General features: G+C 38.4%; 62 protein-coding genes (2 of these 62 only partly in view). 1 reads left to right on the top strand and 61 read right to left on the bottom strand.

All coding sequences use genetic code 11. The features are described from left to right. The 38 genes from pheT to nth all read right to left on the bottom strand — a co-directional run. On the bottom strand, positions 1–1,749 hold the 5' portion of the coding sequence (pheT, locus tag E7L28_RS01620; RefSeq protein ID WP_316711411.1) for a phenylalanine--tRNA ligase subunit beta. It extends 696 nt beyond the left edge of the window; 1,749 of the gene's 2,445 nt are visible here — the first part of the coding sequence; its start codon is at positions 1,747–1,749; the stop codon falls past the left edge of the window. A 9-nt stretch (positions 1,750–1,758) separates the two neighbouring features. Then, entirely contained in the window at positions 1,759–2,763 is a 1,005-nt protein-coding gene (pheS, locus tag E7L28_RS01615; RefSeq protein WP_316692045.1) for a phenylalanine--tRNA ligase subunit alpha, read from the bottom strand. 129 nt (positions 2,764–2,892) lie between these two features. Beyond that, on the bottom strand, positions 2,893–3,357 hold the full coding sequence (locus E7L28_RS01610) for a PaaI family thioesterase (protein WP_316692043.1): 465 nt from the start codon (positions 3,355–3,357) through the stop codon (positions 2,893–2,895). Positions 3,358–3,582: 225 nt separating this feature from the next. Next, positions 3,583–4,794 (bottom strand): ABC transporter permease, encoded by a 1,212-nt coding sequence (locus E7L28_RS01605; protein ID WP_316692041.1) that lies wholly within the window; start codon positions 4,792–4,794, stop codon positions 3,583–3,585. Further along, positions 4,787–5,509: an ABC transporter ATP-binding protein gene (locus E7L28_RS01600; protein ID WP_060918892.1), complete on the bottom strand. Its 723-nt coding sequence runs from the start codon at positions 5,507–5,509 to the stop codon at positions 4,787–4,789. The genes E7L28_RS01605 and E7L28_RS01600 overlap by 8 nt, the downstream gene beginning before the upstream one ends. Before the next feature lie 12 nt (positions 5,510–5,521). Then, entirely contained in the window at positions 5,522–6,604 is a 1,083-nt protein-coding gene (locus E7L28_RS01595; RefSeq protein WP_004697057.1) for an efflux RND transporter periplasmic adaptor subunit, read from the bottom strand. 160 nt (positions 6,605–6,764) lie between these two features. Beyond that, complete coding sequence (locus tag E7L28_RS01590; RefSeq protein WP_237301837.1) at positions 6,765–7,679, bottom strand: ATP-dependent 6-phosphofructokinase; 915 nt, start codon at positions 7,677–7,679, stop codon at positions 6,765–6,767. Then, complete coding sequence (locus E7L28_RS01585) at positions 7,651–8,493, bottom strand: shikimate kinase (protein ID WP_316692039.1); 843 nt, start codon at positions 8,491–8,493, stop codon at positions 7,651–7,653. The genes E7L28_RS01590 and E7L28_RS01585 overlap by 29 nt, the downstream gene beginning before the upstream one ends. Before the next feature lie 119 nt (positions 8,494–8,612). Beyond that, the gene (locus E7L28_RS01580) at positions 8,613–9,002 is read right to left on the bottom strand and encodes a hypothetical protein (protein WP_316692037.1); all 390 of its coding nucleotides are present in this window, start codon (positions 9,000–9,002) and stop codon (positions 8,613–8,615) included. A 7-nt stretch (positions 9,003–9,009) separates the two neighbouring features. After that, the gene (locus tag E7L28_RS01575; protein WP_316692035.1) at positions 9,010–9,606 is read right to left on the bottom strand and encodes a fimbrial assembly protein; all 597 of its coding nucleotides are present in this window, start codon (positions 9,604–9,606) and stop codon (positions 9,010–9,012) included. Next, a complete protein-coding gene (locus E7L28_RS01570; protein WP_316603626.1) occupies positions 9,590–10,444 on the bottom strand; it encodes a hypothetical protein in 855 nt (284 codons plus the stop codon). Before E7L28_RS01570 ends, E7L28_RS01575 begins: the two co-directional genes overlap by 17 nt. Before the next feature lie 9 nt (positions 10,445–10,453). After that, positions 10,454–10,861 (bottom strand): hypothetical protein, encoded by a 408-nt coding sequence (locus E7L28_RS01565; RefSeq protein WP_004697137.1) that lies wholly within the window; start codon positions 10,859–10,861, stop codon positions 10,454–10,456. After that, positions 10,842–11,513, bottom strand: coding sequence for a hypothetical protein (locus E7L28_RS01560; RefSeq protein WP_012864485.1), 672 nt, complete (start codon positions 11,511–11,513; stop codon positions 10,842–10,844). The genes E7L28_RS01565 and E7L28_RS01560 overlap by 20 nt, the downstream gene beginning before the upstream one ends. Then, the gene (locus tag E7L28_RS01555) at positions 11,510–11,866 is read right to left on the bottom strand and encodes a hypothetical protein (RefSeq protein WP_316603627.1); all 357 of its coding nucleotides are present in this window, start codon (positions 11,864–11,866) and stop codon (positions 11,510–11,512) included. The genes E7L28_RS01560 and E7L28_RS01555 overlap by 4 nt, the downstream gene beginning before the upstream one ends. A 7-nt stretch (positions 11,867–11,873) precedes the next feature. After that, positions 11,874–12,335: a hypothetical protein gene (locus E7L28_RS01550; RefSeq protein WP_004696141.1), complete on the bottom strand. Its 462-nt coding sequence runs from the start codon at positions 12,333–12,335 to the stop codon at positions 11,874–11,876. Next, complete coding sequence (locus tag E7L28_RS01545) at positions 12,314–12,856, bottom strand: prepilin peptidase (protein WP_004696142.1); 543 nt, start codon at positions 12,854–12,856, stop codon at positions 12,314–12,316. The genes E7L28_RS01550 and E7L28_RS01545 overlap by 22 nt, the downstream gene beginning before the upstream one ends. A gap of 53 nt (positions 12,857–12,909) precedes the next feature. Beyond that, positions 12,910–13,356 carry a competence type IV pilus major pilin ComGC gene (locus E7L28_RS01540; RefSeq protein ID WP_316692033.1) on the bottom strand — a complete coding sequence of 149 codons (447 nt, stop codon included), beginning with the start codon at positions 13,354–13,356 and terminating at the stop codon, positions 12,910–12,912. A gap of 37 nt (positions 13,357–13,393) precedes the next feature. After that, on the bottom strand, positions 13,394–14,569 hold the full coding sequence (locus E7L28_RS01535) for a type II secretion system F family protein (protein WP_298711804.1): 1,176 nt from the start codon (positions 14,567–14,569) through the stop codon (positions 13,394–13,396). A gap of 8 nt (positions 14,570–14,577) precedes the next feature. Further along, on the bottom strand, positions 14,578–15,597 hold the full coding sequence (locus E7L28_RS01530; protein ID WP_316603673.1) for a type IV pilus twitching motility protein PilT: 1,020 nt from the start codon (positions 15,595–15,597) through the stop codon (positions 14,578–14,580). Then, positions 15,581–16,591: a GspE/PulE family protein gene (locus tag E7L28_RS01525; RefSeq protein ID WP_316603674.1), complete on the bottom strand. Its 1,011-nt coding sequence runs from the start codon at positions 16,589–16,591 to the stop codon at positions 15,581–15,583. The genes E7L28_RS01530 and E7L28_RS01525 overlap by 17 nt, the downstream gene beginning before the upstream one ends. Before the next feature lie 188 nt (positions 16,592–16,779). Continuing rightward, complete coding sequence (gene eno / locus E7L28_RS01520; RefSeq protein WP_316603675.1) at positions 16,780–18,063, bottom strand: phosphopyruvate hydratase; 1,284 nt, start codon at positions 18,061–18,063, stop codon at positions 16,780–16,782. Between the two features lie 117 nt (positions 18,064–18,180). Continuing rightward, positions 18,181–19,707, bottom strand: a complete 1,527-nt coding sequence (gene gpmI / locus E7L28_RS01515; protein WP_316603676.1) for a 2,3-bisphosphoglycerate-independent phosphoglycerate mutase — start codon at positions 19,705–19,707, stop codon at positions 18,181–18,183. A gap of 13 nt (positions 19,708–19,720) precedes the next feature. After that, the gene (tpiA, locus tag E7L28_RS01510; protein ID WP_174892265.1) at positions 19,721–20,491 is read right to left on the bottom strand and encodes a triose-phosphate isomerase; all 771 of its coding nucleotides are present in this window, start codon (positions 20,489–20,491) and stop codon (positions 19,721–19,723) included. A 1-nt stretch (position 20,492) separates the two neighbouring features. Continuing rightward, on the bottom strand, positions 20,493–21,671 hold the full coding sequence (locus tag E7L28_RS01505; protein ID WP_316058052.1) for a phosphoglycerate kinase: 1,179 nt from the start codon (positions 21,669–21,671) through the stop codon (positions 20,493–20,495). A gap of 13 nt (positions 21,672–21,684) precedes the next feature. After that, positions 21,685–22,695 carry a type I glyceraldehyde-3-phosphate dehydrogenase gene (gap, locus tag E7L28_RS01500; protein ID WP_316055248.1) on the bottom strand — a complete coding sequence of 337 codons (1,011 nt, stop codon included), beginning with the start codon at positions 22,693–22,695 and terminating at the stop codon, positions 21,685–21,687. A gap of 68 nt (positions 22,696–22,763) precedes the next feature. Then, on the bottom strand, positions 22,764–23,789 hold the full coding sequence (locus E7L28_RS01495; RefSeq protein WP_012864497.1) for a sugar-binding transcriptional regulator: 1,026 nt from the start codon (positions 23,787–23,789) through the stop codon (positions 22,764–22,766). Between the two features lie 244 nt (positions 23,790–24,033). After that, a complete protein-coding gene (gene upp, locus E7L28_RS01490; RefSeq protein WP_004696164.1) occupies positions 24,034–24,660 on the bottom strand; it encodes a uracil phosphoribosyltransferase in 627 nt (208 codons plus the stop codon). A 185-nt stretch (positions 24,661–24,845) separates the two neighbouring features. After that, complete coding sequence (locus tag E7L28_RS01485) at positions 24,846–26,078, bottom strand: serine hydroxymethyltransferase (protein ID WP_004696166.1); 1,233 nt, start codon at positions 26,076–26,078, stop codon at positions 24,846–24,848. 45 nt (positions 26,079–26,123) lie between these two features. Next, positions 26,124–26,561: a ribose 5-phosphate isomerase B gene (gene rpiB / locus E7L28_RS01480; RefSeq protein WP_316692331.1), complete on the bottom strand. Its 438-nt coding sequence runs from the start codon at positions 26,559–26,561 to the stop codon at positions 26,124–26,126. A gap of 11 nt (positions 26,562–26,572) precedes the next feature. Next, a complete protein-coding gene (locus E7L28_RS01475) occupies positions 26,573–27,019 on the bottom strand; it encodes a low molecular weight protein arginine phosphatase (protein ID WP_004696171.1) in 447 nt (148 codons plus the stop codon). Between the two features lie 112 nt (positions 27,020–27,131). Beyond that, complete coding sequence (locus tag E7L28_RS01470) at positions 27,132–28,163, bottom strand: L-threonylcarbamoyladenylate synthase (protein ID WP_316711410.1); 1,032 nt, start codon at positions 28,161–28,163, stop codon at positions 27,132–27,134. Position 28,164: 1 nt separating this feature from the next. Continuing rightward, positions 28,165–29,034, bottom strand: coding sequence for a peptide chain release factor N(5)-glutamine methyltransferase (gene prmC, locus E7L28_RS01465; RefSeq protein ID WP_316101592.1), 870 nt, complete (start codon positions 29,032–29,034; stop codon positions 28,165–28,167). Next, a complete protein-coding gene (prfA, locus tag E7L28_RS01460; protein ID WP_004697261.1) occupies positions 29,027–30,109 on the bottom strand; it encodes a peptide chain release factor 1 in 1,083 nt (360 codons plus the stop codon). The genes prmC and prfA overlap by 8 nt, the downstream gene beginning before the upstream one ends. Before the next feature lie 2 nt (positions 30,110–30,111). Then, entirely contained in the window at positions 30,112–31,017 is a 906-nt protein-coding gene (locus E7L28_RS01455; RefSeq protein WP_060919733.1) for a DUF1385 domain-containing protein, read from the bottom strand. A gap of 57 nt (positions 31,018–31,074) precedes the next feature. Continuing rightward, the gene (gene rpmE, locus E7L28_RS01450) at positions 31,075–31,272 is read right to left on the bottom strand and encodes a 50S ribosomal protein L31 (protein WP_004696185.1); all 198 of its coding nucleotides are present in this window, start codon (positions 31,270–31,272) and stop codon (positions 31,075–31,077) included. A gap of 79 nt (positions 31,273–31,351) precedes the next feature. Continuing rightward, positions 31,352–31,621, bottom strand: a complete 270-nt coding sequence (locus E7L28_RS01445) for a YdbC family protein (protein WP_004696187.1) — start codon at positions 31,619–31,621, stop codon at positions 31,352–31,354. A gap of 105 nt (positions 31,622–31,726) precedes the next feature. Then, entirely contained in the window at positions 31,727–33,172 is a 1,446-nt protein-coding gene (locus E7L28_RS01440; RefSeq protein ID WP_004696189.1) for a hypothetical protein, read from the bottom strand. 1 nt (position 33,173) lies between these two features. After that, positions 33,174–33,809 (bottom strand): endonuclease III, encoded by a 636-nt coding sequence (nth, locus tag E7L28_RS01435; protein WP_004696192.1) that lies wholly within the window; start codon positions 33,807–33,809, stop codon positions 33,174–33,176. Between the two features lie 123 nt (positions 33,810–33,932). On the opposite strand from nth, the gene E7L28_RS01430 reads away from it, so the two are divergent. Continuing rightward, positions 33,933–34,202, top strand: a complete 270-nt coding sequence (locus E7L28_RS01430; protein WP_004696194.1) for a DUF896 domain-containing protein — start codon at positions 33,933–33,935, stop codon at positions 34,200–34,202. Between the two features lie 129 nt (positions 34,203–34,331). On the opposite strand, the gene E7L28_RS01425 is transcribed toward E7L28_RS01430, so the two are convergent. The 23 genes from E7L28_RS01425 to E7L28_RS01315 form a co-directional block, all read right to left on the bottom strand. Beyond that, positions 34,332–35,579 (bottom strand): aminotransferase class I/II-fold pyridoxal phosphate-dependent enzyme, encoded by a 1,248-nt coding sequence (locus E7L28_RS01425; RefSeq protein ID WP_156697592.1) that lies wholly within the window; start codon positions 35,577–35,579, stop codon positions 34,332–34,334. Between the two features lie 248 nt (positions 35,580–35,827). Beyond that, entirely contained in the window at positions 35,828–36,397 is a 570-nt protein-coding gene (locus E7L28_RS01420) for an outer membrane beta-barrel protein (RefSeq protein WP_004696198.1), read from the bottom strand. 80 nt (positions 36,398–36,477) lie between these two features. Further along, a complete protein-coding gene (ftsZ, locus tag E7L28_RS01415; RefSeq protein ID WP_004697140.1) occupies positions 36,478–37,518 on the bottom strand; it encodes a cell division protein FtsZ in 1,041 nt (346 codons plus the stop codon). A 138-nt stretch (positions 37,519–37,656) separates the two neighbouring features. Beyond that, entirely contained in the window at positions 37,657–38,001 is a 345-nt protein-coding gene (locus E7L28_RS01410) for a small basic family protein (RefSeq protein WP_004696202.1), read from the bottom strand. After that, entirely contained in the window at positions 37,998–38,693 is a 696-nt protein-coding gene (locus tag E7L28_RS01405; protein ID WP_004697175.1) for a DUF881 domain-containing protein, read from the bottom strand. Before E7L28_RS01405 ends, E7L28_RS01410 begins: the two co-directional genes overlap by 4 nt. Further along, a complete protein-coding gene (locus tag E7L28_RS01400; RefSeq protein ID WP_155086155.1) occupies positions 38,694–39,575 on the bottom strand; it encodes a cell division protein FtsQ/DivIB in 882 nt (293 codons plus the stop codon). A gap of 28 nt (positions 39,576–39,603) precedes the next feature. After that, on the bottom strand, positions 39,604–40,536 hold the full coding sequence (locus E7L28_RS01395; protein ID WP_215675562.1) for a D-alanine--D-alanine ligase family protein: 933 nt from the start codon (positions 40,534–40,536) through the stop codon (positions 39,604–39,606). Further along, a complete protein-coding gene (murC, locus tag E7L28_RS01390) occupies positions 40,533–41,915 on the bottom strand; it encodes a UDP-N-acetylmuramate--L-alanine ligase (RefSeq protein WP_215675560.1) in 1,383 nt (460 codons plus the stop codon). The genes E7L28_RS01395 and murC overlap by 4 nt, the downstream gene beginning before the upstream one ends. Before the next feature lie 14 nt (positions 41,916–41,929). Beyond that, positions 41,930–43,039 (bottom strand): undecaprenyldiphospho-muramoylpentapeptide beta-N-acetylglucosaminyltransferase, encoded by a 1,110-nt coding sequence (gene murG, locus E7L28_RS01385; RefSeq protein ID WP_215675558.1) that lies wholly within the window; start codon positions 43,037–43,039, stop codon positions 41,930–41,932. Further along, complete coding sequence (gene murD, locus E7L28_RS01380; RefSeq protein WP_004697412.1) at positions 43,039–44,409, bottom strand: UDP-N-acetylmuramoyl-L-alanine--D-glutamate ligase; 1,371 nt, start codon at positions 44,407–44,409, stop codon at positions 43,039–43,041. The genes murG and murD overlap by 1 nt, the downstream gene beginning before the upstream one ends. An 83-nt stretch (positions 44,410–44,492) precedes the next feature. Next, the gene (gene mraY / locus E7L28_RS01375) at positions 44,493–45,479 is read right to left on the bottom strand and encodes a phospho-N-acetylmuramoyl-pentapeptide-transferase (protein ID WP_004697364.1); all 987 of its coding nucleotides are present in this window, start codon (positions 45,477–45,479) and stop codon (positions 44,493–44,495) included. A gap of 56 nt (positions 45,480–45,535) precedes the next feature. Further along, positions 45,536–46,894 (bottom strand): UDP-N-acetylmuramoyl-tripeptide--D-alanyl-D-alanine ligase, encoded by a 1,359-nt coding sequence (locus E7L28_RS01370; RefSeq protein ID WP_004696219.1) that lies wholly within the window; start codon positions 46,892–46,894, stop codon positions 45,536–45,538. Position 46,895: 1 nt separating this feature from the next. Continuing rightward, positions 46,896–48,380: a UDP-N-acetylmuramoyl-L-alanyl-D-glutamate--2,6-diaminopimelate ligase gene (locus tag E7L28_RS01365; RefSeq protein ID WP_316711409.1), complete on the bottom strand. Its 1,485-nt coding sequence runs from the start codon at positions 48,378–48,380 to the stop codon at positions 46,896–46,898. Positions 48,381–48,435: 55 nt separating this feature from the next. Further along, positions 48,436–48,840 (bottom strand): cell division protein FtsL, encoded by a 405-nt coding sequence (gene ftsL / locus E7L28_RS01360; protein ID WP_004697156.1) that lies wholly within the window; start codon positions 48,838–48,840, stop codon positions 48,436–48,438. Between the two features lie 21 nt (positions 48,841–48,861). Further along, positions 48,862–49,794: a 16S rRNA (cytosine(1402)-N(4))-methyltransferase RsmH gene (gene rsmH / locus E7L28_RS01355; protein WP_316691862.1), complete on the bottom strand. Its 933-nt coding sequence runs from the start codon at positions 49,792–49,794 to the stop codon at positions 48,862–48,864. A gap of 9 nt (positions 49,795–49,803) precedes the next feature. Next, complete coding sequence (gene mraZ / locus E7L28_RS01350; protein ID WP_004696227.1) at positions 49,804–50,235, bottom strand: division/cell wall cluster transcriptional repressor MraZ; 432 nt, start codon at positions 50,233–50,235, stop codon at positions 49,804–49,806. Positions 50,236–50,641: 406 nt separating this feature from the next. Then, positions 50,642–50,962 (bottom strand): thioredoxin, encoded by a 321-nt coding sequence (gene trxA, locus E7L28_RS01345; protein WP_004696229.1) that lies wholly within the window; start codon positions 50,960–50,962, stop codon positions 50,642–50,644. A 9-nt stretch (positions 50,963–50,971) separates the two neighbouring features. Then, entirely contained in the window at positions 50,972–51,346 is a 375-nt protein-coding gene (locus tag E7L28_RS01340) for a CoA-binding protein (RefSeq protein ID WP_120055317.1), read from the bottom strand. A gap of 132 nt (positions 51,347–51,478) precedes the next feature. Continuing rightward, positions 51,479–52,453, bottom strand: a complete 975-nt coding sequence (gene gluQRS, locus E7L28_RS01335) for a tRNA glutamyl-Q(34) synthetase GluQRS (protein ID WP_120055319.1) — start codon at positions 52,451–52,453, stop codon at positions 51,479–51,481. Positions 52,454–52,533: 80 nt separating this feature from the next. Next, a complete protein-coding gene (locus E7L28_RS01330) occupies positions 52,534–55,443 on the bottom strand; it encodes an insulinase family protein (protein WP_120055321.1) in 2,910 nt (969 codons plus the stop codon). Positions 55,444–55,583: 140 nt separating this feature from the next. Continuing rightward, positions 55,584–55,901 (bottom strand): hypothetical protein, encoded by a 318-nt coding sequence (locus tag E7L28_RS01325; protein ID WP_004696238.1) that lies wholly within the window; start codon positions 55,899–55,901, stop codon positions 55,584–55,586. Between the two features lie 7 nt (positions 55,902–55,908). Next, positions 55,909–57,138 carry an aspartate kinase gene (locus E7L28_RS01320; RefSeq protein WP_004696945.1) on the bottom strand — a complete coding sequence of 410 codons (1,230 nt, stop codon included), beginning with the start codon at positions 57,136–57,138 and terminating at the stop codon, positions 55,909–55,911. Between the two features lie 319 nt (positions 57,139–57,457). After that, on the bottom strand, positions 57,458–57,671 hold the 3' portion of the coding sequence (locus E7L28_RS01315) for a class II SORL domain-containing protein (protein ID WP_004696242.1). The gene runs 176 nt beyond the window's last position; 214 of the gene's 390 nt are visible here — the last part of the coding sequence; its start codon lies beyond the right edge, outside the window; the stop codon is at positions 57,458–57,460.

Raw genomic sequence — 57,671 nt, 5'->3', positions numbered from 1 at the left:
ATTTTGTTGCGCAATATTGCGTTTCGCAGCTTCGATAACAGCTGGCACCAATGTAGTACGCATATAAGGGAATTCTTCGGAAATAGGATTCAAAATTGGAATGGCTGTATAACGGCTATCCCCTTCAGGAAGCATCATATTGGAAAGGCCATCTTTATGCATAAAGCTAAATGTAATGATTTGAGTCATACCCAATTTAGCTAACGTATGTGTTACCTCTTTCGTAAGAGCTTTCTTAGGCGTCATACCACCAGAGGACAATACGGCTACAGGAATTGTAGGAGCAATATTATCATAGTTATAAATACGAGCTACCTCTTCAGCGATATCAGGCATTACTGTTACGTCACCGCGCCATGTTGGAACGAGGGCAGATAATTGGTCCCCGTCTTCAGTTACAACGAATTCAAGGGCAGTCAAAATGCGAACCATTTCGTCTTTTTCAATGTTTGTACCCAAGTAATCGTTGATTTGTTTTGCTGTGAAAGTAACTGTATGTTGCTCTACAGGGTTCTTGTACAGATCGATAATGCCTACGTCAACTTTACAGGATGGGCAAATTTGTTGCAACAACTGTGCTGCTCTGTCGATAGCATAGGCAGTGTATTTATGGTTTACGCCACGTTCAAAACGTCCAGATGCTTCAGAACGCATACCAAGCGCTTTTGCAGTGCGGCGAATGGATGGTCCATTAAACACAGCAGCTTCAAGCATAACAGTAGTCGTTTCATTTGTTACTTCGCTATCAAAGCCACCCATGATACCAGCTACACCTACTGGGCGTTCTGCATCAGCAATAATAAGCATAGAGTCATTCAATTCACGTTCAGAACCATCAAGTGTAACAAGAACTTCACCATTTTTAGCACGTCTTGCCACTAGTTGATGACCTTTTACATGGTCATAGTCATAGGCATGCATAGGTTGACCAAGTTCTAACATAACATAATTTGTTACGTCTACTACATTATTAATAGGACGAATGCCGCTATTACGTAAACGGTTTTGCATCCACAATGGGGATGGCTCAACCTTAACATCAGTTACTACACGAGCTGTAAAACGCGTACAAAGGTCATCAGCTTCGATAGATACAGATGCTTTGCCTTCAATGGATTCGCCATTCTCGTTAACCATAATAACAGGGAATAAAGCTTTTTGATTTGTCATGACTCCAAATTCACGGGACAAACCAACCATTGAGAAGCAATCAGCTCTGTTAGCGGTGAGTTCAAATTCATATACTGTATCATTTAAGCCTAAAACATCTTTTACATCAAGACCAATTGGTGTTCCTTCAGGGAAAATGTAAATTCCTTGAGCTTCTTCTGGCAATACTAAGTCGCTAGAGATACCAAATTCTGCAACAGAGCAGAACATACCTTCAGATACAACACCGCGCAATTTACCTTTTTTAATTTCTGTGCCATCAGCTAAGCGAGATTTATGATACGCTACAGGCACAATTTGACCTACTGCCACATTAGTAGCAGCCGTTACGATTTGCTTAGTAACAGGCTCCCCTTCTTCAGTAAGACATTCTACTTGGCATACTTGTAATTTATCTGCATCTGGATGTTTTGTAATCTCCACGATTTTGCCAGTATAAATTTTCTTAATGCCATTATCCATAGCAATGACATCTTCTACAGGAATACCAGCTTGTGTTAATTCATCGGCCAATTCTTGAGCAGGACGATTCATATCCACAGGCACGTATTCGTTCATCCACTGTAAACTTGCTTTCATGAGTTCCTCCTAAAATTGTTCCAAGAATCGTACATCATCTTCAAAGAATAGACGTAAATCGTTAATGCCATATAAAAGCATAGCAATACGTTCTACGCCCATGCCAAAGGCGAAGCCTTTAACCTTTTCAGGATCGTACCCATTAATACGCAATACATCGGGATGAACCATACCGCAGCCCAAAATTTCAAGCCAGCCTGTATGAGAACATACGCGGCAACCTTCACCACCACACATTACACAAGAAATATCTACCTCTGCAGATGGCTCTGTGAATGGGAAGAAGCTTGTACGGAAACGTACCTTTGTGTCATCACCATACATGTGACGTAAGAAGGACTCTAATGTACCTTTTAAGTCAGCAAATGTAATATGCTCATCGATGATGAGACCTTCCACTTGATGGAATACAGGGGAATGAGTCGCATCATAGTCCCAACGGTAAACCTTACCAGGCGCAATCATACGGATTGGGCTATTAGGTTCATGACGTTGCATTGTACGAGCTTGTACTGGAGATGTATGCGTGCGTAATAAGAAGTTTTCTGTAATATAGAAGGAATCTTGCATATCACGTGCAGGATGATCTTTAGGCAAGTTTAAGCATTCAAAGTTATAGTAATCTTGTTCTACTTCTGGACCTTCTTCAACGGTATACCCCATTTTCATGAAGAAGTCTTCAATCATTTCATTAACCTTCGTTAATGGATGGATATGACCAGATTTTGGTGCACGGCCAGGCAATGTAATATCGATGCGCTCTTGTTCTAAACGAGCATTTAACTCGGCAGTTTCCATATGAACTTTAAGCTTATCAATTTTCTTCTCTATATCTTCTCGAACAGCATTAACAAGTGCCCCCGCTTTAGGACGTTCTTCTGGAGATAGTTTACCAAGACCTTTTAGTAGAAGCGTTAACTCACCTTTTTTACCTAAATATTTAATGCGTATATCTTGTAATCTATTTTGTCTCAATTTTAAATTTTTTAATAAAACTTTACAGAGTTCATCCATATCGCGACTCTTATTATTCATATTTTGTAAGTATTCTATATCACCAATGGCATCAAGGGCTTCTGCCTTAATACGTTGTAATTCTTGTTCCATTCAAGCATCCTCCTATTTGTAAAAGTCTAAACTATATTATACCAAATCAGGGTTGTCTTCTTCAATAAAACGCCATGGTAATTCAGGTAATGGCTTCTCTTCTAGTACAAAAAATGTACCCCGTGCTAAATGAACGAGTTCACCTAATTCATTATAAATACGAGCTGTCGCAACCATGGTTGTTTTACCATTGTGCTCTACATTGGCTACCCCACGCAATACAGTACCGCCTTTAACAGCTTTCACATAGTTACCATTAAGATCAATAGTACTCACAGATTTGCCTAATGTAAAACAAGCTGTTCCCATCACACTATCTGCTAAGCCAATACATACGGCACCATGCAAATCCCCTCTAAAATTGCAGTAATCTGTTTCATTTGTTTGCAATGTCATTTCCGCATGACCTGGTTCCACTGCTGTAATCGCAGAATCTTTCACCCAAGAAAATGGGTTTTGATCTCGTAATTCGTTGAAATATTCTAACAATGTTGTAGCCATAAGGTTCTCCATTCTATATACATACCCATAGATTAACTAATCTAAATACTAAGTCTATTACATTACCTGTATGAAAATCTCTATAGTTATATGTCAAAATTCAATACAAACATATAAAAATGGTGCGTTACATCATACATATTGTATCATGCAACGCACCATATGCGAATAACTCTATCTAATTACATGGTATGTTCTTAAGAAAATACATTTATAAATTCAAAACTATTCATAATGCAATGCATCGATTGGATTGAGTTTAGCCGCTTTACGGGCTGGGTATATACCAAAAATCAAACCAATAGCCATGGAAAAGGCAAAGGACATTATGATTGTTGGAACAGATACAATTGTACTCATTCCAGATACTATTCCAATTACTTTTGAGGCTCCTATACCGAAAGCAATACCAATAAAGCCCCCCATCAAACTGATTACAACGGCTTCTATTAAGAATTGCGTAACAATTACGCTATACGTAGCCCCCAAAGCTTTACGCACACCAATTTCTCGAGTCCGTTCCGTTACAGATACAAGCATGATGTTCATAATACCAATGCCACCTACAACTAGAGAAATCGCAGCAACAGCCCCCAGGAATAACGTAAATGTTCCGGTCGTCTGAGCCACTGTTTCCATAATAGATTTCATATTTTGAATATTGAAATCATCCAAATTTGTATCTTTAATATTATGACGAACACGCAACAAGTTCTCTATATCTGCCTGCAAACGATCGATGCCCTCATCATCCTTAGCCACAACATACACCCTGCGAAGATAGTCAATGCCCTCTACGCGCTCCATTGATGTTGTATATGGAATTAACACCGTATCGTCTTGGTCATTACCCATGGTTCCGTTCCCTTTACTTTTGAGAACACCAATGACACGGAATGGAATATTTTTAACACGAATTTCCTTGCCTACAGGATCTTCATCACCAAACAAATTTTTTACTACCGTTTGTCCCACAACCGCTACACGTTCTCGGTTCTGAACATTTTTATCGGAGAAAAATCGACCAGATGTCATAGTCCAATTATTTACGTCCTGAAAGTTAGAATTAACCCCCGCAACAGATGTAGTCCAGTTTTTATTTTGATAAATCACCACATAAGAGCCATTTGTCATAGGACTGGCGGCTTTTACACCTTCTAACTTGGCAATAGCTTCATAGTCAGATATTTTCAACGATTTCATGGACCCCTGCGAAGGTCTAGCACCTGGCGTCCGCGGCGCCCCTGGCAGAACTACCAACAAGTTAGAGCCTAAGCTAGAAATAGAATCCTCAATATCTTGCTTCACCCCATTACCGATAGATACCAATGCAATAACAGCTGCTACACCGATAATGATACCTAACATGGTCAAAAGGGAGCGCAATTTATTAGCAATCAAGGAAGCCCATGCCATTAGAAAACTTTCTTTATACATTAGGCACCTCCTTTATAGGAGTCATATTAGAATTGAACGAATCCTCTACGATTATCCCATCTTTCAAGACTACATTACGACTCGCGTACGTAGCAATATCCGGTTCATGTGTAACTAGAAGAATCGTACGGCCTTCATCATGAAGGCCTCGAAAGATGTTCATAACGTCAATGGTTGACTTGGAGTCAAGATTCCCTGTCGGTTCATCAGCCATGATAATAGCGGGATTATTTGCCAATGCACGAGCAATCGCCACACGTTGACGTTGCCCACCAGACAACTCGGATGGCAAATGGTCCATACGCTCGCCCAAGCCGACAGACTGTAATAATTGAGTGGCCCGTTCAATGCGCATCTTTTTATTTACACCTGCATAAATCATAGGAAGCGCTACATTTTCTAGGGCTGTTAATTTTGTCAACAAATTAAAGCTTTGAAATACAAAACCGATCTGTTTGTTACGTACATACGCAAGCTCATCATCAGATAAGGTAGCAACCTCGTCTCCATTGAGTCGATAAGAACCAGTTGTAGGTCGGTCCAAACATCCGAGAATATTCATAAAGGTTGATTTACCAGATCCAGATGGCCCCATAATGGATACAAATTCACCCTTATTGACAACTAAATCAATACCATGTAGAACAGGTACTGATAATTTGCCATTCACATAGGTTTTTGTAATTCCTTGTATGTCAATTACTGTTTGGTTCATAAGCACCTACCCTTAGAATGGTCCAGCTACATTATTTTTTGGTGCATTCACATCACCACTTACGATAATTTCATCACCTTCAGATAAACCTTTTAAGATTTGAACATTAGTATCCCCAGTTACACCTGTAGAAACAGCGGTTCGTACTGGTTGACCATCTTTTATAACATATACATACTCACCTTGTTTGTCCGTACGTACAGCAGTAAGAGGAACTACCAATGTATTTTTAATATCTTCACCAAAAATTGTGGCACGAGCCGTCATAGTTGGTAGGAAATTACCTGCAATATTTTCAGGAATTTGAACCTTAACAGTATAGTACACAACACTACTACTTGTAGTGCCCATATTACCTTTTGTACCTTTTGCAATTTCAGAAACGTAACCTGTGAAAGTTTCACCTGGCTTAGAATCTACAGTAAACTCTACTTTAGCACCTTGTTTGATATTGCCAATATCTGTTTCATCTACAGTAAGATAAATCTCTAAATTTTTTAAATCTGCAATGGTAGCAATGATCATTTGTGTGGAGATACCAGTACTAATAGTTTGACCTGCTTTTAGTGGTGTACCTACAACAGTACCAGACATTGGAGCTGTAATCGTAGCATCACTTAAATCCGCTGCAGCACGTTCATAGGTAGATTTAGCACGTTCATAAGCTGTTACAGAATCATCATATGTTTGTTGTGCAATAGCATCTTGAGCCGCCAAAGATTTATAACGATTCATATCAAGTTCTGCTTTAGCCAACGCTGCACGGGCATCATCAACAGATGCTTGTAATTGACGTGTATCAATATAAGCAATAACTTGACCAGCCGTAACTTGATCATTCTCTTTAACTAAAACTTTTTCAAGTTTACCAGCAACGTTTGTAGAAACATCTACATAATTTACAGGGTTAATAGTACCTGTAGCACTGATACTAGTTTTTACATCACCCTTTTCAACCTTGCCAGTAGTGTATAACGTTTGTGCTTGATTTGCATTTAGACTATCCATGTAGTAATATGTGCCGCCACCAAGAACACAAAGAACAACAGCACCTGTTACTATACGTTTACGATGCTTTTGTAAGAACTCTTTCATTATGATCTCCTTTTTTTAAGATGAAGATATATTAAAAAGACATTTATTCTATATCAACACATATAGTATTTTTAAATTATACAGCACCAATTGCTTTTACGCAATATAATTTCATTAATGAATAAATTATGATATATAAAAAAATGGCCCTTACGGGCCATTAACTACTCAATATTGATAATAGTCTATAATCCTTTTCATCAATTGGAAATTCAAGACGTTCTGCCTCTTCATAAGATAGGGCGCGGATATGACCATCTATATAACCTACTAATCGGTTATCAACACCACTCATTAATAGATTAAGGCAGGCTTCACTCATACGAGCCGCTAAAATAGCATCAAATGCCGATGGACCACCACCACGTTGTAAGTATCCTAACACGGTTAAGCTAGGATCAAATTCCGTATGCTCCTTGATGAAAGCTTTCACCTCACCGCTGTTATAGGCACCTTCTGCAACGAGGATGACACTATATTCTTTACCCCGAATTTGTGTTTCCTTTAAATGACGACACACCGCATGTAATGACATTGGATTTTCCGGAACCAAAACTATTTCTGCCCCACAAGCTAGTCCTGCCTTTAATGCAATATGTCCAGCTTTGCGCCCCATGACCTCCACAATGGCTACACGTTCATGGGAATTTGATGTATCCCGAATACGTCCAACCGCATCAACTACCGTATTAAGAGCCGTATCATAGCCTATCGTATATTGTGTACCACCCATGTCATTATCTATCGTACATGGAATGGTCATAGTAGACATACCAAGTTTAGATAAACTTGTAGCACCACGCATGGAGCCATCACCACCGATAACAACCAAATGGTCAATGTCATAAGCTTTCAAAATATTATAAGCTTTGCGTTGAATCTCTTCATTTTGAAATTCTGGAAAACGTGCTGTTTTCAGCATCGTACCACCTTGTGTTATGATGCCACCAACGTCTCGATTCGATAATGGAAATATCTTTTCCTCAATGATACCTAAATAGCCACGTTCAATACCAAATACTTCAAAACCTTCATGTATAGCTTTTCTAGTTAGTGCTCTTATGGCGGCGTTCATTCCAGGTGCGTCTCCGCCGCTTGTTAGTATTGCGATTCTTCTCATATCCATTACCCCCTTGTGGTGTACGTTGTTTGGATATATTATGTGCCTTACCTTTTTTATTCGTTTGATTAGAAGTCTTTTGTTTATACCTTTTATCATAACGAATTTTATTAGACATTGCTCTTTTTGATACTGCTTCAGAAATCTCTTTTTTCCTACTTTGGTGATTATTCAATTGTATATCTTTAGATGCTTCTTTAGCATCTACATCGTTTGTATCATTGGGTTGACGTCTTGCTTTAAATTGCACATCTGAGGTATCTAATTCATCCTCAATACGCTGTATAAAATCATAGGTCCGGCCATTTGTTGTATCTAGTACAAAATCGCACTGCTTATACACGGGCTTCCACGATTGTATCATAGCATGTACAAAGGCATTCACATTACTATAGTCCATTGTAGGCCGTTTCCCAACACGGCGATTCACGCGACTGACAATACGGAATTGTGCAGCTCGGATACCAATAATATAGGAATATTTTTTTAATACCTTTAAGGTGCGATGTTCAATAGGAAAATTCCCCCCCACAGAAATCACTGCTTCATGGTATAAGCAAACCTTTTTTAGTACATCCATTTCGGCGCGGCGGAATGCTTTTTCTCCTATCTTTTTAAATATCTCAGCAATGGGCAACCCAAAACGACTTTCTAATACGCGATCGGTATCTACAAATTGCCACCCCTTGCGTTCCGCAAGGTTTCGTCCGAAGTGACTTTTGCCACTTCCCATAGAGCCGATGAGCATAATATTCCGTTTTATTATCATCTATTATGTGCCCCTTATCATTACATATCCTTCATTGTACTATAAAATGGCCCAAAAACAAAGACAGACTATAGACATAAAATCTATAATCTGTCTTTATATAATACACACGATTTTCATTACGGTTTTATAATCGATTTAACTGCACAATGTACATAAACTACATTACCTTTACGTTCTATATCTTCTATTTCTATACGGCGTGAAGGATCCTTTTCTTCAACAGTATTTATCCAGTTAATCATACGCTCTGTACTACCTAATAACCTTAATTCTAGTATACCTTCATGCTCATCAGTACTGACAATCATTAATGGTTCTCCTTGCAAGGAATCAAAAATACTTGTATTAGAACTCGTATTTGATGTCTTGTTCTCTATAAAAGATTCTAATAGTTTTGCTTCATTAGACACTATATAATCCGACTCAGCATTCATTTGTATAAGATAATTATCTTGTTGATTTTTTATGTTATTATTTTTTTCTTCAAAATAGATATGCCCATACATAGAAAGACTAATGAGTATCCCCCACAACACTAGGCCCGCTAATATTTTCTCGACCTGATACGTTGTGCTCTCTTTTAGATCCGTCCATATGGAATGTATAAACACCTTTGTCTGCTTTAACCGTTCCATGACACTCCATTCCTAGTAATTTTTGTTGGAGAATAGCAATAAATTTACGACACACTTCGTCACTCGTGCCTATACCATCTATACTGATACGTCCCTCCTTAATGCTAAGATGCTGTAAACTAATATGTTCTGCCATGGCGACATCAAGAATATATACGACCATTGTATTGGGTAATATATCAGTCTGATTCTTAGAGAGTTTATTCTTTATTATTTTATTTCTTATTTCCATTAATTCACCGTATTGTTGATGTATTTCTTGATACTGAGTATTTGCTTGCAATTGTACAAAGTCTGTCTTCTGATTTTCATAGCTACGATAGCTTGACCAGCAACTATATAAGGTAACAAATCCTACTATAACGTATATAAAACTTATCCCGTAAAGAAAGTATCGATAGGTATGCCATAAACTATGCCATCGTAACGAACGAGGCATTAAATTAATATATCTATCCTTACCAGCCCAATCCAATCCATTTAAGCCCCCTTGCTGCCATACCGATAGCCATGTCCCAATCTAATTGTCCTTGCTTGCAACGATTACGACCACGACCTAAAAATAATAATGGAATATATTCAGTTTCTCCATACATGGAAATTATACCTTCCATATCTGTCCGTTCTTCATTTGTTATAGATTCTAACCCATACATCCGAATTCCCTGTATCTCATCTATACCAAAGTCTTGTAATCTCACTTCTAACTTATCCATAGCTTCAGCTACATCGCTACCAGTAATAGGTACAATACACTCTTGAATGCATATATCATTCCACCAAAGCCATAAATGCATGGCGCCTTCTTCTACAACACCTGTTACAGTACCGCTGCGCCGCATCAAGCAATAACAAATAGGAATAGGCCAAAAATCAATAACATCAACGGGTGCATAAGTATCTCGTATACCTTGCTTCAAAAGCTCTAGTGAATGCCGATCTACAGCCACCATAAACATATGATAATTGTGTCGTGGATATTCCCGGCGACAAGCATCCATTTGGAAACTATCTCCATCAAAACTAAAGTAGTCCTCTATATTCCACTTTATAAACTCCTTCATATCAAAATCATGAGGATCATAAGGTGCTACATGCATTTGTGTATCAATATTAGCAACAATACTATAGGCCCCTTCATCTAAATCATACGTTTCTATAAATTTTGTAACGTCTTCATCAATAGGTCCTGTACGCTTCATTTCTAACGCATCAGTAATGACCATTATTTTATTTTCTATATGAGCGGTAACACATACAATATGTTCATCAGTTATACATACTCCGGAATGTATTTTCTTTTTTCGTTTCATAGAATCACCTCAATAAGGTTTTACCTTTATAACATGCATATGTTTTTCTTTATCTACGGTCACATACATATGTACACGACTCACGATTTCACTATTCTTCAGTTTTCCATAACTCATAATATGACGCGGATTATCTGTTGAGCTGTCCGCTTCAATAGTAATCTCTACATTTTCATCATCTATTACAACTAGTTTATTTTGAAAGTCCCATACATTTCCTAATTTACAATAGCCAACAAACCAATGAGCACCTCTTTGTGCTGCGTAATGAGCTTCTTCCAAATGCAATTCATCTACCACATTACTTTCACATATTTGTCCTATACGAAGCCCCATAAAAGCTAATAGTAATAAAAAGGACATCGTAAGTATCGCTATATATGTAATAAAGCCCGCGTTATGGGCTCCTATGTTCATGACTTGTCTCCTCTTTACTTTTATACCAATCATAAATAGCACTCTGTCCAATAGAGACCTCATATATGGTTAGTCCTCCATAACCACTTGTATATTTCCTATCATTAACAAAACGATTGTTAATATACCAGCGCAAATACACGGTCCCATTAGTATCTACACTAAAAGGATATTCCTGAGTATAGCCCACATTTCGTTTATCTGTAGTTCCTACAATTCGGCTGCCACTGACAGGCTGCAAGCTACTATCTGTTAATTTTCTGTATAGTGCATGACGTTGTACAGTTAAAGTTGTACGTTTTGTATCGTGAATATATAAACTCTTATTATGGTCTTCTACAGTAACCTTCACAGGGTTCCATATCATTTGAGCCACAACCATCCGCCGTGTATATCGACCATCCTCCATCATAGCTACACTATCCAGTAATTTAGCATCCCACATAACTGCATAGAATACGATGCCTAACAATATGGTAAGAACTATGACAGAAATCGTCATACTAATGAGCGTAGAATATAAAATAAATCCCATATTATTTCTATTCTTACTATTATTTTTCTTATTATTATTTTTATTCTTATTTGCTATAGGATTCTGCTTATATTCTTTGTTCTTTCCAATTACCTTTTCTATATCCTCGCCGTTCAATGTATCCCCTCCAAATCAACTGATAGAGAGTAGACAACAGATTGATTATCGATGGCATCTACTGTTAATCGTTGTAAAGATACACCTTCTATCACTACAGGCTTTATATATGTTTTATAAGTAATTTTTTCACTAGGACTCATAGTGAATTGAGAGTTATATACACCTGCTTCTATTGTTCCAGTTTTATAGTAAGAAGCTTTAGCCTTTTCTAAATACGTTATGGTATCTTGCAATATATGATCCCAATAATACGCCTTATATACCGTAAGAGTAGCCATCCAAAATATAGATAATACAATAGGTAAAATGAGCATGATTATAGCAGCTGATATTAAGGCATCACCATACATAAATCCTTCAGTGCACTTCTTCCCACCTAATACGCCCCGTTTGTACAGATATCCATATGCGATTTTTCTCACCACTTTCACGATCTTTCAAAATAATTTCTGTCCCATCATAAGGTAAGCCTAAAGCTGAAAAAGAAATAATAGTCATAGACCGCGTGCTCTCAATATTTGACGGCAATGATATATTTACCGTATGATGATTGGCATCTTCCTCTAAGGTGTAACTGTCCTTATTTAATATAAAAAGCATTCTCCCTTTACCATTAGATTTATGCCCTAGCATAGACCAAAGTTGAACTTTCTTGAGCATATACACCACCTCTTGCGTAGTACCATTTAAGGTATAACGACTAGGTGTTATTACAATAGGTAAAGCAATAGAGATGAGCAGTAAAATTAAACCAAGCGTAATAATCCATTCTGCCAGCAAAGATCCACTTTGACGATTTATAAGTTGTACCTTAACCATTGGTAAAGCACCTCCATATAGGAACCCCCATGTAAGGCACACCATCCACCAAAGCATAAAAAGGGACCAAATGGGATATATCGATTACGATAACCTGTTAGTAAGAGATAGAGAGAACCAACACAAAATGCTACGTAAAAGAAACATATAATTTCCCATGGCGAGAGCCACATTGCAATAGCAGAAAACCATTTAATATCTCCTATGCCAAAACCTTTATGGCTGATCAAACGAAGTCCATATGTAATAGCCCCTACGCTCATAACACTTAACACGGTTACTAACATAGATTTATCATTTATATAGCTATACATAATCCCTCCTATTACAAGAGCTAGCGCTCCTTCATCGGGCAATATATAGTAATGCATATCGATGGTAGCACCTGCTATGATGATGAGTGAAAACACAGCATACAAAGCAATGTGAGTATAAGATATTGCTTTTGATGAAACTATAATAGGCAGAACTATAGATGCTATATATACAAAAAGGCCTATTACATAATTGGTCCCTTTCATACCTTGTCCTTTCATATAACTAACGTATGTAATTCATAACCTATACAAGTTAATTAAGGCTCATTAGGTGCTTTAACAACAACAGATTTTGAGGTCCCACCACTGACTACTTCATAAGTAATAGTGTATTCTTTCCCTTTTGCAGTCTTAACATGTTCAGTAAGATAACCTTCCTTATATAAATTTTCTACTGTTGGAGGTGTATCGACATTCTTGTCAATCATATACAACTGAGTAGCATTCTTAATTATTTGTATATCTGCTGTTTCCTTAGCGTTTCGAGCTTTATCCGCAGCAGATAAGAATTGTGGCATCGCAATAGCTGCTAGTATAGCAATAACCGCCACTACAACCATTAATTCAACGAGAGTAAATCCGCCTTTTCTCGATTTTTTAAACCCTTCTCGAACACGAGAAATATGTAATCGATCTACGACCCATTGACCGCACATTTTTAATTGATGATTCACTCCATGAATCATATGCATAAAAGAATTCATAATATCCTCCTTTTTAATAGTTAAGTAGTAACATTGTCTATTGACCTCCTAAGTTGGCAATGGACGTAAATAAGGGATACATAACAGATACAACTAATACGGCTACACCAATTCCCATTACGGTTAGTAGAATCGGTTCCAACAATCGTTCTAAACGAGCAATATATTTTGAAAGTATAGATTCATAGTAGTATCCACAGTGGTTTAACATTTTTACTAATTCGCCACTCTCTTCTCCAATGGAGATCATTTGCCATATAAAAGAATTTCCTATTTGACCACTACGCAAACTTTCTTCAAATGAGTGTCCTGATAATAACTTTGCTTCCACCTGTTCACTACATTCAGCACCATATATATTCCCCCACAAAGGGCGAGTAATATTCATGGTGTGAATAATAGAGATACCAGAATCTAGTAAGAGAGCCCAAACTTTTAACATGCTCGTATAGTACACACAAGTACTCCATTGGTATCGGTGAGCCAATAGCCAAAGCCAACGATGTACTTTACACTTTATACTATGTTGTTTATAAGCAAATGCTAATGAACCTATTACAACACAATGTATAGCTATTACCATTAGAGGATGCGATTTTAACCCTTGTCCTAATACAAAAAGAGCTCGCGTCATCAAAGGTAATGTAATATGCATAGTGGTAAATACATTTTCAAATGAAGGAATAATAAACAAAATGGTGACTAGAAAAAATATATTCATCATTAAAAGAAGAAATAAAGGGTAAGAAATAGCACTTATAACCTTTTGTTTCAGCTGCCTCTCCCAATCATAGTGACGGGATATATATTGTAAACTTTCACCCAAGGTGCCCGCTGCTTCACCACTTTCTAGTAAAGCCAAAGCAATAGGAGGACATCCTTCACTTCGTAAAGCTTGTGATAAAGTCTGACCACGCTCTATAGATTCATATAAAGCTGTATAGAGTAGACCTCGTTTCCCCTGACAGAGTAACTGTAAGGCACGCCGTAATGGAACACCAGATTCAATGAGTAGACCTAATTGATAAGTCACATCTACCACCATAGTATGATTCCATTTATGTTTCTTTTTTTCATCCTGCAACGATATCCTATAAATTTTATAGCCATCTCGTTTTAACCGTATTGCAATTTCCTGTTCTGAGTCACCCCACATCAAACCTTTTTCTGTTTTATCTTGATTATTTTTTACGACATATTCATAAGCCTCCATATATCCACCTACGATAATTGTTGATCAAGCAAGGTATGTAATTGTTGTTGAGCTCCATATTGTGCCTTTACATCTCGTACAGCCATTTCTAATGTTTTCATTGGTAGTTGTGTTTCTTGGATAGAAATGATTTGTGGTTCCTTACGGGTCCGTATCAAATTTGCTACTGCATGGGTATTTAGCAAAATATCACGAATAGTAATGAACTTTTTATTCCATCGAAGTAAACGCTGACATATAACGGCCCGTAACACTTGAGATATTTGATTGCGTACCTCTTCTTGTTGCTCCCCAGGAAACAGAGAAATCATGCGATGAACAGCCATCACTGCACGCTGTGTATGCATGGTCGCCATTACAAGGTGACCAGTCTCTGCCGCATGAAGTGCCGCTTCAAGAGTTTCACGATCTCGAAGTTCGCCTACCATAATGACATCCGGATCCTCTCGTAAGGCATCTCGAATACCATCTGACATAGTATTGATATCAGCACCTAATTGTCGTTGATGGATCAAAGACTTATTAGGTGCAAACTCAAATTCTATGGGGTCCTCTAAGGTAATAATGTGACGCTCCATAGTCTGATTAATATAATCAATACAACAAGCTAAGGTAAAACTTTTACCACTGCCTGTAGGTCCACAAACAAGCAATAGACCATCATGTGCTTCACATAATTTTTGTAGCAGTTGCCCCTCACTATTGTCATCTAACTTTAGTTGTTGATGACAGAGTAATCGCAATGTACCACATATAGTCTGATTAGCTCGATATAGATGAATGCGGATCCGCACACCACAACAGGAACAAGCCTCATCAAGCGACTGCCACTCATAAGAGGCTATACCACAACGGCGCAAGATATCCTCGATTAATTCTGTAGTACACATAAACGAAGTAGCCTTTAATCCATCACCATGTCGCAAATAGATAGGCTGCCCACATTGTAGATGAATATCTGTTGATGATAATTGTATTGCCTTTTCTACAATAGTTTCTAAACTTTCACTCTTACAGCATGAGTCCACAACGATGCACCTCCTCTATAGATGTAACATGCTGAGATACGGCCTCACGAGCAGACTCTTCTAATGACAATAATAAATGTGTTTCTAATTGGTCCCAATGAGCCGAATTAGCAGGTATTTCTAAGTATTCAAATAAAGCAGTCCGTCCTTGATATGCTGTACCATCGAATTTTCGTACTAGCCGTTGTGCAATAGCTCCCATTAATGTAGCCCGTATTAAATACGGCTCTACGCCCATATCCATGAGTCGTGTTACAACGCCTATAGCTGTATTGGTATGTATAGTAGATAATACGCGATGCCCCGTTAAAGCAGACTTAACGGCTAGCTCTGCGGTCTCCTTATCCCTAATTTCACCAATCATAATCGTATCTGGATCTTGCCGTAATACAGACCGAAGACCTTTGGCAAAAGTAAAGCCAATTTTTTCATTGATACCAATTTGGATAGCCCCTTTTATTTCAGCCTCTACAGGATCTTCGAGACAGATTAACTTTGTTTCCTCTAAATTAAGCATGCGTAACATGGCGTATAAGGTGGCTGTCTTACCACTGCCTGTAGGTCCACAGATAAGTAATAATCCATAAGGACGTTTTAATAATTGTTCAATGTGCTCAAAGATATCCGGCTGCATGCCTAATTCTTTTAAGTCTTTATGACTCCCTTCATTTCCCATAAGACGACATACTAAGGTTTCTCCATATAGGCTAGGCAATGTAGACACACGCATTGTTACAGACTTATCTTTATGACTCCAAGCCCAACGACCATCTTGGGGTAAACGCTTCTCGCTAATATCTAGAGAACTACACACCTTGATGCGGTTGATAATGAGTTCAGCTTCCTCAAATGATACAGTCATGTAATGTTGCAGCAGTCCATCTTGTCGTAACCGAATATGAGCACCACTTTCAACGGGATCAAAGTGGATATCGCTTACATGGTGTTCTAAGGCATACAAGATAATATCGTCTAATGTTACATCTACATACATGGTCACCTCCAATACCTTGCGGTATGTTTTTACCTCACACTAGCGTATGGCGTTATAGGTTTCGACATCAGCCTCTAAATCCCTTTTTTATTTTTAAAAATCCACGAAGCGAAAACTTTTCTATTTTTAGACATACAAAAAAGGCGCCCCGAAGGGCGCCCTTATTAAACTGTTAGATATAACGTTTCTTATTTTAAGTTATAAAAAACATCATTACCTTTATATTGTGCTGTTTCATATAACATTTCTTCAATGCGAAGCAATTGGTTATATTTCGCTACACGTTCAGAACGAGCTGGTGCACCAGTCTTAATTTGACCAGCATTTACAGCTACAGCAATATCAGCGATAAAAGTATCTTCTGTTTCGCCAGAGCGGTGAGATACTACACAGGTATAGCCTGCGCGTTTAGCAAGTTCCATAGCATCGAAAGCTTCAGTGAGAGTACCGATTTGGTTAACTTTTACAAGAATGGAGTTACCTACACCAAGCTCAATACCACGAGCCAAACGTTTTGTGTTGGTTACAAATAAATCGTCACCAACAAGTTGTACGTGGTCACCAAGGCGTTCTGTCAATAATTTCCAGCCTTCCCAATCTTCTTCAGCAAGACCATCTTCGATGGATACGATTGGGTATTTACCTACTAGGTATTCGTAAAAGTCTACCATTTCAGCAGCTGTTTTAACTTTGCCTTCGCCAGCTAGATTGTATTTACCATCTTCGTAGAATTCAGAAGATGCAGAATCAAGTGCCAATTTGAAATCTTTTCCTGGTTCATAACCAGCAGCTTTAATAGCTTCACAGATTACTTCTAATGCTTCTTCATTAGATGACAAGTTAGGTGCGAAACCACCTTCATCACCTACTGCAGTACTAAGACCTTTATTGTGAAGTACGGATTTCAAAGTATGGTATACTTCTGCACAGCTACGAAGAGCTTCTGCAAAAGATTTAGCGCCTACAGGCATGATCATGAATTCTTGAATATCTACGTTGTTATCTGCATGTGCGCCACCATTCAAGATATTCATCATAGGAACTGGCAACTCTTTAGCATTGAAGCCACCAAGATATACAAATAATGGCAAGTCCAAAGATTCAGCCGCCGCACGAGCTACTGCCATAGATACGCCAAGAATTGCGTTTGCACCAAGGTTAGATTTATTGTCTGTACCGTCAAGTTGCAACATCAAGTTATCGATTGCTACTTGTTCTGTAGCATCATAACCGATAAGTGCAGGACCGATTTTAGCATTTACATTATCGATAGCTTTTAAAACACCTTTACCGGAGTAACGGGATTTATCTCCATCCCGTAATTCTACGGCTTCAAACATACCTGTGGAAGCACCAGATGGAACTGCTGCTGTCGCAATAGTACCATCTTCTAAACATACTTCAACTTCAACTGTTGGATTACCGCGGGAATCTAAAATCTCTCTTGCAATGACTTGTTCAATTACTGCCATTTCTTCACCTCATAAAATCTAATGGAATAACTGCCATCTGACAGCCATTATATATATTGAGCTTAACCTTATAGGCTTATAACTCTAATTAACTACTAATATAGTGAAAGCTCTATATTATGCTTTATGCACTAAACTATGTCCTGTCATGGCTGTTGGTTGTTCTATACCAGCCAAGTCTAATAATGTAGGCGCAATATCACATAGTTTACCAGCTTCTAATGTAGCTGTTTTAAGTGTGTCGCTCATTAAAATTAAAGGAACTAAATTCGTAGTATGTGCCGTATGCACCTTACCGGTTTCATGGTTGACCATAAGCTCAGCATTGCCATGGTCTGCTGTAATCAACAGATGACCATTTTTGCTGCGAATAGCCTCTACAATACGCCCCAAACAAGTATCCACAGCTTGAACTGCTTTAACAGCGGCTTCAAAGCTACCCGTATGACCGACCATATCTGGATTAGCAAAGTTCAAAATGATCATATCATACGTTTCATCTTGAATTGCTTGTACAACCTTATCGGTCACTTCATAAGCGCTCATTTCTGGCTGTAAATCATAGGTTGCCACTTGAGGGGATTTTACGAGAATGCGGTCCTCACCTTCAAAGGGTTCCTCTTCACCGCCATTGAAGAAATATGTAACATGAGCATACTTTTCTGTTTCCGCAATACGCAATTGGCGATAACCATCTGCACTTAGAACTTCACCTAATGTTTCAGATAATGTATCCTTTTCATACACAATATGTACGGGCAAACCATCCTCGTATTTTGTCATAGTTGCCATATATATAGATAGTGGCTTCCGTTTAAAGCCATCAAAATCAGGTAATACTAGTGCTTTTGTAAGTTCACGACCACGATCTGGACGGAAGTTACAGAAGATGACAGCATCACCATTTTTGATGGTTCCTTCACCATCAATGACTGTAGGAAGAACAAACTCATCTGCTGCATCTTTATCATAGGACTGTTGCACGGCTTCACAAGCAGATGCAGCTGTTTCACCTTGACCATTTACAATCGCATTGTATGCCAACTCAACACGATCCCAACGATTATCGCGGTCCATCGCATAATAGCGACCACTCACAGTAGCAATCTTGCCACAGTTTAACTCAGCCATATACGCTTCTAAGTCTTTTAAATAACCTTGTGCACATTGCGGAGCTACATCACGACCATCGAGCAAAGCATGTACATACACATGCTCGATCCCATTATCATGAGCTCCTTTAATGACTGCCTTAATGTGATCTAAGGAGCAATGCACATTGCCGTCTGAAACTAACCCAATAAGATGTAAGCTTTGTTCTTTAGCTACTTTGTATAGTTCCTTCATAACAGGACGATTATAAAACTCACCGGACTCGACATCTTTTGTAATACGTGTCAAATCTTGATAGACGATGCGACCAGAGCCAAGATTTAAATGGCCTACTTCAGAGTTCCCCATTTGACCTTCTGGAAGACCTACCGCAAGCCCTGATGCTTCTAATGTTGTATGTGGATACGTATCCCATAATTGATTAAAACAGAGCGGCTTCGCCTGTACTACAGCATTGGTTGTATCTGTTTGATCCCCCAAGCCAAAGCCATCTAAGATGACTAGCATTACGGGAGCCTCTAATTTAGCCATTTTTAACCTCATATTAAGCGCTTACTTGATTCGCCGCTTTAATAATATCAATAAATTCATCAACCACAAGGGATGCACCACCTACAAGAGCTCCATCTATATTAGGCTCTCCAAGAATTTCTAATGCATTTTCTGATTTAACGCTACCACCATATTGGATGCGTATTGCCTCAGCAGTTTCACTATCGTATAAAGATCGAATGTAACTTCGAATTTCTTTACATACCTCTTCGGCTTGATCAGCCGTTGCGGTCTTGCCAGTACCGATAGCCCAAATTGGTTCATACGCAATAATCAATTGGCTGACTTGCTCTTTAGGAATATCAGCCAAAGCCCCTTTAAGTTGTGACGTAATCCAGTCAATCGTATGACCAGTTTCACGTTGTTCTAAGCTTTCACCAACACAGACAATAGGATTCAAATTATGATGAAATGCACTTTTAATTTTTGCATTTACCGTCTCATCTGTTTCGCCATAATATTCACGGCGCTCAGAATGACCGATGATTACATAATTAACGCCTACCTCTGTAAGCATAAGTGGTGAAATTTCACCAGTGAACGCACCAGCATCATGATAATCCATAGTTTGTGCGCCTACTTCAATAGCTGTATTTTTCGTCAATGCTACCGCATGTTCGATGGCTGTGAAAGGCGGACATACAACTACATCACAAAACAATTCCATATCTTGTAACACGCTGTTAAACGCTTCGATCAGAATTGATCCAGATGCAATGGTGCCATTCATTTTCCAATTCCCTGCAATAATGAGTTTTCTCATATTATGCCTCGGACAATGCAGCAATACCCGGTAGAATTTTGCCTTCTAAGAATTCTAAAGATGCACCGCCACCTGTGGAGATGTGGCTAATTTTATCTGCTAAACCACTTTTTTCAATGGCTGCTACAGAGTCGCCACCACCAACGATAGTCATCGCATCAGATTCAGCTACAGCTTTCGCTACTGCATTTGTACCAGCTGCAAAGTTTTCCATTTCAAATACGCCCATAGGACCATTCCAAATAATAGTCTTCATTGGCGCCAATGCTTCTACATAAAGTTCGCGGGTTTTAGGCCCAATATCTAATATCATCCAGCCGTCTTCGATTTGATCAACATCTACAATTTTAGTATTAGCATCGTTGCTGAAAGCATCTGCAACTACAGCATCGATAGGTGTCAGTAATTTAGCACCTGCTACGCGAGCTTCCATAACAAGGTCTGTAGCAATAACTTCTTGACCTTCTTCAAATAAGGAGCTACCAATATTACAACCTTGTGCTTTAATGAACGCATTAGCCATACCGCCACCGATGATCATTACATCAACTTTAGGCAATAAGTTAGAAATAACGGAGATTTTATCTGTAACTTTCGCGCCACCAATGATTGCTGCCATAGGTGTTTTGGGATGTACTACAGCTGCACTTAATGCGTCAATTTCTTTTTTGAGCAAGAAACCTGCTGCCATAGGGATATAATCAGCAATACCGACTACAGATGCCGCATTACGGTGAGATACACCAAACGCATCATTGATAGCAACATCTGCAAGAGATGCCAATTGCTTAGCAAACTCAGGGTCGTTTTTAGTTTCTTCATTGTGGTAACGCAAATTTTCAAGCATCAATACATCACCAGATTGTAATGCTTTTACAGCTTCTTCAACTTTAGGACCAATGCAGTCATCTACGAATGCTACAGGCTTGTTGATAAGGTCAGATAAATGCTTAGCACATGGTGCCAAAGACATTTCTGGTTTGCGTTCTCCCTTAGGACGACCAAAGTGAGAAGCAAGGATAACCTTTGCCCCTTTTTCGATTAAGTAATTGATAGTAGGTAATGCACTACGAATACGAGTGTCATCAGTGATGACACCATCTTTCATAGGAACATTAAAATCAACACGAACAAATACTGTTTTATTAGCTACTTGTAAACCTTCAATTGTTTGTTTCATCAAAGCCTCCTGATTATAAGCCTTTGCTTGCTACAAATGCGGCCATGTCGATAAGACGTTCGGAGTAACCCCATTCGTTGTCATACCAAGAAACAACTTTTACCATGTTGCCATCCATAACCATTGTCAAATCAGCATCAACAATGGAGCTACGAGGATCAGAGCTGAAATCACAGGATACCAATGGTACATCAGATACACCAAGAATACCTTTTAATTCACCAGCTGCTGCTTTGCGGAATGCTTCATTGATTTCTTCTTTAGTAGCCGGTTTTTCAAGTTCGCAAACAAGATCTGTAGCAGATACGTCTGGAGTAGGAATGCGCAATGCAAAACCATCTAATTTACCTTTTAATTGAGGCAATACTTTAGCAACAGCTTTTGCTGCACCAGTAGTTGTAGGGATGATGGACATAGCAGCTGCACGAGCACGACGAGGGTCTTTATGACGTGCATCAAGAATTTTTTGGTCATTTGTATAGGAATGAATAGTAGTCATCATGCCGCGTTTAATACCGAATTCATCGCATAATACTTTAGCGAATGGAGCCAAACAGTTTGTTGTGCAAGATGCATTGGAGATGATATGGTGTTTTGCAGGATCGTACATATCTTGGTTAACACCCATAACCATAGTTAAGTCTTCATTTTTACCAGGTGCAGAAATCAATACCTTTTTAACTGTAGGTTGTTCTAAATGAACTTTTGCTTCTTCTGCATCGCGATATTTACCTGTACATTCAATTACGATTTCTACACCTTCTTCAGACCAAGGTAATTTGGAAGCATCGCGGTCGTGGAATACGCGGATTTTTTTGCCATCAACATAGATATTTTCTTCGTCGAATGTTACTTCGTTAGGAATTGTACCATGTACGGAGTCGTATTTTAACAATAATGCAGTACCTTCATTATCACCAGTTGCATTAATTGCTACAACCTCAACGTCAGGATTATTAATCGCTGCGCGAACTACACATTTACCAATACGACCAAAACCGTTAATACCAACTTTTACTGCCATTGTTAAATCCTCCTAATAACAAAAATTTTAACCAAATTTCAAACTAAAATTTATAACTACTAATTCGCCTATAAGGCAGAAATTTGTAACAATTGACGCATCCCCTCCGCTGCTTGCTCATCAATTATGAGTATACCTTTTTGACAAGCTCGCATCACACCTATAATAGCATTCGCTTTTTCTTGTCCACCAGCTACAGCAATAACATTGGGAACCTTTACTACATCAGGAAGTGATAAACCAATATTATTAGTAGAATAAATTAACTTACCCTCAATGTCACAATATTGACCAAGTGCTTCACCTACCGCATGATTATCTATCAACTGCTTACGCACATCATCAGCAATATGGCGCTGATCTGCCATGCGCATTGCAGTACCAATACCAAATAATAGTACGTCAGTCCTACTAATGAGATCTCCAATTTCTTTAATTTGCGGTTCACAAGTCATGAGCATATGTAATGAGTCTTGTGAAAGTCCATCAGGTAAATGGAGCATCTTATAGGACCCGCGAAGTCTTTCAGCTAACACAGAAGCGATTACATTAGCTTGATACTCCACTACCTCACCAACGCCACCCCGGGCAGGTACAACAATAGGATTAAATGGTAATACTGGCATCTCTTCAGCTACTGCAGCCATTGTACTGCCACCACTGATGGCAACTACAGAGTCAGGCTCTAATAATTCCTGTAATAGCTTTGCTGCTGCAAAACCTAACTTTTTAACCATCAAGGTTCCTTCAGTAGGAGTGATGATAACCCTATCGATATGAAGTGCTTCAGTCAATCGATGTTCTAGCTCGTTAATACGATCTAGCTCATTTAAAAAATTTCGCAACTTTGGAACAATTGCATGTCCCTCATCAGTGAGAAAAATCCCTGGTTTATAAATGTCTACAAGACCATTAGCACGCATTAACTCAATATGACTTCGTACGGTTCGCTCAGGAAGGTCCGTTGCAGTAGCTAATGTCCTACGGCCTATAGGCTCTTCATAAACAAGGTGGTTTAGTATTTTGTATCGCTCCTTCAATACGCTAACAATTTCAGGAACAATACGTTCACATATCATTAGAAATTCGTTCATCGGGTCCCTCCTTTACCCGTTTGGATTGCATGAATCGTTTTTCGTCCCATGTGAACAAAATCCGTCCCACCTAAAATAAAAAAATACTTTTACACTTGTATTGTATACCTTATGTAAATTTTATTCAACCCTAAATAAGAGAAAACGACATACGTCTTAGATGATTTGTTATTATTTCAAATCTAATAATATGTCGTCATGTCCTCTTATTATATTTTAATATGTCGTTTTACTTTATTGTATTTTATTTTGTACCGAAGATACGGTCACCTGCATCACCTAAGCCAGGCAAGATGTAACCATGATCATTAAGCTTTTCATCAAGTGCTGCTACATAAATAGGTACATCAGGATGTTCTTTATTTACAGCCTCTACACCTTCAGGAGCAGCCACTAAGCACATTAACTTAATATGCTTAGCTCCTTTTTCTTTTAACAATGTAATAGCTGCTGCTGCACTCCCTCCAGTAGCAAGCATTGGATCAGTTACGATAAAGTCACGTTCGCCTACGTCAGATGGTAGTTTACAGTAGTATTCTACTGGTTTCAAAGTCTCAGGATCACGGTACAAACCGATATGACCAACTTTTGCAGTTGGAATTAAACTAAGCATACCATTTACCATACCTAGACCAGCGCGAAGAATTGGAATAATACCCAATTTTTTACCTGCAATTCGTTTGCCAATCATTTTAGTTAATGGTGTTTCTACCTCCACATCCTCAAGTGGTAAGTTGCGTGTAATTTCATACCCCATCAACATAGTAATTTCATCAAGTAGTTCTCTGAAATCTTTAGAGCCTGTTTGTACGTCACGCATCAATGTAACTTTGTGTTGAATCAATGGATGTGTCATAACATTAACTTTCATGACTGTCCTCCTATAAAACAATATACATATCCCATTCTAGCTATTAACTATTATATTTACTCTATCACAGATTAGAAAATCATGCCATAAAAATATTAAAAGGGATGTGCCGAGGGCACACCCCTTTTATACTACCTATAAACTTATAGGACTATAAATATATAATGTAATTTTAATGTAATCGATTAGTACAATGGATACGCTTCACAAAGTGTAGCGACACGTTTACTAGCTTCTTCATGGACCGATTTATCTTCAGGATTTTTAAGAACCACTGCAATAATATCGGCAATTTCTTCCATATCTTTCACTTGCAAACCACGTGTCGTAAGAGCTGGCGTGCCAAGTCGAATGCCGCTTGTTACAAAGGGGCTAGCTGGATCAAATGGAATTGTATTTTTATTACATGTAATACCTACTTCATCGAGTAAGTGTTCAGCTTCTTTACCAGTTAAACCAGTATTACGAACATCTACAAGCATAACATGAGTATCTGTACCACCAGAAACAATTGTTAAGCCCTTTTCTTGCAATGCTGCAGCCAACGCTTTTGCATTGTCGATGACTTGTTGTGCATATACTTTGAACTCAGGTTGTAAAGCTTCACCAAATGCTACGGCTTTAGCAGCGATAACATGCATCAAAGGACCCCCTTGAATGCCAGGGAAAATGGCTTTATCGATTGCTTTAGCATACTTTTCTTTGCAAAGAATCATACCACCACGAGGACCACGCAATGTTTTATGAGTTGTTGTAGTAACGATATCAGCATATTCTACAGGATTTGGATGTAAACCTGCTGCTACAAGGCCTGCGAAGTGAGCCATATCTACCATGAAGATAGCATCAACTTCATGAGCTACATCAGCCATTTTTTTGAAGTCGATTTGACGGCTATAAGCACTACCACCGGCAATAATCAATTTAGGTTTTGCTTCCAAGACAATCTTGCGGAACTCATCATAATCGATTTGTTGTGTTTCTGCATCTACACCGTAAGGTACTACGTTGAAATATGTACCAGATACGTTAACAGGGGAACCATGAGTTAAGTGACCGCCATGGGACAAGTTCATGCCCACAATAGTATCACCTGGTTGTAATAATGCGAAATACACGCCAAAGTTTGCTTGAGAACCAGAGTGAGGTTGCACGTTAGCATGTTCTGCACCGAACAACCGTTTTGCACGTTCAATAGCTAATGTTTCAATAACATCAACATTTTCACAACCACCATAATAACGTTTACCAGGATACCCTTCTGCATATTTGTTAGTCAATACGCTACCTTGAGCTTCCATTACTGCTTGAGAAACGAAGTTTTCAGAAGCAATCATTTCCAATTTGTCACGTTGACGTGCCAACTCTTGATTGATAACAGCTTGAATATTAGGGTCTTGTTTTTCTAAGAAACTCATAAGTATCCTCCTCATGTAAATATATGCGTATAAGGTAACGATGTATTACTTCTCTAAGGCTTTAATCTTTTTCACACGGCGTTCATGACGGCCACCTTCAAAATCCGTTGCCATCCAAATAGTAACGATGTCCTTTGCAAGGCCGGGGCCGATAACGCGTTCCCCCATTGTGAGAATATTAGCGTCATTATGTTCACGACATGCATGGGCAGAGAATGTATCATGACAAAGAGCAGCGCGAATACCTGTAATCTTATTTGCTGCAATACCGATACCAATACCAGTACCACAAATCAAAATACCTCTGTCTACTTGACCAGATACAACTGCATTTGCTACAGGTACAGCAATATCAGGATAGTCGCAAGAATCAGCTGTATGACAGCCAAAGTCCTCTACTTCATGTCCCAATGCATTTAACAATTCCTTAACGGATGCCTTTAAATTTAATCCGCCATGATCACAACCGATTGCAACTTTCATAATTTCATCTCCTACGCCTTCTGAGGCACTGATGTAAGACCAGCCTCTACTAAGTGATAAATTTGTTCCGCACATTGATTATATACGGTTTGATCAGATCCATATGGGTCCGTAACATCACCATCTTGACCACCCCACTCGGAAATCGTTTTGATTTTACTTTCCTCAAATGGGAATTGGCGAAGTAGTACAGATTTGTGATCTTTCGTCATACCAATGATAAGATCTGCTGCATTCACGAGTTCCATCGTCAATGGTCTCGATTCATGATCAGAAATATCTGCAATGGAACGGACGGCTTCCACGGCTTGTTCAGTTGGTTTTGCGCCATAAGCGGCAAATAACCCAGCCGATACAGTGGTAACATCCTTATGTTGCTCCGCTGCAAGTGCCCGTGTAATACCTTCAGCCATAGGGCTACGGCAAGTGTTACCGGTACACACAAATAAAATATTCATAATAACATCCTTACTTAATCACATTTTGTGATTACTTTATACATTATAGCAAATTCATCCAATATGTAAAGACATTTTTCTATTATCAGTGGACATTTTTATGCTAGTAAATTTACTTATAAATGATATGATGGCTCGATGCCTTCTCCATACGATTCATAATAGCAACACCAAAACCGTCATCATCAACACCTTCTGCCAAGATTAGGGTAACATGATTTTCATTAAAATGTAATAGACTTTTATAAAAGTCGTGCCCCAATGCTAACGCATCACCATGATGGCCAAAACAATGGCACATAAAATCTGTATTCCCTTTAATCAGGTCGTACGTTTCACGACTTACCAAACAACCGATAGGACCTTCTATACCTTCTGAAAGTTCTTTAAAAGTACATGCTATCGCCTCTGGACTACCTACAACAACTGTCATAGGTGCATCAGGAGCATAATGGGTATACTTCATACCGGGAGCCTTTGGCTTAGTGGCAGCATTAACTAGAGCAGTGTCATACTCAACCGTAGCCACAACATTTTCAAGCTGTGCTTTTGTAATTCCACCAGGTCTCAATATAATAACCTTATCATCATGGACTTCTACAACAGTAGACTCTACACCAATCGTACATGGACCAGCATCTAAGATATAGGAAATGCGACCTTTCATATCATTATATACATCTTCTGCAGTAGTTGGACTTGGGCGCCCTGAAATATTGGCACTAGGTGCCGCTATAGGTATGCCAGCACGCTCTAATAATACTCGACATGCCTCATGATCAGGACACCGAAGCGCCACACGAGATAAACCACCTGTTGCACGATCTGGCACTAAATCAGATTTAGGCAATGTAATCGTTAATGGTCCTGGCCAGAATGTATCCATTAAGGCTTGCGCCGTAGCAGAAATTTCTGTTACCAAAGATTTTATGCTTTCACTATTAGGAACATGCAAAATGAGTGGATTATCAGAAGGACGTCCTTTGGCAGCATAGATTTTATCCATCGCTTCTGAATCTAGACCATTAGCACCTAAACCGTATACAGTTTCCGTTGGTATAGATACCAATTCACCATTGCGCAAAGCACGGGCTAAAGTATCTATATCTTGTTCTGATGGATTTGTAATGATTTTAGTATCCATATTAGCCCTCATATACAGCTGTCACTACGCGGTTATGACCACCGAGGTCAGCTATAAATTGAATATTCGAATATTGACCTGTTTCTTGCAATAAAGCACCTACCTCTTCTGCTTGGTCAAAGCCTACTTCAAACGCCACACGGCCATTAGCGTTTAAATAATTTCTACATTCTTTAGCTAAGATTCGATAAAATTGAAGTCCATCCTCTCCACCAAATAATGCAATATGAGGCTCATTTAACACATCTGGAGACAACATCTTTAAATCACCAGTTCGAATGTATGGCGGATTAGAAACAATAAGATCAAATTTCTCTTTTTTTCCATATAAAGTGTGGAACATATCTGATTCCATAAATTGTACTCGGTCAGATAAATTAAAGGACTCACCATTTTCGCGTGCCACCGGTAAAGCATCTGTGGAGATATCTAAACCAACACCACTAGCATTTGGCAAATAATGTAATAGACTTAATAATATTGTCCCAGGGCCTGTGCATACATCAAGAATACGCACATTACTATCTTTTGGATAAGTACCTAGTACATGCTCAATTAAGGTTTCCGTATCAGGTCGTGGAATTAATACTTTATCATTAACCTTAAAGGTCAATCCCATAAAGTCCTTTTCCCCAATGATAGCCGCTACACAATGTCCCTTAGCTCGTTCTTGAACGAGAGGTCTAAAGGCATCGAGTTCATCTTGAATAAGCGGTTGGTCATAATGGGTATATAGATAAATCCGATCTTTACCTAAAACGTGAGAAAGCAGTACTTCCCCATCAAGTCGAGGTGTATCCATCTCCTTGCTTTGAAAGTACTGCTCTGTCCACTGGAGAATACGACCGATTGTCCAAATCTCCTTATGCATTTGTATTGGCCTCCTGCATTTTTGCCGCTTGGTCTGCAGCATTTAAGGCTTGAATAATTTCATCAAGATCGCCATTTAAAATAGCATCTAATTTATATAATGTTAAATTAATACGATGATCTGTGACGCGTCCTTGTGGGTAATTATAGGTGCGAATACGTTCACTACGATCACCTGTACCGACTTGACTCTTACGATCTGCAGCCATACTAGAAATGGCCTCTTGTTCAGCTTGATCCTGTAACTTAGCACGTAATACACGCATAGCTTTTTCACGGTTTTGTAATTGAGATCGTTGATCTTGACACGCTACAACGATACCAGATGGTAAGTGTGTAATACGAACAGCAGACTCAGTTTTATTGATATGCTGACCACCGGCACCACTCGCACGATATGTATCAATTTTTAAATCTTTTTCATTAACTTCAATATCAACATCTTCCATCTCTGGCAATACGGCTACTGTAACGGTAGATGTATGTACACGGCCTTGTGTTTCTGTAGCCGGTACACGTTGTACACGATGTACACCAGATTCAAATTTCATCTTAGAGTATACATTTTCACCATCCACAGAGAAAATAACCTCTTTAAAGCCACCAAGCTCTGGTTCATTAGCATCGATAATCTCACAACGCCAGCCTTGGCTTTCCGCATATTTTGTGTACATGCGGAACAAGTCGCCTGCAAATAATGCAGCTTCATCACCGCCAGCGCCCCCGCGAATTTCGATGATAATATTTTTATCATCATTAGGATCCTTAGGCAATAATAGAACTTGCAACTTTTCTTCCAATTCCTCTTTTTGAGGTTTTAACTCTTTCAATTCCTCTTGAGCCATTTCTCGGAATTCTTCGTCCATGGATTTATCTTCAATAACTTCCATAGCTTCATCAATACCAGATAAAACTTTTTTGTAGGTACGGAACGTTTCAACGGTTTCAGATAATTGAGCATGTTGACGGGTCAATTTACGCCATTCATCTTGGCGAGCAATGACTTCTGGGTCACTAATACGCTGCTCAAGATCCATAAATTTATCTTCAATAACTTGTAATTTATCAACTAACATGTTTATTCCTCTTCATATGCGTCACTCTCAGGCGGACGGACCTCTTCTAAAGCTCGTATAGCAACTTCAATTTGATCATCTTCTGGTTCACGCGTTGTCATATATTGTAACGCAAGACCTGGTTTAATAAGAGCTTTCACAAAAGAATGATCGCTACGTCCAGCAAGACGAATTACCTCGTACGCAATACCAGCTACTACAGGCATAAGGAGTACGCGGCTCACGATACGTTCCAACAAATTGGGCCAACCCAAGAAAGCAAATACAAAGATACTAACTACCATAACAATAAGTAAGAAATTTGTACCACATCGCGCATGCAAGCGACTTTGTTGGCGAACGTTTTCTACAGTTAAAGGCAAATCTAATTCATAAGTATGAATCGTTTTATGCTCTGCCCCATGATATTGGAAAACTCGTTGAATATCCTTCGTAAGACCAATCCCCCAAATATAAAGTAAGAAAAGTACTAAACGAATGATACCTTCAATGAGATTTAATACTATATGATTATCCTGTACACCAGGAATGAACTTTACGATAAATGTAGGCAATGCCAAAAACACAGCTATCGCAAACAGTGTAGAAATGACCATGGTAATGGCGATTTCACTATTAGACATTTCTTCCTCTTCATCGCCAGCAGCCTTAGCAGAAAAGGATAAAGCCTTCATGCCTATCACTAGAGATTCATAGAGAGCTACACAGCCACGAAGAAATGGTTTTTTCAATATTGGATATGTGTCAGCAATGGACTTTGTAGCCTCTTTTTGAACTACAATAGTTCCTGCAGGCTCACGTACGGCAGTTGCCGTATAGCCAGGGCCTCTCATCATGACACCTTCGATCACAGCCTGTCCTCCGACAAACTTTTTTATACGTTCTCTGTTCACAAGATCTCCTCTCATAAACAAATATAGGCAGAGCCAACAGCCCTGCCAATACATGTTACATTACAATACAAATTATTTGCCGTAACGTTTGTTAAATTGTTCAATACGACCACGAGCTTGAGCCGCACGTTGTTGACCAGTGAAGAACGGATGGCATTTGGAGCAAACGTCTACACGAAGGTCTTCTTTTACAGAGCCAGTTTTGAATGTGTTGCCACAACCGCAAGTTACTGTAGCTTCTTTATAGTCTGGATGAATACCTTGTTTCATTCTATACACCTCTTTCCAACAATCAATATTATTCTTATAGATTATAGCATGACACCTGCACAAATGCAAGTAACCAATACTATTCCTTGGATGCTTGCTTTTCTTCAATAGCCTCAGCTAAAATAGCTTCCAAGTCGCTTTCGTTGAGGATGTCACGCAATGCAATAAGCTCCTCTAAAGAAAGGGTAATACCTTTTTTCATGCTTGTATATTCACTATCCCAAGCACGAAGATCAAACTTAGGATTGTATTTTCCCCAACTAGTACATGTTAATTGTTTTTTCCAACCATCTTTATCTTCAGATAAAGTACCAATAACCTTGAAGATTTCAAAATTAATAACTGCCATAGATCCTCCTTTCTTACATAATTCATATGCTATGTTTCGTATCTACTATATTTAGTAGTTTATATTTTTTAGGATACAATATATTTTAAACCAAAATTATATGATTTACAATTCTTTTTTATAGTCACTATAATCTTCAATATCAATAGAAGCTGTAGGTGGCATAACTTGTGCACCTAATGAATCTACGGTCTCTTTCCAACTCGTTGTAGCCTCCGTAACAGCCTTAATATATGCCTCGTCAGCAGCCTGTACAGATTCAATTAGTTGGGTCTCATCCTTTACATCTAATACGCGACGACGTACGCTACTAAGCATATAGCCAAAGGATTCATCTGTTTGAACGAGCATGGAGATTTCTTGAATCAATGTTTGACCCGTAGTGCTGCAGAAATAGGCATACCACATATATGCTAATTCAGCATCTGGGAACATCCAGTACATATCATCTACAGGCGCTTCTGTCGTAATATCTACATCAATATGATCAGTATGACGTTTAAAAGTAAGAAAATAAGCTCCACTTTCAATAAGAGCAGTGCGACCTAATTCAGATACACGGCTATCAATGCAATAAATACCATCTTGACCTAAGGCTACGTCCGTTTGACTGCCTGGCAACAAAATAGAACGCAAGGACAAGCCATAATTTAATACCGTAAATACTGGCAATTGCGCAAATACGCCATGAGGTAATGGAATATAATTAATTGTTTTCCACTCATCCCCTACACGTTCACGAAGACCAACACGCATTTTTTTTACATCGTATTTACCATATACGATTTCATAAGCCCCTAATGGAGTCCATTCCCGTATAACTTCTACTCGTTTTTGGTTCAAGAAAAATTGCAACGCCATATTATTTAAGCCCAATTGATTTTGTGCCATTGTAGCAGGTAAGAATAATTGAGCAGTCCCTTCTGGAACCAAGTTATGTAATCCGTTAGCGACCTCTTCTACAATATCTTCAGAGGATTGGAACATACCAACTGTGCCTGTAAAGATATGGTCAAAATAGCTACGATGAGGCCATTGATTAATGATTTGAGCCATCGGATATAAACGTGTCAAAATGCTATAACACACGGGAGATGCCGTATACAGAACGACTTTTTTATCTTCATAAGATTGAAGAATCTCTTCAACCATGCCTGCATATTCTTCTACATAAGCATACAGAACCAATTCTCCCGTTTTACTATGAGCTTCGATACTTTCACGAACAGGAATTTCCCAAATAGTGCCTACATCTAGACCTTCTAAAATACCTGTGTCACTAATAAAATCAAACAATTCCACTCTAAAGGATGGTCCATAAAGAGCTTGGAATGTATTCAAATCATATGGTACAGGACCAAAGGATTCTACTGTGGATTTTTCTGCTAACGCATATAAATCATCTGCCGTTACACCCCACTCACGGGAGCTAGCATTACTAGAAATCAATTGATCTAGCACTTTAAAACGCATTAACTCATTTACAATATCAATTCCCTCAATACCATGATTAGCACAAAGGGCAATAAATTCTTCGTTATTTACTTTCATATTAAACCTTTCCGGCTGAAGGACATAGATGATTTAAAAAACATTCATTACACAAAGGCTTACGAGCCTTACACAATCTACGGCCATGATAGATTAACCAGTGGTGTGCGGCAGCCCAGTCCTTTTTTGGAATTGCCTTTTGTAACTTTTGTTCCATCTCTTCTGGCGTCTTAGCAATACCTAATTTTAATCGGTTAGACACGCGAAATACATGTGTATCTACCGCAATGGCTGGTGTACCAAATAAAACGGATACCACAACATTTGCTGTTTTACGCCCCACACCAGGCAATTCAACGAGTTGATCAAACTCACGAGGCACCTCTCCATGATATCGGTCAACTAAAATTTGACAAGTAGCAATTAAGTTTTTTGCCTTGGACTTATAAAGGCCACAATCTTTAATAAGAGTCTCTAACTTAGCAACTCCAATTTCAAGCATCTTTGCAGGATGATTAAGTTCAGGAAATAATCGTTTAGTAACAATATTAACTCGTTCATCCGTACATTGTGCTGACAAAACTACAGCAACTAATAATTCAAATTCATTTGTATACTCAAGGGCAGGTTTTGCATCAAAATAATGCTCTTGTAACAATTTCAACTGCTCTGCCTTTATCGCTTTTGTTACACGCATACAGTTCTCCTTTCTCACCTGTGAAAGTACAGACGCGTACAACTTATATCTTACCATACGTATTCATTAAGTTCTATGTTATAATAAAACATACTATTCTAATATAGAATACAGGAGGCTCATATGAGTAATATTAACGATACATTAAAACGAATAAATGAACTAGCTGCAAAGAAAAAATCTGGTCAAGAATTAACGCCAGAAGAGTTAGCAGAAAAAAAAGAACTATACGAAATCTACTTAAGCTTCATTCGTGGTCAAATTACAAGCACCTTGGACCGCGTTGAATTTATAGACCCAGAAACAGGTGAAAGAACCGCTCCTAAACGAGCGCTTGAAAACTTGGCAAAAGAAGCTGATAAAGACATTAAAGAGCATAAAGATATTCACTAATGTAACAAATAAACAAAATTGATTACATTACTAATATCCTTTTATATTTATTCAATCAAATTTATATCTACATACTAAAAACCACTTGATACATGTATCAAGTGGTTTTTAGTATAATTTACTTATGTATTATAATTTACCAAGACGTTTCATGGCATTATAAATTTTTTCAGCTAGACCTGTCATTTGACATTTAGGAATACCACATGCTGCTATACGAATACCATTTGCTAATGCAATCACATAGATGTGCTCTTTTTTCAACTCTTCACAGATAGCATTTGCAGAGTCTGTAGGGATTGTAATAAAGAACCCACCACGGTAAGGTAACATGGGAAGTCCTACTTGTGCTGCTTCTTGTTTAAAGATATCAGCACGATCGCGAATTAATTGATAATAGCAATTGCGTTCAGCTTCATATTCCTTAAACTTAGCTGAATCAGCCACAATATTAGCCATTGCACGCATTGCAGGACGACAAATATTGGACCATGTGGCACGACTTGTAGATTTGTTAACTTCGAAAAACTCATCAGCTATTTCTTCATCGTCAGAGATCCCAATCATCGCACCAACGCGCTGACCATACATAGTAAATCCTTTAGATAAGCTATAACACACACAGGTGAGAATTTCTTTTGGTAAATGACTAAATTTATTGAAGAACGCACGTACCTCATCTTTTTCACCAGAGTAATCAAGATATGCTACATCAATACCAATAATCACATTATTTCGACCAATAGCAACTAAATCCTTCAGGAAATTAAGGATAGAATCCCAATCTTTATCCTCAATAGAGTAGCCGGTTGGGTTATTACCAGGTGTATTAAAGATAACAACCACATTTGTTTGTTTAGCCGCCAATTCGTTTACACGATTTTGGAATGCTTCATGATTAAAGTTATTATGTTCATCAAATAAAGAATACGTAACTAGTGTACGTCCAGTATCGCTACAAATAACACGATATGCACCCCAGTACCAATCCGCTGTTAATACTTCATCACCAGGCTCTGTGTAGTTATGAATCAAATGATGAATGCCACCAGTGCCACCTGCGGTAGCAATGCTACGAATATGACCTTCTGGACGGAAATTACCAAAACATTCTTTTTCAGCAGCACACAAAAAATCTGGAATACCCGCAATTGGTGCATAACCAACATGTTCAGAATCCGAAAGACTCAAATATTCTTCTTTAACGGTCTTAAGAAAAACTAAGTTTCCCTCTTCATCATGAATAGCACCCAACGTACCATTCACAACATTCTCACGGCCATTTTCTTTAGCATCAGCTTGAGCTTGACCAGCAGTTACGAAGATCACGTCTTTTAATTTTTTTCCTTTTGCATGCTTTGCAGCAACACTTGTCATAACTAGCACCATCCTATCTGAAATGAATATTACATATTTATCATACCTAAACTAATTTAAATATACAACGTATATTCAGTAAATATATTGTATACATAGAAGATTTAACTAACTATTAGTAACTCAACACTTATTAAATATATATAGAATATATTAAGTACCTTATTTAGAAAAAATAATTAACAAATATACAATAAAACAGTAAATATATAAAAAAAGACCACTCAAAAGAGTGGTCATCATCATCCTTAGAAGGAGTAGCCTACACCAGCGTGTAAACCTTTTGCAGTTTTATCATTGCTATCTACACTATATTTATCATAGCCATAGTATACATTCAAATCTACATCAGGGCGTACTTCATATTGAGCACCTACTTGATAAGTTTGCTTAATATCATTACCCCAACCAGCCTTAGCAAAGCCATTTACTTTATTAGTCAAAGGTACATGACCGATAACACCAGCTTGGAAACCAAGTTCAGTATCATTTGTACGAATCGCAGTACCTGCACCATATAGATTTACATTTGGATGTACTTTATAAACCAATGCTAATTGATGATCTTTAATATCGCCATTTTTTGCATTTAATTTATCGTAAGAGTATTGTAATGCGGCTTTATTGGAAAGGTCGTGTTGTAAAGAAACACCGAAACCATCATTGCTATTGCCGCCACCGTTAGATACGTGTTGTTTAAAAGCATAATCAGCTTGTACCTTAGTGGATCCATCACTAATTTTCGTTACAGGAGCTGCAGCAAATGCACTACCGGCTACGACTGTAGCAGCTAAAGTTAATAATACTAATTTCTTCATTTTTACCTCCTATACACATACCAACGGTATGTCTTAATAAGTTACTAATCGATAGATATAGTAATTATACAATCTATAAATTAGCGTTTCATGAATACAGGGATATCAGGGATACCACTGTTAGTATTTGTAGTGGATGCCGGACGGGATGTAGTTGTTGTTTTACCGAATTCAGGTACATTCTTAGTATTTGAATTGAAACCAGTTGCCACAACAGTAATTTGAACTGTATCGCCTAAGCTTTCATCGATAACGGAACCGAAGATAATATTTGCATCAGGATCCGCCGCTTCAGAAATAATTTCGGCAGCTTCATTAATTTCAAACAAGCTTAAGTTAGCACTACCGGAAATATTGAGTAAGATGCCTTTTGCACCATCGATAGATGTTTCCAACAATGGGCTATTAATAGCCATTTTAGCTGCGTCAGCAGCACGGTTTTCACCTTCACCAACGCCAATCCCCATCAATGCTTCGCCTTGTTCAGTCATGATAGTTTTAACATCTGCAAAGTCAAGATTGATCAAGCCAGGAACTTGAATCAAGTCTGAAATGCCCTTGATACCTTGGCGAAGTACATCATCAGCTGTACGGAATGCATCGCTTAAGGAACATTTTTTATCTACAACTTGCAACAATTTATCATTAGGAATAACGATAATAGTATCTACTTTTTGAGTCAAGAATTCAATGCCTTTTTCTGCTTGTGCACGACGGCGTTTACCTTCAAAAGCGAACGGTTTAGTAACGACGCCTACTGTCAATGCACCGATTTCTTTAGCACATTCTGCAACGATAGGAGCAGCACCTGTACCAGTACCACCACCCATACCAGCAGTTACGAATACCATATCAGCACCTTCAAGAGCTTTTATAATTTCTTCGCGGCTTTCTTGAGCAGCCTCTTCACCGATTTGTGGATTTGCGCCTGCACCAAGACCTTTTGTAACCTTCTCGCCGATTTGAATCGTTACATCCGCTTTAGATAATTCAAGCACTTGGCTTTCAGTATTAGCGGATAAAAATTGAACACCTTTAAGATCGCTATCTACCATGCGATTAACAGCGTTATTACCGCCGCCACCAACACCGATAACTTTAATATTTGCAAAATCAGACATTGAACTTCCTCCTCTTATCGTTATCTATCGTATCAATATACGTCCCAATGTATCGATTTATATACTGACAATCTTATAACAATTACATTTATTTTACACTAAAATTTAAAAACTTTCCACTATATAGAATGTGATTTATTAGAATCGCTTAGTCATAATAATCTTGCGTATAGCTCCTACATTAATAAATACATGCAATCCAAAGCCAATAAGAGCTACGTAATATAAGTTAATTCCTATGAGGTCACCTACATATACAAGAATAACAGCTAACACAACATTTGAAAAGAACCCAAGCACAAAATTACTAAGATCAAAGGTTCGTTCCAATGCAGCCCGGCTACCACCAAATACAGCATCTAGTGCAGCCAGAACAGCGACTGATGTGTAATTTGCATAACTTATAGGTATATGAAATGGTGAAAGCCACCCTAATGTAGTACCTACAATTAAACCAACAATGGCAAAGATATAAATATTCATTCTTTACCTCCTGTTTCATTAGGCTTTATATGCTCTTCTCTAAAGGTTCCTGTAAAAGCTGGAATAGCTATTTCATTTTCTTCCTTTATGGTTACCTTTATGCCCCAGTGTTTCAAGGAATCCACCACACCACCTCGCATGGTGAGCGCAGAATTTAGTGTTTTTGGATCACCAATCGCTTTAACTGTAAAAGGAGCCCCAAAAACCTTACCATTCACAGTAATAGTCGGACCAGAGCATCGTATTTCAGAAGTCCCTATGAGACGTTGATCATTGATAGCTATCGCCTCAGCCCCACCAGCTCGCAATTCATTAACAATACGTAAAATATCTTCATCATGAATTACATATAAATTAGGATTTTCACCACTTTGAATTGGCTTTAAGCTATCCTCAATTAATACACTAACACCTGTACCTTTAACATTAGTTAAAGCTGCTTTCATCATCAACTGTTCATCTGCTTTAACATTGCTACTAGCACCAGACTGTTTAAGTTCTTCTATTTGTTTTAACAATGCATCACGTTCACTTTGAGCCTCTCGTAATTGTACGGCTAAATCACCAGCCCGTTGTAAACGGATATTTTCTTCTATATTATCTTGAGTCATCTTATATTGGGTGACAACCATGAAACCCAATATACAACTGACTAAGGCTATTGCCCACCGTTCGTGTCTCACGACAATCATCTACCTTTTATCTTCAACATGACCTTGTTTATCTTGTTTTTTATCATCCTTCTTAGTAGATGAATTTTCTGTTGTCTTTGTTCCAGTCTGATGCTTTTTAACTTCCGGTATTACATCAGTTTTTATATATGGTGATGAAACATTAACATCTATATATTGTACATTGCTATGTGTTGTCTTAATATCTTGTAACATAGACTGAGTTAACTCGGCTTTTTTAGGTAAGTCTTTACTATCTCCTAATCTAATTTGCACCCCCGATACGGTATAAGCCATTATTGCATCAGGATCTCCTATATTGACTTCTGCAATAGTCTTGAAGGTGCTCTCATCAAGAGAGTTTAAGTATTCAAGAGCCGCTAAAATGGGCTTATCAACAACGGTATCACCTAACAAAATATTTCCCGCCTTAACACCTGATATCATTGGTACCGACGTATCTTGTATTGCAGGCTCTGATGCAATCACTTGACCTTTACTGTCAAGTGTTAAATAACCAAACTGAGCTGGTACAACTGCAACAGCTTTGCGCTCTATGACACGTACAACCATTGTAAATGGCAATTGATAACTAATTTGGGCCTCTTCAACCCGTAAGTCTTTCGCCAATCTAGTTTTTAATTTCTCTGTACTAATTTGCAATATATTTACAGGTTCATGAATATCCCCTGCTACCATTACATCTTGTACAGTTACCTTATCCGATCCTACAATTTTTAAGGATCCAAAAGGAATAGGTAGTGTAAACAATCCCACCAACACGAGAGTAACTGCACCACCGATTTTTAACACTCGTTTTCTAAATACAGCCCGTTCATCTTGAACAGGTGTAGAAGACTGCATCTCCCCAGAGTTGGATGGATGGTATTGCTTATCATCCATAAATAACTCCTTATATTCTATTCAGCCCTTAAAATTTCCCTATACTAGCTGTTAATAGAATCTTTTCACATAATGTTGGAAAGTCAATTCCCATTTCTTTAGCTGCCTTTGGTACTAAAGACGTTGCCGTCATACCTGGCACAGTATTGTATTCTAGAACATACATATTATCTGCATGATCTGTCATAATATCAACACGAATAACCCCACTGCCTTGTACTTCACGATACACAAGTTCCCCTATGCGTTGCATCTCAGCAGTCATTTCTTCACTAATAGGCGCAGGTACTAAATATTCTGTAGCACCTACAGTATATTTACTGGTATAGTCATACTCCCCAGAATGTGGACGTATTTCAATTACTGACAATGCCTTTCCGTCAAGAACGGATACTGTAAATTCGCGACCATCAAGAAATTGTTCTACTACAAGAATCGGATCATATTTTAGCGCTTCTGTAACAGCAGCCTCCAATTGTGCCTCATCACGAACGATGGTAACGCCAATACTAGAGCCTTGAGTAGCAGATTTCACCACTACAGGAATCGTAAATTGTTTGCGAATATGTCCTATAATAGCTTCTGCAGATTCTAAATTACCATTAAAGGATTCAGAAGTAGCTGTTGGAATATTAGCCCCTTTGAAAACATCTTTGCTTACTTTTTTATTCATTCCTACCGCATGAGCCATGATGCCCGATCCAGTATATGGAATTTCTGCCATTTCAAGTAAGCCTTGTAATGCACCATCTTCACCATAACGACCGTGAATTGCATTAAATACAATCTCTCCACCTAAGGATTCAATGTCTTTTAAAACAGTACGAGGATTAAGTTCTAATGTTTGGGCATTAAACCCTTTACTTTCGAGTGCTTCCGCAATAGCAGCGCCAGTACGGCGAGATACTTCAGCCTCTTTGGAAGGGCCACCCATCAATACGATTATTTTTCTATCTTTCATTGTAAGCCTTCCTCCAATATAGCTAATAATTTAGGTCCATATTGATTAATAGAACCGGCACCCATTGTGATAACTAGATCATTAGGTCGCACAATTTTTGCCAATACAGCCGGTATATCATCAACAGATGGTACATAATGTACAACCTTATGTGTAGCAGCTTCAACAGCGTCAGGAATAGTACGTCCATCGATACCTGCAATCGGATCTTCACCAGAACTGTAAATATCTGTCATATATATTTCATCAGCACTTGTAAAAGCCGTAGCAAATTCATCTTTCAACAAGCTTGTACGTGTATACCGATGCGGTTGAAACACACAAATAACGCGATGTTTTTCAAGCTCTTTTGCTGCTCTTAAGGTCGCTTTAATTTCTGTTGGATGATGTGCATAATCATCGACAACCCAGACTCCACCAACATGACCTTTTGTTTCAAAGCGTCGTTTTGCACCGATAAATTTACCTAACGCTTTTGTAATAAAGCGATTCTCTACACCGCAACATTCATGAGCCACAATAAAGGCTGCCAATGAGTTTAATACATTATGCTCTCCTGGCACGCGCAAGCTGATGCGGCTTATATTAATGCCTTTATGATATACATCATATACCAAGGAAGAGTCCACATAATGAATATTTTTTGCTACATAATCATTATTATCCTCTAACCCATACGTAATAAAAGTACGCTTTACGTGGCTCATAACATAACGAATATTTTCATTATCACCACATACGATAGCCTTGCCCGCTTCTGGTAACGTTTCGACGAACTCACAGAAAGCGTTTAACAAGTTATCCATAGTCTTATAATGATCCATATGATCATCTTCAATATTAGTTATAACGATAGTATGTGGATGCAATTTTAAAAATGAACCATCGCTCTCATCCGCTTCCACAACTGAAAAATGGCCTTTCCCAAGGCAACTGCTACCTTTGAGATAATCTACTTCGCCACCGATAATTACCGTAGGGTCCGCATTAGCCTCCACTAAAATTTGTCCAATCATTGAAGTTGTAGATGTTTTACCATGCGCACCAGCTACTGCGATACCATCTGTTACATCTAATACAGCCTTTACAATATCAGAACGATGTAAAATGGTAATCCCTTGCTCTTTAGCAGCAACAATTTCAGGATTGTCTTCACGAATCGCTGTAGAACGAACTATAGCATCAACACCATTTACATATTCTTTATTATGACCGATATGCACCGTGGCACCCATATCTCTAAACTTAGAAATCACTGCAGATTCAGCAATATCTGAACCAGATACATCATAACCTTTTTGAATCAAAATATTCGCTATCGCACGCATACCAGATCCACCAATACCGATAAGGTGAATTTTGTGAATACCGTCTAACATAAAACCTCTCCTTGTTACTTTGCAATAGATAAAGCTAATTTTGCAATATCATGAGCCGCATTCGGTTTCCCCAATTGCAATGCTCGGTCTCCCATTTGTGCCAACAAATCACGGTTGGCCATAAACATCTCGATTTCCCCTATTAAATCATGAGCACTCAACATTTTATCTACAATCATATGAGCCGCCCCTTCTTGTACAAAGATACGTGCATTATAGGTTTGATGATCTTCCGCTGCGTATGGATACGGTATCAATACGGATGGAATACCGCGAACTGCTAATTCTGCTAGACCTATAGCACCAGATCTAAATACTGCTAAATCGGCTGCTGCTAGTGCTTTTGGCATATCATGTAAATACGGCAAAATCAAAGATGAACTACCTAAACCATCCCCATCGGTAATACCCAATTGGGATAAAACAGATTCATATTCTCCGTTTCCCGTAATATGGATTAATTTAATACCTTTCACACCTTGGAAGTGTTTATGTACATCTATCATAGCATTGTTAATAGTTCTCGCCCCTCGAGAACCTCCAGCTATGAGTACTGTAAAAGTATCATCACTTAAGTTGAAATAGTTACGTCCCTCTGTTCTCGAATCAACTAGCACATCTGGACGAACAGGATTCCCTGTATAGACTACGCGCTTTGCTTTAGAAAACGATGCTTCTGCATCCTTATAGCCTAGGGCTACCACATCAACAAAACGGCTCAGAATTTTATTAGTAATACCTGCTATGACATTCTGTTCTTGAATTATAGTAGGAATATTATGTAATGCTGCAGCCAAGAGAACAGGCCCACATACATAACCACCAGTACCAATAACCACATCAGGTTTAAACTTGCAGACTATAGCATTAGCTTTTACAATGCCTAAAGCAGTTTTACCTAATGTAACTAATGTACCTAACGATAATTGACGCTGCAAGCCTTGCACAGGAATCGTAGTAAACTCTATCCCCTCTTTAGGAACTAATGTAGCCTCGAGACCTTGCTTGGTACCAACATATAACACCTTTGTATCAGGATTTTGTTTCATAATTTCCTTATATATAGTTATTGCTGGATATATATGTCCACCAGTGCCACCACCTGAAATAATAACACGTTTCATTAATGGTGTCCTCCCTCTTGCAACATATGAACACAACGTTTAAAGTCATCTCCACGCTCTTCAAAACAGCTGTACCAATCAAAGCTTGAGCAAGCCGGAGATAATAGCACAATATCGCCAGTCTCTGCCAATTTATAGCCTTGTTCTACGGCTTCTTTCATGGATAAAGCACGATAAATCGGCTTCACACCAGCCTCTTTTGCAGCCGTCTCAAAACGATCTGCTGCTTCCCCCATGAAAATAACAGCTTTAGTCTTCTCCTTAACTAACTCCATGAAGTCTTCTAAAGGCGTCATTTTATCATGACCACCAGCTAATAGAATAACTTGTTGATCAAAGGATTCTAATGCTTTAACCACAGAATCTACATTAGTCGCTTTAGAATCATTATAAAATGTAATACCATCAATCGTCTTAACGCGTTCTAAACGATGTTCAACGCCATGGAACTCACTAATAATACGATGAATTGTTTCTACAGGTACGCCCAATGCATGAGATAAAGCAATAACGGTCAATATGTTTTCAATATTATGACTGCCTGGAATATGAATATCTTCATTTCCAATAACAAATTTTGCTACCCCATCTTTAGCAATATAACATTGCCCATCAGCATAATAAGCGCCATTCTCTACGGCTTTTTTTTGACTAATTTTTAGAATATGACTAGGCGAACGATGTTCCATATCAGCTACAACGGGATCATCTATATTCAACACTAAATAATCTGTACTTAATTGATTTTCAAAGATGCGTTCCTTCGCAGCAATATAGTTTTCCATCGTCTTATGACGAGCTAAGTGATCTGGAGTAATATTGAGCATAATAGCCCCAATAGGCCTAAAATACTTGATTGTCTCTAATTGATAACTAGATAATTCAGCTACCAAAAAACCGCCTGCAGGCATAGAATACGCCACTTCACTAAGGGAATCCCCAATATTTCCACCGACGTGAACTGGTTTTCCAGAGCCTTCTAGTACTTTAGTTAATAAGGTTGTTGTCGTAGTCTTACCATTTGTACCAGTAACAGCTACGATAGGTGATTTAGATACTTCATAAGCTAATTCTACTTCACTGACCACGTCAATACCACGGGCATGTGCTGCTTTTACAATCGGAATGTCTAAAGAAATACCTGGAGAAATAACGATACGATCCACGCCATCTAGCAAGGATTCATCTTGACGTCCTGTAATAATATTTACCCCTGCCGCAACGAGTCGTTTCTCCTCAGCCGTAGGCAGTGTCATAGGCTTATAATCATTTAACACAACATGCGCACCCACTTGGGCTAATACCCAGGATGCACCTATACCGCTGGCTCCAGCTCCAAGAACAAGTATATGTTTATCTCCATATTCCATCTATATCACCTAAACTATTTATAAAATTAATGTATCCTATCTAATAAGCATACCATTATTTACAACTTCCGTTAAGTATTATCTTATAAAGTTATAGTCGCTAAAAGTACACCAATAATGGCTAAAACAGCTCCACCAAACCAGAAGCGATTAACAACTGTTTGTTCTGCCCATCCGGAAAGTTCAAAATGGTGATGAATAGGACTCATCTTAAAAACACGCACACCACGTGTTTTGAAAGAAATAACTTGAATAATAACAGATAATGCTTCCATAACAAAAATGCCACCAATCACCACAAGTAGCAATTCTGTTTTAGTTAAAATAGCCATTGCTGCAAAGGCACCACCTAATGCCAAAGAGCCTGTATCCCCCATGAATACTTTTGCAGGGTTCACATTATATACCAAAAAGCCAAGACATACAGCTGCTATTATAGCGCCGAAGTACGCAACACTTTCAGCACCAATAGAATTTGTCATCGATGCAGCCATCAGACCAATAACAGAGAATGCTATCGCCGCCACTGCTGATGTACCACCAGCAAGACCATCAAGACCATCGGTTAAATTTACTGCATTTGTAGCTCCTACAATAATCAAAAATGCCAATACATAATAACCCCATCCCAATTGTAATTGTGTATCTACAACAGGAATCCATAATGTGGTAGGAACAACCATAATCTCAGTAATGCAATAACAGAATACAGCAGCCAATATAAATTGTCCAAGTAATTTTTGCTTCGCTGTTAATCCAAGATTGCGTTTTTTTACAGCTTTTACAAAATCATCAAAAAAACCTAATAAACAATGACCCAGTGTTAAAAATAATAACATTCCTGTGCCCACATTCCATGGTGCAAACAATGCCACGCCAATAACAAGGGCCACCATCATGAAAGCACCACCCATTGTTGGCGTACCGGCTTTTGCTTGATGACTTTCAGGGCCTTCTTCACGAATACTTTGTTGTGCGTGCAAAGAACGCAACATAGGAATAGCAATTTTACCTAGCACTACCGTAATGATGAAAGTCGCTACGAAGGCTAATAGAATGTGATTTATCATATGAATCCTCTACTTATTAATAAATAGGACGGCTAGATATAACTAGCCGTTACCTATTATTCTCGATCCTTTAATTCTTCAACAACGCGCTCCATTCGTAAACCACGGGAACCTTTCACAAGGATAACATCCCCTTTTTCACGAATATCACTATATGCGTTGGCCATTTCTAAATGGCTGTTACAACGGAATGTAGTTAAACCCGCTTTTTTTGCTTCCTTTGCAATGAAGGCAGCAGCATCACCAAAGGTGAATACAACACTATAACCCTCTTCAGCAAGCAAATGGCCGATTTCACGATGTGCTTCTTCAGAGAAGTCGCCGAGCTCGAGCATATCGCCTAGCATCGCAATTTTACGCTTACCTTCTAATTGGCCAAGTGCTTTAATAGCTTCTGCCATGGATGAAGGGTTTGCATTATAAGCATCATTTAAGATAACAATATCTTCAAATGGAACGATTTCTTGACGCATTGGAGTTCCACTAAACTCACTCAAACCTTTGCGAATTGTGTTAGATTTAATGCCTAGCACTCGGCCTGCAACAATAGCCGCCAATGCATCATATACATTGTGTTCACCAATCATAGGCAAGAAGATATCAAAAACTTCATCATAACACTTACAAGTGAACTTAATACCGTCTTTTTTATAGCGCAAATGGCTACCAATACAAGTAGCATTCCGTTCAATACCATACGTAATAGTTTTACCCTTAGCTAAACGATCCATAGCTTTTACATATGGATCATCTTCATTAAGGATAGCCACGCTGTTTTCAGGCAAGCAACGAATCAATTCACCTTTCGCTTCGGCAATGGCTTCTCGAGAACCTAAAAGCTCGATGTGACTAGTACCAACATTAGTAATAATCCCCATCGTTGGTTCTGCAATCAAGGCCAGTTCTTCGATTTGTCCGAGCCCACGCATACCCATTTCAACAACACAGGCTTCATGCTCAGCAGTTAAGCGCAATAGTGTTTTTGGTAAGCCAATTTCATTATTAAAATTTTTCTCAGTTTTTAATACATTAAATTCTGTGCCAAGTACGGCTGCCACCATTTCCTTTGTCGTAGTCTTACCAGAGGAACCAGTAATAGCAACTACAGGAATATCAAAGCGGCGACGATGATATCGTGCTAAGTTTTGATATGCTACCAAAGTATTGTCTACCTCGATGCAAGCAATACCTTCTACAGAACGTCCTTTTTCAACGATAGCCCCTGTAGCACCTTTTTCGATAGCCGCATTGATAAAATCATGGCCATCAAAGGTATCACCTTTTAAGGCTACAAATAAAAAGCCTGATTCAATAGTTCTTGTATCAGTAGACACATCTAAAAACTTAATATTATCGGTATGTGCACTCGTCCCCTTTGTGGCCTCCAGTACTTGAGACAATGTAAATTCTGCCATATTAGATCTCCTTGAGGGCTGCTCGCGCCTCTTCACGATCATCAAAATGGATCGTTTTATCCTTTAAGATTTGGTAATCCTCATGCCCCTTACCTGCAATCAGTACAATATCCCCAGATTTTGCATGTTGTATTGCATGTTGAATCGCTTCTCGACGATCAACGATAACTTCATAGTGAGTTCCTTCTCGAAGGCCGTCTTTAACGCCGACTTCCACATCTTTAACAATTTGTACAGGATCCTCTGTACGCGGATTATCAGATGTAACATACACAACATCACCGTATTGTGCCGCAATGCGTCCCATAATAGGACGTTTGGTTGCATCTCGGTCACCGCCACAGCCAAAGACTACAATAATACGATTTTCTTGAATAGCCTTTGCTGTTTGTAAAATATTTTCTAACCCATCTGGTGTATGTGCATAGTCTACAACAACAGCAAATGGTTGACCTTCTTCAATCAATTCAAAACGACCAGGTACAGCACTAAATGTTTTCAACGCTTTATCGATGTCTTCCATGGAAATACCTTCCAATAGGCAGGCACCAATAGCTGCTAATGTATTATACACATTAAACAAGCCAGTCGTATTCATTGCAACTGTATAGTCATGGCCATCATAAGATACCGTGTATCGGCTAGACTTTGGCGTCATATCAACGTCATGAGCATTCAATGTACCGTTACCATCAATACTATAGGTAATGATAGGGGCTGTAGTTTTTTCAACAACCCGATGTCCATAGGCGTCATCAATATTGATGACAGCACCCTTACCAGATTTTATCTGGTTTGGTTTGCTAACTTGTTCAAATAGTTTACATTTAGCTGCCAAGTAATTCTCAAATGTTTTGTGAAAGTCTAAATGATCTTGTGTAAGATTTGTAAACACTGCCGTATCGTACTCAACACCAGATACGCGTCCCAAAGCCAATGCATGGGAAGATACTTCCATTACACAATGTGTAACGCCCTCTTCTACCATTTGATGCAAAATATGTTGTAAATCTACTACGTCAGGGGTCGTGTTATGAATCGGATATGATGTATCGCCAATCATGATATGAACAGTACCAATCACACCGACCTTATGACCTTGAGCTTTCAAAATATGACGAATCATATGAGTTGTAGTCGTTTTACCATTAGTACCAGTGACACCAATCATGTGCATAGAATTGGCTGGATAATCAAAAAAGTATGGCACACAGGCCATCATAGCCGCACGTGTATCTCCAACAGTGATAACACAAACGTCACTACTTATCTCAACAGGTTTAGATACTAATACAGCTACTGCCCCAGCCTCAACAGCTTTATTAACATAATCATGTCCATCGACAGTAGCACCATCTAAAGCAATAAATAAACTACCTTCTTTTACAGCACGAGAATCAGCGGTAACATCTAAAATTTCAACAGCTGTATTACCTTCTACATGCGGTGCATGTAAGGTTTTTACTATATCTTGTAAGTGTTTCATATACAATCTCCTTTACACGCAAAGGAAAGCAGCCCAATACGAGCTGCTTCGCCTGCTAGTCTATAATTTGCTGTTTCTCTTGTACATTACGTTCAGTAACAGCGCTTTTTGTGCTATAAACAAAAGAATCAGGCAAAACCATTCCTAGTTGTTCTTCTGCGATTTGTTGGATACGTACAGGAGACTTCAAGGAAGCCACTTCAACGTCCAATGCATCGTTATCTTTTGTTAATTGTACTACAGCTTGCTGTGTTTTAACTACCTCATAGCCCAACTTTGTACTGTATGCATTCATAACCATCATAATAAGTAAGCATGCAACTAATGCAGCAATACCATATACAACTTGCCACATCATAGGGCTTAAATCTAAAGCTACGTTTGCACTACGTCTTCTCCCTTGTGCAATGACCAACATATCACCTTTTACTTGGCCCACAACAGCCTTTCTCGCTAACATAACACTTAACCCCTTCCAAATCTACAACTTTACTGCTACGCGCAATTTAGCGCTTCTAGCTCTCGGATTAACTTCAATCTCCCCTATACTTGGCTCTATAGCCTTATTCTTTGCCTTTACAACTGCCTTGTGATTACAAACACACACAGGTAATTGTGGAGGACATATACATGCAGTACTTAACTCTTTAAAAGTTTGCTTTGTAATTCGATCTTCCAAGGAGTGGAATGTAATAACTCCAATCTTTCCCTTTGGTTTTAACATTGATACAGCATCTACAAAACTATCATGCAAAATTGCTAATTCTCTATTTACTTCAATACGTATGGCCTGAAACGTCCGTTTTGCCGGATGAGGTCCATCTTGTCGCGCCTTTGCCGGTATTGCATTCTTAATAATTCTAACTAACTCACCAGTAGTAGTAATTCTTTTTTCTTGACGTGCTTCAACAATAAACTCGACAATTCGTTTAGCCCATCGTTCCTCCCCATAATCATGGATAATTTGCAGTAATTGTTCGCTGTCATATTCATTGACAATTTCCTCTGCCGTGAGAGGTGCATTTTTATCCATTCGCATATCAAGAGGTCCATCATTCATATATGAAAAACCTCGTTCAGGAGTATCTAGTTGATAGCTGGATACACCAAGATCAAATATAAAACCATCGACTTCATAAATGCCTGCATTTTGGAGGGCTTCTTTTAAGTTAGAAAAGTTTGTAGGTATCGTTAACACCTGACATTTCAAATCAGATAAACGCTGTCGAGCTACACTCAAAGCATCTTCATCCTGATCTAAACCTATAATCATGCCTTCTGGATCTAGCATCTCGCCCACTGCATGAGCATGTCCTGCCCCACCAAGGGTACAGTCCACATAAATGCCTTTTGGATTAGTTACGACGGAGTCCACCGTTTCACGTAAGAGTACGCTAGTATGATTAAATTCCATCATAGCCTCCTATAACATAATCCCTTCAAGCCCTTCAACTAATTCTTCCATACTTTCAGCCACTTGCTCATCATAGAAATCGTATTTTTCACGGCTCCAAATTTCAACGTGATCCCCAGCACCTACAATAACAGCCTGTTTATCGAGGCTTGCATATTCACGTAGTGGTACAGGAATGAGGACACGACCTTGTTTATCATATTCAAGCTCAGCAGCACTACCAAAAACAAAACGTTTTAAGGCACGCACGCTAGCTTTAGTGGAAGATTGTGATTGTAAAGCAGTGGAAATTTTCTTCCACGCCTCTTCGGTGTAAATAGCTAAGCAGTTATCTAGGCCTTTTGTAACGATGCACAAATCGCCTAGTTGTTCACGTATTTTCGCAGGTATAATCATCCGCCCTTTTGTATCAATGGTGTGATTATATTCGCCCATGAACATACGTATCACCGCCTTTCTCTATTTCTTATCCACCACTATATGGTAAATTCTACCATAATTCCCCACCTTTCACAACAAAAAATCCATTTTTATCCCACTTTTTTATATTTTTCTTGTTTGATCTCTATTTTTCTCCGCTTTTCTACAATACATATGTTCGATTAAATATTTAAAACTAATCAATTTAAACCACTCTCTACCACAATGATGAAATACCACGCCTTAAATGGACATAACCCCCACTTTTAGATGTATTATGTTTAGCAACTCAATGTATTATGTTTAGTAATGCATAAACGTTAAATATATTTAGGTCTATATTAAAAAAGCACAAAAAAACCTCATCAATGTACAACAATACATTGATGAGGTTTTGCCTCTATTTATATAGTTTTGATCTATAATATTAGAATTTAGATTCGATAGCCGCTTGAAGATCGCCTTTAGGCAAGAAACCAATTTTACGGTCTACTACTTCACCATCTTTTAGAATAACGAATGTAGGCAATACTTCAACTTGTAAGTTACGTGCTAATTCTGGTTCTTCATCAGCGTTTACTTTTACAAAGTTAGCTTTACCTTCAAGCTCACCTGCAATTTCTTCAATGATTGGCATCATACGTACGCAATAACCGCACCATGGAGCCCAGAAGTCAACAACAGTAACACCACCTTGGTTTACTAAATCTTGATATTCAGCAGTTTTTAAATCTTTTAATTCGCTCATTGTACCCTCCTACGGTAATTGAACTAATACACAATCTTGAATGACATGCAGATCTAAAGCATGTGCTTTTTCAACAACAGATGGTTTATCCGCCCCCGGTTGCAACCACACAACAGAAATGCCAAGTTCTTTGCATTCATCAAGTGCAGCTAACCCCGCTACTTCTGGTACAACAAAATCTACCACAGCAGGCACAACGGGAAGTGCAGAAAGACTAGAGTAACAAGTGTCTCCATCTATTTCTGCAATATTAGGATTGACTGGATATACTTCATATCCGTGATCTTTAAGACATTTATAAATCTTATAACCGAACTTCTCGGTTTTATGGGTAGCTCCAATAACGGCCCATACTTTTTGATCTAAAGCTTGTTGAATTGTCATTTCGACCACCTCTTATATACTATTATAAATAAATATCGAATATTGTCAATATATTATATCGAATTATATAGTTGAAGAATTATTCTCTTTTAGCAAACATCCTATAACATAAATCAATACTATTTTATTACTCTATTCTTTAATTTGTATCTCAATCGTTTTCTGACTAAGACTAGGTACATTTAAATCAATCTCAATTAATTCAGATAAACTGATTTCTCTACGACTTAATGTATGAGCTTCAACTAACCCCCCTACAATAGCCAGCTCACCTAAAATCCTATTAGGAGACCATTGATTTTCACGTAATTCACGAATAGTAATACTCTTTTGTCGCTTAGATAATCTATGCCCTTCAGAATCAATTAATAATGGAGCATGCCCATAAGAAGGTAGTTGTATATTTTTAGATTTGAAACTGGTTTGTAATGTTCTATATAAATATATTTGCTGCCCTGTAGTCTCTAGTAAATCGTCTCCACGAATGACCTCCGTTATCCCCATAGCAATATCATCCAGTACAACAGCTAAATTATAGGCATACATACCGTCACCACGACGCAATACATAATCATCTAATTCACCTTCCAAATGAATATGTTGAAAGCCTTGCCAACAATCTACGAAATCTATATCACAGGAATTAACGGCTAAACGCAAAGATGGCTCCTTAGACATCATAAACTCTTTTATCAATTTATCCTCTAGATGACGGCAACGGCCATCATATCGATGTACTACCTCTCCTACATGGGGCGCCGAAGCAATAGAATGCAGTCTCGTGCGATTACAAAAGCAAGGATAAATTAGTTTTTCTGATGCAAGATGTTCTAATATATCTCCATAAAATGCTTGTCGTTCACTTTGCCAATATGTTGATTCTGAGCCACCAACGCGAGGTCCTTCATCCCATTCAAATCCTAGCCACTCTAAATCATCTAATAGAGCTTCCCCTAACTCACGTTTAGAGCGTTGGATGTCTATATCCTCCATTCGCACAACATACTGCCCTTTTTGTTGCTTCGTAGAAATATAAGATAAGAGGGCTATCCATACATTTCCGAGATGGATATATCCTGTGGGGCTTGGAGCAAATCGACCTTTCATGATGCCCTCCTACAGTACAAAACAAGTGGCATATCCCGTAAACTTACACAGAATATGCCACTATAAATAATATAAAACGATTATCCTAGAGAAATAATGTTATCGAATACCTTACCAGCGTCTTTAATTTTTTGTTCGTTCCCCATTGTACAAATGTGATTGTCCTTCAACACTGGTTCAACCACATCTGCTAAAGCAACGATATCCTCTGGCTTACAAGCGATAACTTGTTTACGAAACTCTACCTTATCCTCTAGTTTAGCACCGCTAAAATACATCCCCATCGCACGTGGACCACGCAACGCAGGAGTCATAGGCAAGTCCAAGGAGCTCATAGTACCGATAATATATTTACGCATCTCACGATCAGTCAACGCAAACTCACGAAGGTATTGAGGTAATTCTTTATATACATTTAATGTTTCTACCAAGTTTGGATCGCGATAGCTACAGAAAATCATATTACCATCGTCATAGAAGTTTGCAAAGGCACCGTAAGCACCGCCTTGTACACGAATACGAATCCAAAGATACTCATAACGTAAAATCGTTTCCAATACACTCATTGGGCCTACGTGTTTATACCCATGGTCTATAAAGTTACCACCTTGAGCTACGTATTGAACCTTACCAGCTGTAACGATACCATCATTACCAGACAAACGTGTAATTTTTAATGTATCATTACTTAAGTCAGTAGTATCCCAGGTTTCAATCAATGGTTTCATAAGATTTTCAAAGGCTTCTAATTCTCCTTCTTCACCAACGAACATGATATCCACATTATTAGCACGAAAAATCTTACGAGCCACATCAGCTAATTTTTCCGGCAATAATGGTAATGCCGCAGGATTAGAAGCCAATTCGCTAATCTTTTGATAGTAACCGAAGTTACCATTATCTCTAAATTTACCAACTGCAGATACTTGTGCCATAACACGTTGACTTACAATGGAGTTGCCACGACGAAACGCTTCATTATCCCAAATAGCTTTGCTTTCTTGAACAAGTTCGGTCAAGCGTCTATGGTCACTATAATCTGCTTTTTGTACTACTTCGTTAATCAAACGGCATAAGTCAGGTAATTTAGAATGCAAGGCTTTAGCTCGAACAATCATGAGAGGCGTAAATTCATCACGCTTACCATCTTTGCTAATAGCCGTAATATCTGAGCTTAAACCACCAAGATTCATATTGATATCTTTCGCCAATGCTTCATAGCCACGTTCAGATGTGTTGATACGACCGATAATATCACTTAGAATATCGGCATAGAACAACTCATCTTCTGTAAGACAACTTAAATTAAAGTAAAGACCTACATAGTTGATGCCTTTTGTGAAAGTAGGTACAAAATGTACTGTAGTATTGCCAATTTTACTTTCACGACGTTCTACTTCTTCAATATTAGGATTTAAATCTGATAATTCAAGCAATGGAATCGACGCTAATGCTTCGTCGCTATCTGGAGCCTCTTGACGAAGTTTAAGTCGTTTTGTTTGCTCTACAATCGCTTCGATTTCTTCTGGAGTCATCTTAGCTTTTACAGAAGCTAAATATTCTTTAACCTCTGCATCCTTGCGCTCTTGAAGACCACGTTCAGGATAAATAGAAACAAGCACTTTATGATTGTTATTTAAGATAGATTGACGAATTAAATCTTCAAAGTACGTACCGGATAAGCCCTTGCGAATATTCACTAATGCTTCTTCGTAGTGTAATAACTCAAGTGGGTCATTGTCATATAGCCAATTATCCATCATACGGATAACATAAGCAAGACCAATTGGGCGACCACCAAAGTCGCTTTCACGAAGAGCAAACTCAATGCTATTCAAGGAAGCTTCTAATAATTCTTTATCTAAACCGTTATCACAAAGTTCTTGCAATGTAGATTCCACAATACGCTGCAAGTCAGCTTGTTTATCGAGATTAGAACCAGTTGCTTGCACGGTCCACAAAGGTTGACGAATGCTATCAAGATAATAACCACTCACATCAGAGCCGATACCGGCTTTCACCAAAGCCTGTTTAAGAGGAGCCGCAGGAGATGTCAACAATGCATGTGTTAATACCTCAAAAGCCAAGCTATGCTCAGGAGTTACATCAGGTAACACATAGGCAAAGGAATGTAAAGTTCGGTTGTCTGTTGGCTCTTCAGAACCTACGCTATATGGATAACTTACCACTTTACCTTCCGTAAATGGCGTTTGTATACCAACCTCTGTATTAACCTCAATAGCATCAAAATGACTTAAGTACTCATCATTCAAGAATGCCAATTGCTCTTCAATATTCATATCACCATAAAGGAAGATATAACTATTGGACGGATGATAATGAACTCGATAGAACTCTTGGAACTCTTTATAAGTTAAGTCTGTAATATGGTCAGGATCTCCACCAGAATCAACACCATAAGTGGTGTCTGGGAAAAGTTCACGCATCATTTGGCGCTCTAAAACGGAATCCGGAGAGGAATAAACACCCTTCATCTCATTGAAGACAACGCCTTTATAGGTAAGTTCATCGTCCGCACTATCTAACTCATAATGCCAACCTTCTTGCATCACGATTTCCGCATCTTCACGAACGCGTGGATAGAATACAGCATCAAGATATACGTCCATCAAGTTGTGGAAGTCTTTATCATTCTTGCTGGCTACAGGATACATTGTTTTATCAGGGTAGGTCATAGCGTTTAAGAACGTGTTTAAAGACCCCTTAACAAGCTCAACAAATGGCTCTTTTAAAGGAAACTTACGAGAACCACATAAAACGGAATGTTCCATAATATGTGCTACACCAGTACTATTATGTGGTGTTGTTCTAAAAGCGATATTGAATACTTTATTAGAATCTGGCGAATCAATATAAATTAAACGTGCACCAGACTTTTCATGTTTCATTTCATAAGCGGTACCATTGATCTCATCAATGCGCTCAATACGGTCAAGGCGAAAGCCAGAATAAACCTTATTTATTTCCATGCTGTCCCTTCTTTCTATACTAATATAATGATTTCTCTCTGAATAATTTATTATATCATATCGATGACTCTATATATAGATGTTAAGAATAATTATCGAATTATAAAACCCCATAGGCAAGTATTCCCATGGGGTTCATATTATTTATTATGTTGCATCTGCCACTTTTGATTGCGACGCAAGGTTAATAAGCCTTCTAACACGGCTTCGAATTGTATAAAACTCAATGTATATGGTTGATACATATCTGGTACAACCTTGTAAGTAATAGTAACCTCAGACTTATCGTAATCATAGAAGATACCATGTAAATTACTCATTGTTGTGTAACCAGTTTGAGCTTGTTCCAATGTTGGAATAGGCTGATTTTTTAGATTTCCTAGTAGATCGCTAATGAAACCTTCCTTACGACCTTGGTCATTGAGCATTTCATCCATAAAACTACGTAGACTATCCATGCAGTGATTAACCTCGTTGATCTAACAATAAGCCATTATGAATTACACGAACAGCATCTTTTACGCGATCTTCAGCAACAAGGCAAGAAATACTAATTTCAGAAGTAGAAATGATTTCAATATTGATACCTTCTTGGCTCAAGATATCAAACATTTGCGCAGCTACACCAGGTTGTCCTAACATACCTGCACCAATAATGGAAACTTTAGCCATTTTTTCATCAATATTAACAGCTTCAATATCTACTGCTTTTTGTAATTCTTCTAATACTTCTCGAGCTAATACCACATCATCCATAGCTACTGTAAAGATAAGATCAGTTTTTGGTTCTCCTACGGAACGGATAGATTGAACAATCATATCTACGTCAACGTTTCTGGCAGCTAATGCTTTGAATACAGTCGCTGCAACGCCTGGTTTATTTTCAACGCCTACAAGGGCTACTTTTGCTGTATTTGTATCATCAGCTACGCCAGTAATTACGTGTTTATTTGCTTCCACAGTATAATCCTCCCGAATAATAGTACCTGGTTTATCACTAAATGTAGAACGTACATGAATAGGTACACCATAACGGAAACCCATTTCTACGGCACGCGGTTGCATTACACCGGCACCAAGGCGTGCCATTTCAAGCATTTCGCCATACGTTACTTCTTCTAATTTGAAAGCTTCCTTCGCCACGCGAGGATCTGTAGAATATACGCCGTCTACATCCGTAAAAATCTCACATACATCCGCTTTCATAGCACCTGCCAATGCAACAGCTGTTGTATCAGAGCCACCACGGCCTAATGTCACCATATCACCATATTCAGTTATACCTTGGAAACCAGCAACTACTACAATTTTACCTTCATCCAAAGCTTCAAACACACGATTAGGATCAACGCCCAAAATGCGACCTTTATTAAACGTATCACTACTTGTAATACCTGCTTGATCACCTGTTAAGGATACAGATTCCTGACCACGTTCGTTAAAAGCCATTGCCATCAATGCAATTGTTACTTGTTCACCGGTAGACAACAAGCGGTCCATTTCGCGACCATACGGCTTGGATGTAACTTGTTTAGCTAAGGCCACCAAGTCATCAGTTGTATCACCCATAGCAGATACAACAAGAACGATTTTATCGTCAGCTTGCTTCTCACGAAGAACGCGATCAACAATATTAAATATTTTTTCTGGTGTAGCTACGGAACTACCACCAAATTTTTTAACGATTAAGGCCACAATAATCCCTCATTTAACTATGTTTACTAAATATCAATATGCATATACTTTACCACAAACAAATAGCACTGTAAAGGGATGTATAGCAATTAATCCACTGGAGTGATACAAAACTCCTTTTTATGCGGACATTAAAAATCAAATAATATGTCTATAATATTATGAATATGCATTAAACAATCCTAACATGTATTAGCCATAATGCCATTAAATATCTACTATTAAAAGTTTAACTTTGCCTCATTATTAAACTATGTGAACACATAGATATACAAAAAGACCAGCCCTAGGGCTGGTCTTTATTAGTTGTTTTAGTTAATTAAGCAACTACGATATCTTTTTCGGATTCCCACAAGCCATGGATATTGCAGTAGGAAACAGCAATCAATTTACCGGATTTTTTCAAAGCTACTGCTAAAGTACCTTCAGAAACTGCTGCTACAGGACCTTCGTTTGCAGTTGCACCGTCACCATGAACGTTGAACTCGATAGCGCCAACTTCGAATGGTAATTGAGTGCCCTCAGCTACGAAG

It is taken from the genome of Veillonella parvula, from assembly GCF_032575955.1.
GTDB classification, from domain to species: domain Bacteria; phylum Bacillota; class Negativicutes; order Veillonellales; family Veillonellaceae; genus Veillonella; species Veillonella parvula_J.
The sequence above is the reverse complement of the archived record's forward strand: the minus strand, read 5'-3'. Positions and strand labels throughout refer to the sequence as shown.

Coding starts and splice junctions, on each gene's coding strand:
- upp (WP_004696164.1), bottom strand. CDS start 24,660: ATGAAAGTTAATGTTATGACACATCCATTGATTCAACACAAAGTTACA.
- gpmI (WP_316603676.1), bottom strand. CDS start 19,707: ATGGCTAAATTAGAGGCTCCCGTAATGCTAGTCATCTTAGATGGCTTT.
- E7L28_RS01535 (WP_298711804.1), bottom strand. CDS start 14,569: ATGGAGGCTTATGAATATGTCGTAAAAAATAATCAAGATAAAACAGAA.
- E7L28_RS01595 (WP_004697057.1), bottom strand. CDS start 6,604: ATGAAAGAGTTCTTACAAAAGCATCGTAAACGTATAGTAACAGGTGCT.
- prfA (WP_004697261.1), bottom strand. CDS start 30,109: ATGTTAGTTGATAAATTACAAGTTATTGAAGATAAATTTATGGATCTT.
- E7L28_RS01585 (WP_316692039.1), bottom strand. CDS start 8,493: ATGATAATAAAACGGAATATTATGCTCATCGGCTCTATGGGAAGTGGC.
- E7L28_RS01365 (WP_316711409.1), bottom strand. CDS start 48,380: ATGAAACACTTACAAGATATAGTAAAAACCTTACATGCACCGCATGTA.
- E7L28_RS01430 (WP_004696194.1), top strand. CDS start 33,933: ATGAGTAATATTAACGATACATTAAAACGAATAAATGAACTAGCTGCA.
- E7L28_RS01455 (WP_060919733.1), bottom strand. CDS start 31,017: ATGAGAGGAGATCTTGTGAACAGAGAACGTATAAAAAAGTTTGTCGGA.
- E7L28_RS01340 (WP_120055317.1), bottom strand. CDS start 51,346: ATGACAATTCAACAAGCTTTAGATCAAAAAGTATGGGCCGTTATTGGA.
- E7L28_RS01570 (WP_316603626.1), bottom strand. CDS start 10,444: ATGAAACGAAAAAAGAAAATACATTCCGGAGTATGTATAACTGATGAA.
- E7L28_RS01550 (WP_004696141.1), bottom strand. CDS start 12,335: ATGGTTAAGGTACAACTTATAAATCGTCAAAGTGGATCTTTGCTGGCA.
- murG (WP_215675558.1), bottom strand. CDS start 43,039: ATGAAACGTGTTATTATTTCAGGTGGTGGCACTGGTGGACATATATAT.
- trxA (WP_004696229.1), bottom strand. CDS start 50,962: ATGAGCGAATTAAAAGATTTAAAAACTGCTGAATATCAAGATTTAGTA.
- E7L28_RS01325 (WP_004696238.1), bottom strand. CDS start 55,901: ATGGATAGTCTACGTAGTTTTATGGATGAAATGCTCAATGACCAAGGT.
- ftsL (WP_004697156.1), bottom strand. CDS start 48,840: ATGTTAGCGAGAAAGGCTGTTGTGGGCCAAGTAAAAGGTGATATGTTG.
- E7L28_RS01400 (WP_155086155.1), bottom strand. CDS start 39,575: ATGGATGATAAGCAATACCATCCATCCAACTCTGGGGAGATGCAGTCT.
- E7L28_RS01410 (WP_004696202.1), bottom strand. CDS start 38,001: ATGAATATTTATATCTTTGCCATTGTTGGTTTAATTGTAGGTACTACA.
- mraY (WP_004697364.1), bottom strand. CDS start 45,479: ATGATAAATCACATTCTATTAGCCTTCGTAGCGACTTTCATCATTACG.
- mraZ (WP_004696227.1), bottom strand. CDS start 50,235: ATGTTCATGGGCGAATATAATCACACCATTGATACAAAAGGGCGGATG.
- E7L28_RS01440 (WP_004696189.1), bottom strand. CDS start 33,172: ATGAAAGTAAATAACGAAGAATTTATTGCCCTTTGTGCTAATCATGGT.
- E7L28_RS01330 (WP_120055321.1), bottom strand. CDS start 55,443: ATGGAAATAAATAAGGTTTATTCTGGCTTTCGCCTTGACCGTATTGAG.
- murC (WP_215675560.1), bottom strand. CDS start 41,915: ATGTTAGACGGTATTCACAAAATTCACCTTATCGGTATTGGTGGATCT.
- E7L28_RS01580 (WP_316692037.1), bottom strand. CDS start 9,002: ATGTATGGGCATATCTATTTTGAAGAAAAAAATAATAACATAAAAAAT.
- E7L28_RS01605 (WP_316692041.1), bottom strand. CDS start 4,794: ATGTATAAAGAAAGTTTTCTAATGGCATGGGCTTCCTTGATTGCTAAT.
- E7L28_RS01565 (WP_004697137.1), bottom strand. CDS start 10,861: ATGAACATAGGAGCCCATAACGCGGGCTTTATTACATATATAGCGATA.
- E7L28_RS01445 (WP_004696187.1), bottom strand. CDS start 31,621: ATGGCAGTTATTAATTTTGAAATCTTCAAGGTTATTGGTACTTTATCT.
- gap (WP_316055248.1), bottom strand. CDS start 22,695: ATGGCAGTAAAAGTTGGTATTAACGGTTTTGGTCGTATTGGTAAATGT.
- E7L28_RS01545 (WP_004696142.1), bottom strand. CDS start 12,856: ATGAAAGGGACCAATTATGTAATAGGCCTTTTTGTATATATAGCATCT.
- nth (WP_004696192.1), bottom strand. CDS start 33,809: ATGCGTGTAACAAAAGCGATAAAGGCAGAGCAGTTGAAATTGTTACAA.
- E7L28_RS01590 (WP_237301837.1), bottom strand. CDS start 7,679: ATGAACGCCGCCATAAGAGCACTAACTAGAAAAGCTATACATGAAGGT.
- E7L28_RS01540 (WP_316692033.1), bottom strand. CDS start 13,356: ATGAATTCTTTTATGCATATGATTCATGGAGTGAATCATCAATTAAAA.
- E7L28_RS01610 (WP_316692043.1), bottom strand. CDS start 3,357: ATGGCTACAACATTGTTAGAATATTTCAACGAATTACGAGATCAAAAC.
- rpiB (WP_316692331.1), bottom strand. CDS start 26,561: ATGAAAGTTGCAATCGGTTGTGATCATGGCGGATTAAATTTAAAGGCA.
- E7L28_RS01485 (WP_004696166.1), bottom strand. CDS start 26,078: ATGAGTTTCTTAGAAAAACAAGACCCTAATATTCAAGCTGTTATCAAT.
- E7L28_RS01370 (WP_004696219.1), bottom strand. CDS start 46,894: ATGGCAGAATTTACATTGTCTCAAGTACTGGAGGCCACAAAGGGGACG.
- eno (WP_316603675.1), bottom strand. CDS start 18,063: ATGGCAGTAATTGAACAAGTCATTGCAAGAGAGATTTTAGATTCCCGC.
- E7L28_RS01475 (WP_004696171.1), bottom strand. CDS start 27,019: ATGAATATTTTATTTGTGTGTACCGGTAACACTTGCCGTAGCCCTATG.
- E7L28_RS01420 (WP_004696198.1), bottom strand. CDS start 36,397: ATGAAGAAATTAGTATTATTAACTTTAGCTGCTACAGTCGTAGCCGGT.
- ftsZ (WP_004697140.1), bottom strand. CDS start 37,518: ATGTCTGATTTTGCAAATATTAAAGTTATCGGTGTTGGTGGCGGCGGT.
- E7L28_RS01505 (WP_316058052.1), bottom strand. CDS start 21,671: ATGAAACAAACAATTGAAGGTTTACAAGTAGCTAATAAAACAGTATTT.
- murD (WP_004697412.1), bottom strand. CDS start 44,409: ATGGAATATGGAGATAAACATATACTTGTTCTTGGAGCTGGAGCCAGC.
- E7L28_RS01495 (WP_012864497.1), bottom strand. CDS start 23,789: ATGAACGAATTTCTAATGATATGTGAACGTATTGTTCCTGAAATTGTT.
- tpiA (WP_174892265.1), bottom strand. CDS start 20,491: ATGAGAAAACTCATTATTGCAGGGAATTGGAAAATGAATGGCACCATT.
- E7L28_RS01425 (WP_156697592.1), bottom strand. CDS start 35,579: ATGACAAGTGTTGCTGCAAAGCATGCAAAAGGAAAAAAATTAAAAGAC.
- rsmH (WP_316691862.1), bottom strand. CDS start 49,794: ATGGAATTTAATCATACTAGCGTACTCTTACGTGAAACGGTGGACTCC.
- E7L28_RS01470 (WP_316711410.1), bottom strand. CDS start 28,163: ATGGATACTAAAATCATTACAAATCCATCAGAACAAGATATAGATACT.
- E7L28_RS01405 (WP_004697175.1), bottom strand. CDS start 38,693: ATGATTGTCGTGAGACACGAACGGTGGGCAATAGCCTTAGTCAGTTGT.
- E7L28_RS01525 (WP_316603674.1), bottom strand. CDS start 16,591: ATGTATGTAGATGTAACATTAGACGATATTATCTTGTATGCCTTAGAA.
- E7L28_RS01555 (WP_316603627.1), bottom strand. CDS start 11,866: ATGTATGGTGATGCCTTAATATCAGCTGCTATAATCATGCTCATTTTA.
- prmC (WP_316101592.1), bottom strand. CDS start 29,034: ATGCATAAGGAGATTTGGACAATCGGTCGTATTCTCCAGTGGACAGAG.
- rpmE (WP_004696185.1), bottom strand. CDS start 31,272: ATGAAACAAGGTATTCATCCAGACTATAAAGAAGCTACAGTAACTTGC.
- E7L28_RS01395 (WP_215675562.1), bottom strand. CDS start 40,536: ATGAAAGATAGAAAAATAATCGTATTGATGGGTGGCCCTTCCAAAGAG.
- gluQRS (WP_120055319.1), bottom strand. CDS start 52,453: ATGAAAGGTCGATTTGCTCCAAGCCCCACAGGATATATCCATCTCGGA.
- E7L28_RS01600 (WP_060918892.1), bottom strand. CDS start 5,509: ATGAACCAAACAGTAATTGACATACAAGGAATTACAAAAACCTATGTG.
- pheS (WP_316692045.1), bottom strand. CDS start 2,763: ATGGATGAACTCTGTAAAGTTTTATTAAAAAATTTAAAATTGAGACAA.